52 protein-coding genes and 2 tRNA genes (2 of these 54 cut by a window edge) are annotated in these 56,494 nt (G+C 62.0%); 22 read left to right on the plus strand and 32 right to left on the minus strand.

Annotated elements, in window-relative coordinates:
- On the minus strand, window positions 1–752 hold the start of the coding sequence (locus BLS41_RS12120; RefSeq protein ID WP_143026291.1) for a hypothetical protein. Its footprint begins 1,441 nt before the window's first position; the window shows 752 of its 2,193 coding nt (coding positions 1–752); its start codon is at window positions 750–752; the stop codon falls past the left edge of the window.
- 151 nt (window positions 753–903) lie between these two features.
- On the opposite strand from BLS41_RS12120, the gene BLS41_RS38370 reads away from it, so the two are divergent.
- Complete coding sequence (locus BLS41_RS38370) at window positions 904–1,257, plus strand: hypothetical protein (RefSeq protein ID WP_143026255.1); 354 nt, start codon at window positions 904–906, stop codon at window positions 1,255–1,257.
- 49 nt (window positions 1,258–1,306) lie between these two features.
- Here the strand turns inward: BLS41_RS38370 and BLS41_RS12125 are convergent, their stop codons facing one another.
- From BLS41_RS12125 to BLS41_RS12160, 8 genes are all read right to left on the minus strand, one after another.
- Window positions 1,307–2,020 (minus strand): ABC transporter ATP-binding protein, encoded by a 714-nt coding sequence (locus BLS41_RS12125; RefSeq protein WP_074764766.1) that lies wholly within the window; start codon window positions 2,018–2,020, stop codon window positions 1,307–1,309.
- Window positions 2,017–2,820 (minus strand): ABC transporter ATP-binding protein, encoded by an 804-nt coding sequence (locus BLS41_RS12130; protein ID WP_074764768.1) that lies wholly within the window; start codon window positions 2,818–2,820, stop codon window positions 2,017–2,019. The genes BLS41_RS12125 and BLS41_RS12130 overlap by 4 nt, the downstream gene beginning before the upstream one ends.
- Window positions 2,817–4,157, minus strand: a complete 1,341-nt coding sequence (locus BLS41_RS12135; RefSeq protein ID WP_083379991.1) for a branched-chain amino acid ABC transporter permease — start codon at window positions 4,155–4,157, stop codon at window positions 2,817–2,819. The genes BLS41_RS12130 and BLS41_RS12135 overlap by 4 nt, the downstream gene beginning before the upstream one ends.
- Window positions 4,150–5,088 carry a branched-chain amino acid ABC transporter permease gene (locus BLS41_RS12140; protein WP_074764770.1) on the minus strand — a complete coding sequence of 313 codons (939 nt, stop codon included), beginning with the start codon at window positions 5,086–5,088 and terminating at the stop codon, window positions 4,150–4,152. Before BLS41_RS12140 ends, BLS41_RS12135 begins: the two co-directional genes overlap by 8 nt.
- 4 nt (window positions 5,089–5,092) lie before the next feature.
- A complete protein-coding gene (locus BLS41_RS12145; protein ID WP_074764772.1) occupies window positions 5,093–5,542 on the minus strand; it encodes an acyl-CoA thioesterase in 450 nt (149 codons plus the stop codon).
- A gap of 202 nt (window positions 5,543–5,744) precedes the next feature.
- A complete protein-coding gene (locus BLS41_RS12150) occupies window positions 5,745–6,275 on the minus strand; it encodes an NUDIX domain-containing protein (RefSeq protein ID WP_074764774.1) in 531 nt (176 codons plus the stop codon).
- Between the two features lie 512 nt (window positions 6,276–6,787).
- Complete coding sequence (locus tag BLS41_RS12155; RefSeq protein ID WP_074764776.1) at window positions 6,788–7,819, minus strand: threonine aldolase family protein; 1,032 nt, start codon at window positions 7,817–7,819, stop codon at window positions 6,788–6,790.
- Between the two features lie 143 nt (window positions 7,820–7,962).
- Window positions 7,963–9,339, minus strand: a complete 1,377-nt coding sequence (locus tag BLS41_RS12160) for a YbfB/YjiJ family MFS transporter (protein WP_074764778.1) — start codon at window positions 9,337–9,339, stop codon at window positions 7,963–7,965.
- Between the two features lie 139 nt (window positions 9,340–9,478).
- Between BLS41_RS12160 and BLS41_RS12165 the strand changes: the two genes are divergently transcribed.
- Complete coding sequence (locus tag BLS41_RS12165) at window positions 9,479–10,417, plus strand: LysR family transcriptional regulator (RefSeq protein WP_074764780.1); 939 nt, start codon at window positions 9,479–9,481, stop codon at window positions 10,415–10,417.
- Between the two features lie 206 nt (window positions 10,418–10,623).
- On the opposite strand, the gene alaS is transcribed toward BLS41_RS12165, so the two are convergent.
- A complete protein-coding gene (gene alaS / locus BLS41_RS12170) occupies window positions 10,624–13,248 on the minus strand; it encodes an alanine--tRNA ligase (protein ID WP_074764782.1) in 2,625 nt (874 codons plus the stop codon).
- Between the two features lie 374 nt (window positions 13,249–13,622).
- On the opposite strand from alaS, the gene BLS41_RS12175 reads away from it, so the two are divergent.
- Window positions 13,623–14,843 (plus strand): CaiB/BaiF CoA transferase family protein, encoded by a 1,221-nt coding sequence (locus BLS41_RS12175; RefSeq protein WP_074764784.1) that lies wholly within the window; start codon window positions 13,623–13,625, stop codon window positions 14,841–14,843.
- Between the two features lie 147 nt (window positions 14,844–14,990).
- Here BLS41_RS12175 and BLS41_RS12180 read toward each other — a convergent pair whose 3' ends face one another.
- Both BLS41_RS12180 and ggt read right to left on the minus strand, forming a co-directional pair.
- A complete protein-coding gene (locus tag BLS41_RS12180; protein WP_074764786.1) occupies window positions 14,991–15,551 on the minus strand; it encodes an RBBP9/YdeN family alpha/beta hydrolase in 561 nt (186 codons plus the stop codon).
- A 62-nt stretch (window positions 15,552–15,613) separates the two neighbouring features.
- Complete coding sequence (gene ggt / locus BLS41_RS12185; RefSeq protein ID WP_074764788.1) at window positions 15,614–17,368, minus strand: gamma-glutamyltransferase; 1,755 nt, start codon at window positions 17,366–17,368, stop codon at window positions 15,614–15,616.
- A 743-nt stretch (window positions 17,369–18,111) separates the two neighbouring features.
- Between ggt and BLS41_RS12190 the strand changes: the two genes are divergently transcribed.
- Window positions 18,112–19,821, plus strand: a complete 1,710-nt coding sequence (locus BLS41_RS12190; RefSeq protein ID WP_074764790.1) for a glutamine--tRNA ligase/YqeY domain fusion protein — start codon at window positions 18,112–18,114, stop codon at window positions 19,819–19,821.
- Window positions 19,822–20,096: 275 nt separating this feature from the next.
- Entirely contained in the window at window positions 20,097–20,978 is an 882-nt protein-coding gene (locus BLS41_RS12195) for a transporter substrate-binding domain-containing protein (protein ID WP_074764792.1), read from the plus strand.
- 18 nt (window positions 20,979–20,996) lie between these two features.
- Here the strand turns inward: BLS41_RS12195 and BLS41_RS12200 are convergent, their stop codons facing one another.
- Both BLS41_RS12200 and BLS41_RS12205 read right to left on the minus strand, forming a co-directional pair.
- Window positions 20,997–21,446: an NUDIX hydrolase gene (locus tag BLS41_RS12200; RefSeq protein ID WP_074764794.1), complete on the minus strand. Its 450-nt coding sequence runs from the start codon at window positions 21,444–21,446 to the stop codon at window positions 20,997–20,999.
- Between the two features lie 97 nt (window positions 21,447–21,543).
- A complete protein-coding gene (locus BLS41_RS12205) occupies window positions 21,544–21,936 on the minus strand; it encodes an RT0821/Lpp0805 family surface protein (protein ID WP_074764796.1) in 393 nt (130 codons plus the stop codon).
- 285 nt (window positions 21,937–22,221) lie between these two features.
- On the opposite strand from BLS41_RS12205, the gene BLS41_RS12210 reads away from it, so the two are divergent.
- Entirely contained in the window at window positions 22,222–22,461 is a 240-nt protein-coding gene (locus tag BLS41_RS12210) for a hypothetical protein (protein ID WP_074764798.1), read from the plus strand.
- 73 nt (window positions 22,462–22,534) lie between these two features.
- On the opposite strand, the gene BLS41_RS12215 is transcribed toward BLS41_RS12210, so the two are convergent.
- A complete protein-coding gene (locus BLS41_RS12215; protein WP_083379962.1) occupies window positions 22,535–23,956 on the minus strand; it encodes a cytochrome-c peroxidase in 1,422 nt (473 codons plus the stop codon).
- A gap of 213 nt (window positions 23,957–24,169) precedes the next feature.
- Between BLS41_RS12215 and BLS41_RS12220 the strand changes: the two genes are divergently transcribed.
- From BLS41_RS12220 to BLS41_RS38380, 4 genes are all read left to right on the plus strand, one after another.
- On the plus strand, window positions 24,170–25,747 hold the full coding sequence (locus BLS41_RS12220; protein ID WP_074764800.1) for an acid phosphatase: 1,578 nt from the start codon (window positions 24,170–24,172) through the stop codon (window positions 25,745–25,747).
- A gap of 314 nt (window positions 25,748–26,061) precedes the next feature.
- On the plus strand, window positions 26,062–26,445 hold the full coding sequence (locus BLS41_RS12225) for a DUF427 domain-containing protein (RefSeq protein WP_074766497.1): 384 nt from the start codon (window positions 26,062–26,064) through the stop codon (window positions 26,443–26,445).
- 339 nt (window positions 26,446–26,784) lie between these two features.
- Window positions 26,785–27,117, plus strand: coding sequence for a DUF6693 family protein (locus BLS41_RS12230; protein ID WP_074764802.1), 333 nt, complete (start codon window positions 26,785–26,787; stop codon window positions 27,115–27,117).
- A 195-nt stretch (window positions 27,118–27,312) separates the two neighbouring features.
- Complete coding sequence (locus BLS41_RS38380) at window positions 27,313–27,771, plus strand: hypothetical protein (protein ID WP_143026256.1); 459 nt, start codon at window positions 27,313–27,315, stop codon at window positions 27,769–27,771.
- Window positions 27,772–27,784: 13 nt separating this feature from the next.
- Here BLS41_RS38380 and BLS41_RS12245 read toward each other — a convergent pair.
- Window positions 27,785–27,861, minus strand: a tRNA-Arg gene (locus tag BLS41_RS12245).
- A gap of 280 nt (window positions 27,862–28,141) precedes the next feature.
- Window positions 28,142–28,972, minus strand: a complete 831-nt coding sequence (locus tag BLS41_RS12250; protein ID WP_074766499.1) for an undecaprenyl-diphosphate phosphatase — start codon at window positions 28,970–28,972, stop codon at window positions 28,142–28,144.
- Window positions 28,973–29,654: 682 nt separating this feature from the next.
- Between BLS41_RS12250 and BLS41_RS12255 the strand changes: the two genes are divergently transcribed.
- The 3 genes from BLS41_RS12255 to BLS41_RS12265 all read left to right on the plus strand — a co-directional run bounded on the left by BLS41_RS12255 (window position 29,655) and on the right by BLS41_RS12265 (window position 31,899).
- Complete coding sequence (locus BLS41_RS12255; RefSeq protein WP_074764809.1) at window positions 29,655–30,575, plus strand: aldose epimerase family protein; 921 nt, start codon at window positions 29,655–29,657, stop codon at window positions 30,573–30,575.
- A gap of 157 nt (window positions 30,576–30,732) precedes the next feature.
- Window positions 30,733–31,434: a peptidoglycan DD-metalloendopeptidase family protein gene (locus BLS41_RS12260; RefSeq protein WP_436971977.1), complete on the plus strand. Its 702-nt coding sequence runs from the start codon at window positions 30,733–30,735 to the stop codon at window positions 31,432–31,434.
- Window positions 31,435–31,572: 138 nt separating this feature from the next.
- Window positions 31,573–31,899 (plus strand): hypothetical protein, encoded by a 327-nt coding sequence (locus tag BLS41_RS12265; RefSeq protein ID WP_074764813.1) that lies wholly within the window; start codon window positions 31,573–31,575, stop codon window positions 31,897–31,899.
- 739 nt (window positions 31,900–32,638) lie between these two features.
- Here the strand turns inward: BLS41_RS12265 and BLS41_RS12270 are convergent.
- Complete coding sequence (locus tag BLS41_RS12270) at window positions 32,639–33,379, minus strand: pentapeptide repeat-containing protein (protein ID WP_074764815.1); 741 nt, start codon at window positions 33,377–33,379, stop codon at window positions 32,639–32,641.
- A gap of 108 nt (window positions 33,380–33,487) precedes the next feature.
- On the opposite strand from BLS41_RS12270, the gene BLS41_RS12275 reads away from it, so the two are divergent.
- A complete protein-coding gene (locus BLS41_RS12275; protein ID WP_074764817.1) occupies window positions 33,488–33,820 on the plus strand; it encodes a DUF2288 domain-containing protein in 333 nt (110 codons plus the stop codon).
- A 53-nt stretch (window positions 33,821–33,873) separates the two neighbouring features.
- Window positions 33,874–35,232, plus strand: a complete 1,359-nt coding sequence (locus BLS41_RS12280; protein WP_074766501.1) for an MATE family efflux transporter — start codon at window positions 33,874–33,876, stop codon at window positions 35,230–35,232.
- Between the two features lie 280 nt (window positions 35,233–35,512).
- Here the strand turns inward: BLS41_RS12280 and BLS41_RS39600 are convergent, their stop codons facing one another.
- Entirely contained in the window at window positions 35,513–35,692 is a 180-nt protein-coding gene (locus BLS41_RS39600) for a hypothetical protein (protein ID WP_074764819.1), read from the minus strand.
- A gap of 172 nt (window positions 35,693–35,864) precedes the next feature.
- On the opposite strand from BLS41_RS39600, the gene BLS41_RS12290 reads away from it, so the two are divergent.
- From BLS41_RS12290 to BLS41_RS12310, 5 genes are all read left to right on the plus strand, one after another.
- A complete protein-coding gene (locus tag BLS41_RS12290; RefSeq protein WP_074764821.1) occupies window positions 35,865–36,044 on the plus strand; it encodes a hypothetical protein in 180 nt (59 codons plus the stop codon).
- A gap of 435 nt (window positions 36,045–36,479) precedes the next feature.
- Window positions 36,480–36,638, plus strand: a complete 159-nt coding sequence (locus tag BLS41_RS12295) for a DUF3309 family protein (protein WP_074764823.1) — start codon at window positions 36,480–36,482, stop codon at window positions 36,636–36,638.
- A 94-nt stretch (window positions 36,639–36,732) separates the two neighbouring features.
- Window positions 36,733–36,809, plus strand: a tRNA-Pro gene (locus tag BLS41_RS12300).
- Between the two features lie 264 nt (window positions 36,810–37,073).
- On the plus strand, window positions 37,074–37,532 hold the full coding sequence (gene sixA, locus BLS41_RS12305; protein ID WP_074764825.1) for a phosphohistidine phosphatase SixA: 459 nt from the start codon (window positions 37,074–37,076) through the stop codon (window positions 37,530–37,532).
- Between the two features lie 269 nt (window positions 37,533–37,801).
- Window positions 37,802–38,602, plus strand: a complete 801-nt coding sequence (locus BLS41_RS12310; RefSeq protein WP_074764827.1) for a GNAT family N-acetyltransferase — start codon at window positions 37,802–37,804, stop codon at window positions 38,600–38,602.
- A gap of 119 nt (window positions 38,603–38,721) precedes the next feature.
- Here BLS41_RS12310 and ppx read toward each other — a convergent pair whose 3' ends face one another.
- Entirely contained in the window at window positions 38,722–40,347 is a 1,626-nt protein-coding gene (ppx, locus tag BLS41_RS12315) for an exopolyphosphatase (protein ID WP_074764829.1), read from the minus strand.
- 201 nt (window positions 40,348–40,548) lie between these two features.
- On the opposite strand from ppx, the gene ppk1 reads away from it, so the two are divergent.
- Window positions 40,549–42,612 (plus strand): polyphosphate kinase 1, encoded by a 2,064-nt coding sequence (ppk1, locus tag BLS41_RS12320; RefSeq protein WP_074764831.1) that lies wholly within the window; start codon window positions 40,549–40,551, stop codon window positions 42,610–42,612.
- 117 nt (window positions 42,613–42,729) lie between these two features.
- On the opposite strand, the gene phoR is transcribed toward ppk1, so the two are convergent.
- From phoR to BLS41_RS12380, 11 genes are all read right to left on the minus strand, one after another.
- Window positions 42,730–44,043: a phosphate regulon sensor histidine kinase PhoR gene (gene phoR, locus BLS41_RS12325; RefSeq protein WP_074764833.1), complete on the minus strand. Its 1,314-nt coding sequence runs from the start codon at window positions 44,041–44,043 to the stop codon at window positions 42,730–42,732.
- Window positions 44,044–44,189: 146 nt separating this feature from the next.
- Complete coding sequence (gene phoB, locus BLS41_RS12330) at window positions 44,190–44,891, minus strand: phosphate regulon transcriptional regulator PhoB (protein WP_028199153.1); 702 nt, start codon at window positions 44,889–44,891, stop codon at window positions 44,190–44,192.
- Window positions 44,892–44,917: 26 nt separating this feature from the next.
- The gene (gene phoU / locus BLS41_RS12335) at window positions 44,918–45,622 is read right to left on the minus strand and encodes a phosphate signaling complex protein PhoU (RefSeq protein ID WP_074764835.1); all 705 of its coding nucleotides are present in this window, start codon (window positions 45,620–45,622) and stop codon (window positions 44,918–44,920) included.
- Window positions 45,623–45,650: 28 nt separating this feature from the next.
- On the minus strand, window positions 45,651–46,499 hold the full coding sequence (pstB, locus tag BLS41_RS12340; protein ID WP_074764837.1) for a phosphate ABC transporter ATP-binding protein PstB: 849 nt from the start codon (window positions 46,497–46,499) through the stop codon (window positions 45,651–45,653).
- A 17-nt stretch (window positions 46,500–46,516) separates the two neighbouring features.
- A complete protein-coding gene (gene pstA, locus BLS41_RS12345) occupies window positions 46,517–47,413 on the minus strand; it encodes a phosphate ABC transporter permease PstA (RefSeq protein WP_074764839.1) in 897 nt (298 codons plus the stop codon).
- Window positions 47,410–48,411 (minus strand): phosphate ABC transporter permease PstC, encoded by a 1,002-nt coding sequence (gene pstC / locus BLS41_RS12350; RefSeq protein WP_074764841.1) that lies wholly within the window; start codon window positions 48,409–48,411, stop codon window positions 47,410–47,412. The genes pstA and pstC overlap by 4 nt, the downstream gene beginning before the upstream one ends.
- A gap of 209 nt (window positions 48,412–48,620) precedes the next feature.
- Window positions 48,621–49,652 (minus strand): phosphate ABC transporter substrate-binding protein PstS, encoded by a 1,032-nt coding sequence (gene pstS, locus BLS41_RS12355; protein ID WP_074764843.1) that lies wholly within the window; start codon window positions 49,650–49,652, stop codon window positions 48,621–48,623.
- Between the two features lie 513 nt (window positions 49,653–50,165).
- A complete protein-coding gene (glmM, locus tag BLS41_RS12365) occupies window positions 50,166–51,524 on the minus strand; it encodes a phosphoglucosamine mutase (protein ID WP_074764846.1) in 1,359 nt (452 codons plus the stop codon).
- A 27-nt stretch (window positions 51,525–51,551) separates the two neighbouring features.
- Entirely contained in the window at window positions 51,552–52,451 is a 900-nt protein-coding gene (gene folP, locus BLS41_RS12370) for a dihydropteroate synthase (RefSeq protein WP_074764848.1), read from the minus strand.
- Window positions 52,452–52,533: 82 nt separating this feature from the next.
- On the minus strand, window positions 52,534–54,423 hold the full coding sequence (gene ftsH, locus BLS41_RS12375) for an ATP-dependent zinc metalloprotease FtsH (RefSeq protein WP_074764850.1): 1,890 nt from the start codon (window positions 54,421–54,423) through the stop codon (window positions 52,534–52,536).
- A 189-nt stretch (window positions 54,424–54,612) separates the two neighbouring features.
- Window positions 54,613–55,275: an RlmE family RNA methyltransferase gene (locus BLS41_RS12380; protein WP_074764852.1), complete on the minus strand. Its 663-nt coding sequence runs from the start codon at window positions 55,273–55,275 to the stop codon at window positions 54,613–54,615.
- A 212-nt stretch (window positions 55,276–55,487) separates the two neighbouring features.
- Between BLS41_RS12380 and BLS41_RS12385 the strand changes: the two genes are divergently transcribed.
- Entirely contained in the window at window positions 55,488–56,015 is a 528-nt protein-coding gene (locus tag BLS41_RS12385) for a YhbY family RNA-binding protein (RefSeq protein ID WP_074764854.1), read from the plus strand.
- A 141-nt stretch (window positions 56,016–56,156) separates the two neighbouring features.
- Here the strand turns inward: BLS41_RS12385 and BLS41_RS12390 are convergent, their stop codons facing one another.
- A protein-coding gene (locus tag BLS41_RS12390; protein ID WP_074766503.1) for a DUF4149 domain-containing protein crosses the window boundary here: on the minus strand, window positions 56,157–56,494 show its 3' portion. The gene runs 178 nt beyond the window's last position; 338 of the gene's 516 nt are visible here — the last part of the coding sequence; the start codon falls outside the window, past its right edge; it ends in the stop codon at window positions 56,157–56,159.

Here is a 56,494-nt window from a genome sequence, read left to right on the forward strand (position 1 = left end):
TGCATCACCACGTCGTCGCCGTCGAGACGCGCAATTGGTGTATCCACTTTCAGCAGGTCGGCCATTTTCACGTGCGCGGCCTGCATCAGTTTGTCCGCGCCGACACCGGCCACCTCGACATGATCGGCGTGGAACACGAGTTCGTCGGCATTGCGCATCGACAGCGAACCGGCCAGCACGATCGGCACCCACGTTTCGCGATGCATCTCTCCGGTGATGCGCAGCGTGCCGCCATCCTGCGGCACGACCCGCATGTTGCGCAGCGGCGAGCCCTGATACTGGAACAGATAGCGATCGAAAATCGCGGTGAGCTTCGCGCTGTCGAGCGTGACCTCGCCCCGGTGAACGTTGATCGTCACACTGGTCGGATCATCGAATACGATCGGCTGGCCAGGGCGCGCGGGCGTCAGCGTCGCGGCCATGTCGTGGATCATGAAGCCGATGTCGCCGGTCACGCGAAAATCGACATCGCGCGCGAACATCAACGAACCGTCGATGCCGGAATCGCGCAACGTCAGTGGACGGTCGCGCTTTTCGCTCATGCCGCTCGCGGACGGCACGCGCGCGGCGACGCTTTGTTCGGCGGCGAGTTGCCGGGCTTTGGCGAGTTCCAGCGCGGGCCGTTGTGACGACACAGAGCCGTGCGTGGTGTTGTCGGCCTGGCTTGCCGCTTTGGCCGACGTTCCCGGCGAGCCGGATGGTGCCGGCGCGGTGTCCGCCGTGGTCGAACTCGCGTCGGCGCACGCGGACATCAGAAGCGCGGCGGTCAGCAGCGCCGCGCCGATGCCAAACCGTGAACGCCAGTCATCACGCGCACATGCTGCATCGCCATTCGAATGACGCGGATACAACCCGGCCACCTGACGATCCAATGCCCTTCCGCCCAACCTCGCCGATCTTTTCATGATGTCTCCTCCTGAAGCCGCGACGCGTCTTCGCGCGCCAGACACGGCAGGGTTCGTCACGCAGACGGCGGCTCGAAACACCACGCCGCGAGTGCGCGCCTTTGGACTGATTGTCTTTATTTGTCCGCTCGCTGCCGACAAGATTTCTGGAGGGCGCTCACCAAACGATCAAGCGTTTGAATCGTTTGGCGAGGTGGCCGGCGAGCCGCATGGATCAAGGTTGAGCGGTGAATCGGGAAAGGAGATTCAAACGGCAATCAACGCGCGTTTGAGAGGCGGCACAGCGCATGAAGTGCAAAGTGAGCGGGAAAAATGCGAAAAAACCTGCGGGCAGAGGCAACCGTGCGGCTAATCGCCCGTATGCGGCAACGCGATAAATGCGCATCGCAACGTAGCCGATATCAGCCGACGCCGAGCCATTCGTCGATCACGTCGCCACGTGCGCGCAACGACGCCAGTTCGCCTTCGTACACGATCTGCCCGTGCCCCATCACGGCGACGCGGCCGGCAATCTGCTGCGCGATCACGAGACGCTGCTCGATCAGAAGAATCGCGCCGCCGCGATCGCGCAGCATCCGCAGACAACCGGCGACCTGCTCCATCACCTGACTCGCAAGACCCTCGCCGGGTTCGTCGATCACCAGCAGATCGGGATCGCCGACCAGCGCCCGCGCGAGCGTCAGCATCTGCTGTTCGCCACCTGACAGCGCACCGGCGCGCGTGCGCTTGCGCTCAGCGAGGACGGGGAAAAGCGCATAGGCGTCATCGATCGTGAAGCGCGGAACGCGCCCACGCGATCGCGGCGCGATTCCGAGTTGCAGATTTTCGTGGACGCTCAGCGCCGGGAACACATCGCGATGTTCGGGCACGTAACCCAGTCCGAGGCGTGCGATCTCGAAGGTGCGCAGTCCCGCCAGCGAATGTCCCGCGAAACGCAATTCGCCGTCGCTGCGCACGAGGCCCATGATCGCGCGCGCGAGTGTCGAGCGGCCGGAGCCGTTGCGCCCGACCAGCGCCAGCACTTCGCCAGGCCCGATCTGCAACGTGACGCCGTGCAGGACCTGGCTCGCGCCATACCACGCGTTCAGTTCGCGGATGTCGAGCAAGGCGGTCATGCGCCGCGTCCTTTGTGGGATTTGTCAAAGCCGTTGCCGTTGCCGTTGCCACTGCCGAAACCTTCACCGAGATACGCGGCCCGCACCGCAGCATCCGCGCGAATCGCCGCCGGTGTCCCGGTCGCGATGACGCGCCCCTGCACCAGCACCGAAATGCGATCAGCTATCGAGAAAACCGCGTCCATGTCGTGTTCGACCATCAGCAGCGTGCGCCCCGCCGTCGTCTCGCGGATCAGCTCGATCGCATGCGCCGCTTCCGCGCGATTCATGCCGGCGGTCGGTTCATCCAGCAACAACGTGTGCGCGCCGCCCGCGAGCGCAATGCCGAGGTCGAGCGCGCGCTGCCCCGCATAGCTGAGCGTGCCCGCGAGAACATGGCGGCGTGCGCCCAGGCCCACGGCGTCGAGCACCTGTTCGGCTCGTGCGTCGACCGTGCGCGAGCCGCTGAAGCGCTGCCACCATCGCAAGCGCCCGCGCTCGGCCAGCATCGCCGCGCAGCGCAGATTGTCGAACACGCTCAGACGCGCGAACACGCTGGTGCTCTGGAAGCTGCGCGCGAGGCCGCGGCGGGTGATCGCTGCCGGTGGCAGGCGCGTGATTTCTGCGCCGAACAGATGGATGCGCCCGGCGTTGGGACGCGCGCCGCCCGCGATCAGGTTGAAGATCGTCGACTTGCCCGCGCCGTTCGGACCGATCAACGCGTGGCGCTCGCCGGGTTCGATCGCGAGGTCGACGCCGCGCAGAATCTGCGTGGAGCCATAGCGTTTTTCGATGCCGTATAGCGCGAGAGCCGGGATCATTGTGCGGCTCCGGTTTGCGCCGTAGGACTTACGAGCCCGACGCGATTCACCAGCCGCGCGTGTGCACGAACGGCGTAACGCGCGAACACCGCGCCCAAGCCCGCCAGCACGAACAGCACAGCGCACAGCGAGACCGGCGACGCGGCCAATGCCGACGGCACGCCCGGCACGCCGGAATTAGCGCCATCGTCCGCGCCGAATTGCACCGCGTACGCCCACTGCACCGCAAGCACGACGAACGCGATCCACAGCAGCGCCGCGCCCGCACTCCACAGATAAGCCGCGCGGCATTTGCCCCAGCCGAGGTTTGCCAGCCGCGCCGAGTGCCGCTGGACAAAGCCCGCCAGGCCGTCCGGGGACGCGACCACGACCACCACGAAGAACAGCCCGAGGTAGAACAGCCACGCGCGCGTCACGCTCGCCACCGCGACGCTGAAAAACGTCAGCACGATCGCGCCCGCCACGGGTCCAAAAAACGCGCCGGCCCCGCCGATCACCGTCGCGATCAGCACCGAACCCGAGCGCATCATGCTGACGCTTTCCGTCGATACCAGTTCAAGGTTGATCAGCCCCAGCGTCCCCGCGACGCCCGCGAAAAACGCCGACAGCACCACCACGCCAAAACGCACACGCTTCGGATAGCAGCCGATCGCCGCCGCGCGCGTCGGGTTGTCGCGCACAGCATTCGCAAGACGCATGAACGGCGTGCGCGACAGACCGAACAGCGCCGCACTCGCCAGCAGACACCAGAGCGCGATGAGCGCATAAGCTTCGCGCGCCGGACCGAAGCTCCAGGGCCCGGACCATGGCCCACTCGCGCGATCGATCGCGACGCCCGCTTCGCCGCCGAACCAGTCGGGCAGCGCCCACGAAGCCGCCACCACGAGTTCGCCGAGACCGAGCGTGATCATCGCGAAGGCGGTGCCTGCGCGGCGCGTCGTGATAAAGCCGAACAGCACGCCGCACAGCGCGCCGCCGATGCCGCCGATCAACGGCAGCAGCGCGAGCGGCACGCCGATCCGGTTGAACACCTGCGCGGCGACCAACGCCCCGAGTCCCGAATACATCGCGTGACCGAACGACAGCAAGCCGGTTTCGCCGAGCAGCAGGTTGTACGAGAGCGCGAACACGATCATCGTCGCGCTCTGGGCGAGGTACGCGAGCAACCAGCTTTGCGGCCAGATGAACGGCGGCACGACGAGGAAGACGACGAGCGCGAGCCATGGAGTGAGCGCGCGCGCGATCGAGACTGGTGCCGGAGCTTGTGGTCCGGTTGCATCAGACCTGGACCGGGCAGATACCTCTGGCGAGCCGGACGCGTGGCTGCTCTTACGCATGCTCATCCCGCCTTCCGAACAGGCCACGCGGACGCAGCGCCAGCATTCCGACCAGCAGCAGATACGGAATCAGCGGCGCGACCTGCGCGAGCGTCAGCGCGTCCCACTCCGGCGGCGCCGATGCGCCAATCGCCGATAGCACGTCACCCAGTGACACGTCGCTCGCCACTGCCAGCGTCTGCACGCAGCCGACCAGCAACGACGCCGCCAGCGCTCCGCCAAGCGAACCCAATCCGCCGATCACGACCACGACGAACACGATCGAGCCGAGCGATTCCGCCATCGACGGTTCGATCACGAACAGCGGCGCGCCGATCACGCCGGCGAGCGCGGCGAGCGCCGTGCCGGCTGCGAATACGCCGGTGAATACACGCGGCACGTTATGGCCGAGCGCTTCGACGGCGCTCGCATGCGTGAGCGCGGCACGCACGATCAGGCCCGCTCGCGACACACGCAACACCGCGTACAACACCGCCAGCATCGCCAGCGACACCGCCATCATGAACGCGCGGTAACGCGAGAAAGCCGCGCCGTACAACGTGAACAGTGGACCGTCGAGCACGGACGGCACTGTCGCGGACAGCGGGTTCAAGCCCCAGCCGAGCTTCACCAGTTCGCCTAACAGATAAGCCGCGCCGAACGTGAGCAGCAATTCAGGCAGATGACCGTGCACGCGTACGCGCCGCAACAGCCAGCGCTCCAGCGCGGCGCCGATCAGGCCGACAAGCAGCGGCGCGAGCACCAGCGCGCTCCAGAATCCTGCGTGCGCCGCGACCGAGAAGCCGACATACGCGCCGAGCATGTAGAAGCTCGCGTGCGCGAAATTCAGCACGCCGAGCATGCTGAAAATCAGCGTGAGCCCCGCCGACAGCATGAACAGCAACAGCCCGTAGCTGACGCCGTTCAGCAGATTGATGACGAACGACTGCACGCGCCTATTCCGTCCACATATCGACGGCGAGCGGTTGCAGCGCCGCACGCAGATCGTCCGGCAGATTCACGGGACGCCGCGTCGCGCGGTCGACGTACACGTGCACGAAGTGTCCTTGCGCAGCGGGTTGAGCGTCGCCCTCCCGGAACAGCCCGACCTCGTAACGCACGCTCGTCGTGCCGAGCCGCACCACCCGCAAACCTGCTTCAATGCGGTCGGGAAACACGAGCGGCGCGAAGTAGTTGCAATGCGTCTCGACGACGAGCCCGATCGTCGCGCCGTGCTCGAAATCGAGCACGCCCGCGCGGACCAGATACTCGTTCACCACGGTGTCGAAATAGCTGTAGTAGACGACGTTGTTCACGTGACCGTACACGTCGTTGTCCATCCAGCGAGTGGTGATGGGGAGGAAATGCGGGTAGGCGCTACGCTCGGCGGGGGCGGGTTTGCTCATCGTGGCGTGATGTTCTGGTCGGGTTGAGGTGCGTGGATATCGTGACTGCAGGAATGGCTGCCGACGGTTCCGGTCGAGGGAGTTGCCGGGTGTTTGATTGGCTTCGGCTTCGGCTTCGGCTTTGGCGTTCTACCGATCGTAGCGACGTGTTCGCGTTTTCGAAAAACAACGGCCACATCGCATCGACGCCATGTCAGTCCGCTTACTGGCCCGGCTTCTCCACGAACTCGAACGGCAAGCCGCGCCGACGCATCCATTCACCGAGCGCCTGACCGGTGCCCGCGCGCCACGGCCGCAATCTGGCCGGTTCGACGAGCCGGTATTCGAGCAATTCCGGCGACAGCGCAATCGTGCCGTTCGCCTTCACGTGATACGCGATGATGAGTTCGTTCTTGCGCATGAACTCATACACGCCGACCAACTCGACCGATTCCGCGTGCAGCGACGTCTCTTCGAGCACTTCGCGCGCGATGCCCTGCTCCGGCGTCTCGCCGTTTTCGAGGAAGCCGGTGATCAGCGCGAACATACCTTCGGGCCACGCGGCATTGCGCGCCAGCAGAATCTTGCCTTCATATTCGACGATTGCCGCCACTACCGGCAGCGGATTGTCCCAGTGGACGTAGCCGCACGTGGTATCGGGACAGCTCTGGCGAACCCGCCCGCCTTCGTGCTCGGGATCGGCGCGTTGGGTCAACGGCGTGGCGCAACGTGGACAAAATCGGTATTCGGTCATGTCGTGAGGACGTCTCTTTTATCTTGTGTTTGAGGGTGTGTCTGGTGATCGGGATTGCGGTTGATACTGAGGTAGCGAGAGCGTGGGAGGCGAGGTCCAGCGGGTGCGGGTGTGGCTCATGCGCTCGGCGTCCTGAGTCAACTTTGTGCTGCGATAAAACGGCGAAGCCGCGAAGCACGCGGTTTGGGCTAGGGGCTTTGGCGCTTGCTGGCTGCTTGCCCGCGTTGCCCTCGCTGCTTTGCTGCTTGCCGCTTGCCGCTTGCTGCTTGCTGCTTGCTGCTTGCTGCTTGCTGCCTGCTGCCTGCTGCCTGCTGCCTGCTGCCTGCCGCTTGCCCGCTCTGCTACTTGCGGCTCACCGCTTGCCCGCTTTGCTGCTTACCGCTCACCGCATGCCCGCGTCGCCGCTCGCCGCTTTGCTGCCTGCCACCTATCGCTTGTTGCCCGCCGCTTTGCCGCCCCACTCAACCGCCACGTCACTAACTCATCGCATCACCGCACGCCCCGAAGCGGCATCAAGCTGCGCACAATTCGCGTACGTCGGCCGCAAAGCGCTCGACCGTCTCCGGTTGCGTGTCCCACGCGCACATCAGCCGGCAACCGCCCGCGCCGATGAACTCGTAGAACTTCCAGCCCCGCGCGCGCATCGCTCTTGCGGCTGGCGCGGGCAATTGCGCAAAGACCGCGTTCGATTCGCGCGGAAACATAATGCTGACGCCGGGAATTTCCTGCAACCGCGTCTGCAACAGTTCGGCCATCGCATTCGCGTGACGCGCGTTGCGCAGCCATACGTCGTTGTCGAGCAGACCCAGCCAAGGCGCCGAAATGAAGCGCATTTTCGACGCCAGTTGACCGGCCTGCTTCAGACGGTACGCGAAATCGTCGGCGAGCGAGCGGTCGAAAAACACCACCGCCTCGCCGACCGGCAAGCCGTTCTTGGTACCGCCGAAGCACAACACGTCGACGCCCGCGCGCCACGTGATCTCCGACGGATGCACGTCCAGCGCCGCCACCGCATTCGCGAACCGCGCGCCGTCCATGTGCACTTTCAGATGACGCCGCTTCGCGATCGCCGCAATCGCCCGCACTTCCTCGACGCTGTAGATCGTGCCGACTTCCGTCGATTGCGTCAGCGTGACGACTTTGGGCTTCGGGTAATGGATATCGGCGCGGCGCGTGACGACCGCCTCGATCGCGTCCGGTGTGAGTTTTCCGCCGATGCCCGGCGCCGTCAGCAACTTCGAGCCGCCGGAGAAAAATTCGGGACCGCCGCATTCATCGGTTTCGATGTGGGCGAGTTCGTGGCAGATCACCGAGTGATACGACTGACACAGCGACGCAAGCGCCAGCGAGTTCGCGGCCGTGCCGTTGAACACGAAGAACACTTCGCAATCGGTCTGGAACAGGTCGCGCAGACGGTCGCACACCTGGTTGGTCCACGAGTCGTCGCCGTAGGCCGGTTCGTGGCCGCTGTTATTGGCGGCGATCAGCGCCTGGAGCGCCTCGGGACAGATGCCGGCGTAGTTGTCGGACGCGAAATGTTGCATGGCGGGCGGCGCGTCGCGAGGCGGACGCGCGGTGGTGACGGGAAGCGGTCATTTTAGTGCGGCTGAGGGGATTTGGGGTTCGGGGCGGCTCCCGAACCGTCCGCCCGCGAAACCTGCCGGCGACCGCTAACAGTCAGCAACCTTCAACTGCACCCGCAATCCGGCATTCGTCCCCGGCCATTGCTTCGCGGCGTTATTACCACCGCGACCAAACCCGCAGCCCCCACCACCAGCGCCCCCGCCGCGAGCCACAGCGCCGGCGAAAACGACCCCGTATGTTCGGCGATCGGCGCGGCAACCAGCGGCCCCACGATCTGACCAACGCCATAGGCCGCTGTCGCATAACCCATCAAGCCGGCAGCATCGTCGCCCCGCAGACGCCTTGCCTCGCGCATCGCGAACAACGTGATCGCGGTAAAAGGCAGACCGATCAGCATGCTGCCGATCGAAAAGCCGGCCGCCGTCGGCCAGATGATCCCCGATGCGATGCCGCACGCTTGCAGCACATAGCAGCCGGCGAGAAGGGTCCGGTTGTCCCAGTGCGCAGGCAGCCGCGCCGCCAGCAATGCGCCCGCTACCAGCGCCGCGCCGAACATCGGCCAGAACAGATCGGGCCACGCGGACCCAGGCAGCGCGTGGCGCGCGATCACCGGCAGAAAGGTCGCGGTGATGATGTAGCCAAAGCCAGGAATGCCGTAGAGCAGCACGAGCCAGAACGCGTCGATGCGATGGGTGGTGGGATTTTTAGCGTGGCTGGGCGTGTGAACGCGGCTGCTCGAGGACGCACCCGCCGCAGGTTGATTGCTCAGACGCGCCCTTTCGGTGAGCTTGTGCACCCCGCCTCCGCTCCCCGGCGCTGCAGCGTTTCCACCGTTCGCGCGGGCATCCGCGGCTGCTTGCCTGACACCAGCCGCATCGCTGAAAACCGGCCAGACCAGAATCGACAGAACCAGCGCGATCAGCCCGAAGCCGATCCATCCGGCCGTCGCGCCATAACCGCCTGCGACACTCACCAGCAACCCCGTCCCGACGATACCCACGCCCGGCCCGGTATAAATCACGCCGCCCCACCCATGCGCGCCGAGTTCGGCGAGCCGCCGCAAACCCCACTGGGACGCGAACACGAAGGTCCACGCGCTGGCCGCACCGGCGACGAAACGCACCACCGCCCAGACCCAGAACTGGCTGGTGAGGCCCATTGCCAGCGTCAGCAGAACCGTCGCGAGCAGCCCGGCGCGCACCATCCGGGCGGGCGAAATCCGCAACGCCGCGCATCCGACCGCGCCGACAAAATAGCCCGCATAGTTGAACGAAGCGAGCCAGCCGCCGTGCTGGATGTCGAGTTGCCGCTGACCGGGGGCCGCGCCGTGGAGCATCAGCGGCAACAGCGGCGTGAACGCGAAACGCCCGATACCGAGGGCGACGGCCAGCGTCACCATGCAAGCAAGCGCCGCGCGACGGGCGGCATGACGATCGGCGAAAGTGTCGCGTAGGGGAGAAGCAAGATCGTTCGTGAGCATGGCGAATAAGGGCCGGGATGGGATGGGCCCGTCGAGTTGATGCTGGTTAATGAGAACAGAGGGTTCATCTCATATTAGCTTGACCAGACGATCACGAAAAATGAATAATTAGGATACCAACCATCGCCAGGAGAGAACTATGGATCTGGCCGCCCTGACCATCTTTCGCGCCGTCGTGCGGGAAAACGGCGTGACGCGCGCCGCCGCGAAGCTCAATCGCGTGCAATCGAATGTCACGACGCGTATCAAACAGCTCGAGGAGCAACTCGGCACCGACCTGTTTATCCGCGACGGGCGGCGGCTCGTGCTGACCCCGGCCGGCGAAACGCTGCTGCCTTACGCCGAACGTCTACTCGCACTCGCCGATGAGGCGCGTCATGCGATCCGCGAAGATCGTCCGAGCGGACGCCTGCGTCTGGGGACGATGGAAAGTGTCGCCGCCACCCGTCTGCCCACTTTGCTCGCGCGTTATCACCAGCAGTGGCCCGCCGTCGCGCTGGAGCTTGAAACCGGCACGACCGGCAAACTGATCGAGCGGGTACGCGAATTCGAAGTGGATGCCGCGTTGCTGGCCACGCCACTCGATCCGGCCGCGCTCGGCGACCTGTTCGAGAGCGTGCCCGTGTTCAAGGAGGAACTGGTGATGCTCACGCCGCGCGGGCATCGGCCAATTCGCGAGGTGCGCGACGTCGCGCTGACCACGCTGATCGCGTTCGAACAGGGCTGCGCGTATCGAACTTATATCGAGAAGTGGTACATGGAACACGGCGTGCGGCCGGCACGGGTGCTGGAACTGGGCTCATATCACGCGATCGTCGCGTGTGTGGCTGCGGGCGCGGGAGTCGCGGTGGCGCCGCGCTCGGTGCTGAATCTGCAAACCGATTCGAGCAACATCACGGTTCACGAATTGCCCGATATCGGAACGATCGAGACCTTGCTGGTCTGGCGACGTGGACATTTTTCTTCCGCGCTCAACGCGTTGAAGAAGACGCTGCTGGCACCCGAGGATGCAGGAAAGCTGTATAGCGCGGAGATTGCCGCAGATGTGGGCAGCGCGGCGAACACGGACGTTGTTTGATCCGATCCGCTGAGGGAAAAACGTGGTTGGCTAAGGCCTGCGAATTTGACGCTGCGGGTCGCTACTCAGTTCGACAGTGCAAAAAACTAAGGCCACGTGCCGCGCCGATCCTTCCAGCGCGCCACGTGGCCTTATCAGACTTGATCGGAGGTGACTGGGCCGTGCGGGTCCGGTCAACTTCGAATCAGCGCTGAATCAAACGCAAATCAAAGCTGACCTTCAACCCAAGCTTTAACGCCCGCCAATGCCGCAGGAAGGTTGGCCGGCTCGGTGCCGCCAGCCTGAGCCATGTCCGGACGACCACCGCCCTTACCGCCCACCTGCTGCGCCACGAAGTTGACCAGCTCGCCAGCCTTAACCTTCTTGCTCGCGTCCGCAGTCACACCGGCGATCAGGCTTACCTTGCCACCGTCGACTGCAGCCAGCACGATGGCCGCGCTCTTCAGCTTGTCCTTCAGCTTGTCGACCGTTTCGCGCAACGTCTTGACGTCTGCACCTTCCAGCGTGGCCGCCAGCACATGCACGCCGCCGACTTCGACTGCCTGACCGGCCAGTTCGTCGCCTTGGCTCGAAGCCATCTTCGACTTCAGCGCGCTCAGTTCCTTTTCCAGCGCCTTCACCTGATCCTGCACCTGGCTGATGCGCTGCGTCAGTTCCGACGGTTGCGCCTTCAGCACGGCCGCAGCCGCATTGATGCGCGCGTCGAGGTCCTGCACGAAACGCACGGCGTTGTCGCCCGTAATCGCTTCCACGCGACGAATACCCGCCGCCACGCCGCCCTCCATCACGATCTTGAACAGACCGATGTCGCCGGTGCGATGCACGTGCGTACCGCCGCACAATTCACGAGAGAAACCGAGGTCGAGCACGCGCACTTCGTCGCCGTACTTTTCGCCGAACAGCGCCATCGCGCCGCCCTTCACCGCTTCGTCGAACGGCATCACGCGCACGATGCCCGGCGCGTTCGCCAGCACTTCGGCGTTGACGATTTCTTCGACGCGACGGATCTGCTCGTCCGTCATCGGCGAGTTGTGTGCGAAGTCGAAACGGGTCTTGTCTGCGTCGACCAGCGAACCCTTCTGCTGCACATGGCTGCCGAGCACTTCGCGTAGCGCCTTGTGCATCAGGTGCGTGGCCGAGTGATTGCGTTGCGTGCGAGCGCGGCGCACCGCGTCGATTTCCGCCTTGACCACGTCGCCAACCTTCAGCGTGCCCTGCTCGACCGTGCCGTGATGACCGACCACGTCGGCCTGCACTTTCAGCGTATCGGCCACCGCGAAGCGAACGCTCGCGTTCGCCAGCACGCCCTGGTCACCGACCTGGCCGCCCGATTCCGCGTAGAACGGCGTGTGGTCGAGCACGACGACAGCCTGCTGGCCGTCGCGCGCTTCCTGCACCGACACCCCGTCTACATACAACGCGATCACTTTCGCGTCGTCGAAGATGACTTCTTCGTAGCCGTGGAACGTAGTCTTCGCGCCCGAGTATTCGAGGCCCTGCGCGATCTTGAACTTGCCCGCCGCGCGAGCCTGTTCGCGCTGACGCGCCATGGCTTCGTCGAACGCCGCTTCGTCGACCGTCACTTCGCGCTCGCGGCACACATCTGCCGTCAGATCCAGCGGGAAGCCGTACGTGTCGTGCAGCTTGAACGCGAGTTCGCCGTCGAGCGTCTTGCCGCCCTTTGCGTCGAGATCGGTCAGTGCCGATTCGAGGATCGACATGCCGTGCTCGATGGTCTCGAAGAAGCGCTCTTCTTCCTGACGCAGCACGTCGGTAACGCGTTGTTCGGCTTCCTTCAGTTCTGGATACGCCGCGCCCATCTGCTCGACGAGGTCGGGCACCATGCGATGGAAGAACGAACCTTTCTTGCCGAGCTTGTAGCCATGACGGATGGCGCGGCGCACGATCCGGCGCAGCACGTAGCCACGACCTTCATTGCCCGGAATCACGCCGTCGACGATCAGGAACGAGCACGCGCGGATGTGGTCGGCGATAACCTTCAGCGAGTTGTTCGTCAGGTCGGTGGTGGCTGTTTCGCGAGCCGCGGCCTTGATGAGCGACTGGAACAGGTCGATCTCGTAGTTGCTGTGCACGTGCTGCAGCACGGCCGCAAGACGCTCGAGACCCATGCCGGTGTCGACGCTCTGCTTGGGCAACTTCGTCATGTTGCCTTGCGGGTCGCGATTGAACTGCATGAACACGAGATTCCAGATCTCGATGAAGCGGTCGCCGTCTTCTTCCGGCGATCCCGGCGGGCCGCCCCAGATTTCCGGACCGTGGTCGTAGAACACTTCGGAACACGGACCGCACGGGCCGGTGTCGCCCATGGTCCAGAAGTTATCGGATGCGTAACGCGCACCCTTGTTGTCGCCGATGCGGATGATCCGCTCTTTCGGCACGCCGATTTCGTTTTCCCAGATGGCGAACGCTTCGTCGTCTTCCTGATAGACCGTGACCGTCAGCTTGTCAGCCGGCAGTTGGTAGACCTTGGTCAGCAATTCCCAGCAGTAGTGGATCGCGTCGCGCTTGAAGTAGTCGCCGAACGAGAAGTTGCCCAGCATTTCGAAGAACGTGTGGTGACGCGCGGTGTAGCCGACGTTTTCCAGGTCGTTGTGCTTGCCGCCCGCGCGCACGCTGCGCTGCGCGGTGGTGGCACGCGAATACGGGCGCGATTCCGCGCCGAGGAACACATCTTTGAACTGCACCATTCCCGAATTGGTGAAGAGCAGCGTCGGGTCGTTGCCGGGCACAAGGCTCGACGAGCGAACGATCGTATGGCCCTTCGATTCGAAGAACTTGAGGAATTTCTCGCGGATTTCAGCGGCTTTCATAGCGGGCGGGGGACGGGTTTGCCAGTTCCCTGGCTGTTACCGGCGGCATCGTGGGATGCGCCAACTGTTTGTTTCTTAAACGACTGATTATACGGGATCGGCGAGCGTGCGCGGCAGCGCCCCGCCGCGCTAGCCGTTCGGCCAGGTTTGCCTAGGGTTCGCGTGAGGTTGCGTCGTCCTGGGTTTCAGAAAAGGTCGGCAAAACGCGGACAGACTGAGCCTGGTCTGAGCGAGTAGTTACGCGTTTGCGGTTTTCCTGAATCGTCCTATGACGTTTGGCTGACTGCGCCCGCACGCTGTAATCGCTTAAGATTGCCTCCATCGACGGCGCCCCGCGCGCCGCCTGGACTACATAGGAAGGAGACATCAAACGAATGGGCGCTCTCAGTCATATCCGCGTGCTGGATCTCACACGCGTGCTCGCCGGACCGTGGTGCGCGCAGACACTCGCCGATTTCGGCGCCGACGTGATCAAGATCGAACGTCCCGAAGTGGGCGACGACACCCGTCACTGGGGCCCTCCGTATCTCAAGACGCCCGAAGGCGCGGACACCCGCGAGGCCGCGTACTACCTCGCGGCAAACCGCAACAAGCGCTCGGTCACCGTGGACATCGCGTCGCCCGAGGGCCAGCGGATCATCCGCGAACTGGTTGCGCAGAGTGACGTAGTGCTGGAAAACTACAAGGTCGGTCAACTGAAGAAGTACGGGCTCGATTACGCGTCGCTGAAAGAGGTGAAGCCCGATCTGATTTACTGCTCGGTCACGGGTTTCGGGCAAACCGGTCCGTATGCGCAGCGCGCCGGCTACGACTTCATCGTGCAAGGCATTGGCGGCTTCATGAGCATTACCGGCGAACGTGACGGCCAGCCGGGCGGCGGTCCGCAGAAAGCCGGCGTTGCGATTGCGGACCTGATGACCGGCATGTACTCGACCGTCGCCGTGTTGACCGCCCTCACGCATCGCGATCGCACGGGCGAGGGGCAATACATCGACATGGCGCTGCTCGACGTGCAGGTGGCGATGCTCGCGAACATGAATTCGAACTACCTGGCGAGCGGGCAGCCGCCGGTGCGCTGGGGCAACGCGCATCCGAACATCGTGCCCTACCAGACCTTCCAGACGAGCGACGGCTGGATCATCGTCGCGGTCGGCAACGACGGGCAGTTCCGCAAGTTCGTCGAAGCGGGCGGACAACCCGAACTTGCCGATGACGAGCGTTTCGCGACCAATCCGTCGCGGGTGCGTCACCGCGACATCCTCGTGCCGATTCTCGCCGACATGGTTATCCGCCAGGGCAAGCAGGAATGGATCGCCGCGCTTGAAGCGGCGGGCGTGCCGTGCGGGCCGATCAACGATCTCGGTGAGGTATTCGAGAACGAGCAGGTGGTGGCGCGCGGGTTGAGAGTCGATCTGCCGCATCCGTCGGGCGGCACGGTCAAACTGGTGCGCAATCCGATCAATATGACGGGGACGCCGCCCGAAGCGGTGAGCCATCCGCCGATGCTCGGCGAGCACACCGAAAGCATTCTGCGCGACGTGCTCGGCTATGACGACGAGCGGATCAAGGCGCTGCGGGGGCAGTCGGTTATTTGAGGGTGAGTTTGGGGCAGTGGTGGTTTGAGGCAGTGACGCCGTGTTGACAGACAGAGGCGACAATGACCGCTCTGCTCCGTGCCCGGCTCGCCACTACGCCCGTATTCACGCGAGCGAGCCACCACGCGCCCGCCAATCAACCCGATGTCAAAGTGACCCGCCCAAAGAGTCCAGCCAGCCCCGCCCTTCGCTCCAGTCGCCCAAACCGCTATCGGCATTGATATGGCCACGCGCGCCGACGCCAACCCATCGGCTGCCCCATTCATTCGCACAATCCTGCGAAAACGGTACGCCGCCGTAGGGATCGTCGCTACTCGCCACGACAATGCCAGGAAACGGCAACGGCAAAAGCGGCACTGGCGCGAACCCGCTGGCGTCTCGCGGAAAATGAGCCCCGGCGGGATCGGGCACGGCGACCAGCAACGCGCCGGCCACCTTCGCGAGTTGCGCCGCGCTCGCGTATCGGGTGGCCCAGAAAGCCGCCGTCAGACACCCGAGGCTATGGGCAGCGAGCACCACCGGCGAATCGGATGCGGCCACTGCGAAATCGAGCGTGCGGCACCACGCGTCGCGCACGGGATGATCCCAGTCCGGCATCTGCACACGCGTAAATGCCGGATCGAGTGATTCCCAGCGCGTTTGCCAGTGACCCTCACCGGAATTCTGATACCCCGGCAGCACGAGTACCTTCAGTTTTTCCCCGTTCATCGCATTTCCCGTTGCTGGTTTTTTAGGTCGTTGATTTGTCGACATCCACCACAGCGCGTGCGTTATCGGATCACGCGCGCCACGCCGACGCCACGCGGATCTGCGACCGGCTCCGGCGTCGTTCCGTCGATGCGGATCATCTGCACATCGCCATTGAACGACTGCGCTTCGACCGTGTAGCCCAGCGCCTTCAACTGATCGCCCAGCTCGGTCGGAACCGGACGATACGGCTCGAAGTAAATCGTCTTCTGCGGCAGCAGTTGATGATGAAAACGCATCGCCGCAACCGCATCGGCGGGCGCCATGTTGAAGTCGTACAGATTGGTCATCACCTGAAAAATCGACGTCAGGATACGCGAGCCGCCCGGCGTGCCGATCACTAGCGCCACCTTGTTGTCCTTCAGCATGAGCGTCGGCGTCATCGACGACAGTGGGCGGCGTCCCGCCGCGACCGTATTGAGATCATCGCTGCTCGCGCCGGCCGTTTTGTCGCTGCCCGGTTTTGTGACGAAATCGTCCATCGCGTCGTTCAGCAGGAACCCCGCGCTATCGACCACCACGCCCGAACCGAAATCGCCGTTCAGCGTGTAAGTGTTCGAGACGGCATTGCCCCACTTGTCGACCACGGAGAAATGCGTGGTTTGGGTCTTTTCCGGCAGCGCATCGCCGAGACCCGGCTTGACCGGCGCGGCGCCCGGCACTTCGTCGGGCTTCACTTCGTCGGCGCGTGGCGCGAGATAGGCGTCGTCGGTGAGCTTGTCGACGGGAATTTTGTACGAATCGGGATCGCCGAGGTATTGCTGCCGGTCGGCAAACACGCGGTCCTCGATCTGGGCGATCAGGTGAATGTACGGCGCGGAGTTCAATTCGAGGCCGTCGAATGCCTGCTTCAGATCTGCCCGCATCTTCAGCATCTGGATCAGTCCGACGCCGCCCGAACTCGGCGGCGGCGCGGTGATCACCCGATAGCCGTTCCAGTCGGCGGAAAGCGGTTGGCGCCACACTGCCTTGTACTGAATCAGGTCCTGCTTCGTGACGAGGCCGTGGCCGTACATCTGCTGCGCGATCAGGTCGGCGGTACGGCCTTCGTAGAACTCACGGCCACCGTCGCCGGCAATCCGCGACAGCGTCTGCGCGAGTTCCGGCTGACGGAAAGTTGCACCGGTCTTGAGATTCGAGAAATACGCGTCGAAATTGGTTTTACCCGTGAAATTCTTCGCCGCCGCGTCGCGCCGCTGCTGCAGCCATGGCTCGACCGGAAAGCCGTCGGTGGCGTAATGGATCGCGGGCGCCAGCACCTGCTTCCACTTCAGCTTGCCAAAGCGCTGCTGCGCCTGCCACATTCCGTCAACCGTCCCCGGCACGCCTACCGCGCGGGCGCCGACCACGCTCATGCCCGGCAGCAGGTTGCCCTTGTCGTCGACGTACATGTCGCGGGTCGCCTGTTGCGGCGCCCGCTCGCGGTAATCGAGAAAGTACGGTTTGCCGTCCATGAACAAGGTCATGAACCCGCCCCCGCCGATATTCCCCGCGTCCGGCCGCGTCACGGCGAGCGTGAAGGCGATGGCGACGGCGGCATCCACCGCGTTGCCGCCGGCGGCGAAGATCTGCTGCGCGGTGTCGGCGCTGTAGCGATCCGGCGCGGCCACCGCCGATGCGTCGAACACGGGCTTCGGCGGCGCCGTTTTCGCTAGCGCCGTACCCGGCGCGACAACGCTGCCGGTGAACGCGACGAACAGCGCCGAAGCCATCGCGATGCGGGCGAGAGAAAGAGAAGCGAAAGACGCGCGACGCGCGCCGTGGGTCGGTAAAGACATCCGAGAAACTCCGGCAACTAAGGGCGCCATGGTGCACGAGCAGCGGCGGTTCGTGCAAGGCAGCAATGGGCGGTAAGGGCGATACGGCCTGCGCTGCGTGGACGGCTGCGACGGATGCGCGCGCTGCGCGTCGAAGCACAAGCTGCACTGCCCCGAAAAAGAGCGGGCGGCCAGCCTGCGGGCCGCTGGAGAACGTGCCGACGGATGGCGGTCTCGCCAGGAAACGCGTGAAAGCGCACCACGAAAACGGAGCGATCGCGCGCAGGAAATCCGGACGTTCGCGTTAAAGCTCGCGGTAGAGACGCAACGTCGTCGGATAAGGCCCTTGCGATCCGGTCACGTTCAAGGTCACGGGCCGCCGCCGCGGAACCTTGGCGCGGCGCAATCCGCGAGCAATGAGGGCCGTTCAGATTGCGACGGCCTGACACAAGGCCGTCTGGGTCCAGGAAACTCCGCAAATCCGACAGCCTGAAACGGGGCAAATCCCGCACCCGACGCAGCCGCGACATCCCGCGGGCGAACCCGTGCCGCAGGCATCCTAAATCGCGCGGGCAAGCGCGAACAAAACGTTTTACCTCCTGTTACAGCGCTCAATCAGCCGTAAGCCAAACCCCAAACCGCGCCGAAAACCGCTCAAACGTTGGCTGCACGCCGCACTCGCCTGCCGCCCACGAACTCGTCAGGTAGAATTGTCGGATAAGTGGGACGTATTGCGCGGCCCCGACAGACTTTCACCACCTCGCATGAATACCGAACGCAACGACGCGCCAGCGGCATCCAATTTCATCCGTAACATCATTGACGACGACAACCGCACCGGCAAGTGGGGCCAGCGCGTCGAAACGCGCTTTCCGCCCGAGCCGAACGGCTATCTGCACATTGGCCATGCCAAAAGCATCTGCCTGAACTTCGGCGTGGCGCGCAGCTACGGCGGCGTCTGCCATTTGCGTTTCGACGACACGAATCCGGAAAAGGAAAGCGTCGAATACGTCGACTCGATCATCGACTCGGTGCGCTGGCTCGGTTTCGAGTGGGAAAAAGAAGGCAAGGAACAGCTCTACTACGCGAGCGATTACTACGACAAGCTGTATGAATTCGCCGAACTGCTGATCCAGCGCGGCAAGGCATATGTAGACAGCCAGTCGGCCGAAGAAATGCGCGCCAACCGTGGCTCGGCCACCGAAGTCGGCACGCCGTCGCGCTTCCGCGAGCGTTCGGTGGAAGAGAACCTCGACCTGTTCCGCCGCATGAAGGCCGGCGAGTTCAAGGAAGGCGAGCACGTGCTGCGCGCGAAGATCGACATGTCGTCGCCGAACTTCAACATGCGCGATCCCGTCATCTACCGGATCCGCTTCGCGCATCACTACCGTACCGGCGACACCTGGTGCGTGTACCCGATGTACGACTACACGCACTGCATTTCGGACGCGCTGGAAAACATCACGCACTCGCTGTGCACGCTCGAATTCGAAGACCACCGTCCGCTGTACGACTGGATTCTGAACGAGCTGGCCGAAGCGGGCATTTTCACGCGCCCGCTGCCGCAACAAATCGAGTTTTCGCGCCTGAACCTGACCTACGCGATCACCAGCAAGCGCAAGCTGCTGCAACTGGTGAACGAAGGCCACGTGGACGGCTGGGACGACCCACGCATGCCGACCATCGTCGGCGTGCGCCGTCGCGGCTTCACGCCCGAGTCGATCCGGTTGTTCTGCGAGCGCATCGGCGTCACCAAGGTCGATTCGTGGATCGACATGAGCGTGTTCGAAGGCGCGCTGCGCGACGATCTCGATGCCAAGGCGCCGCGCACCGTCGCCGTGCTCGACCCGGTCAAGCTGATCATCGACAACTTCCCGGAAGGCGTGAGCGAGCCGTGCAGCGCGCCGGTTCATCCGCATCATCCGGAACAGGGCGTGCGCGAGTTTCCGATTTCGCGCGAACTGTGGATTGAGCGCGAGGACTATAACGAAACGCCGCCGAAGGGCTATTTCCGTCTGTTCCCGGGCAACAAGGTGCGTTTGCGTTACGGCTACGTGATCGAATGCATCGGCGCGGACAAGGACGAAAACGGCAACATCGTCGCGGTTCACTGCAACTATTTCCCGGACAGCAAATCGGGCACCGAAGGCGCGAACAACTACAAGGTCAAGGGCAATATCCACTGGGTCAGCACGGCAGCCGCGTGCCCGGCCGAAGTGCGCATCTACGACCGTCTGTTCAAGGAAGCGCAACCGGACGCCGGTGGCCGCGAATTCCTCGACGCGTTGAATCCCGACTCGAAGCGCGTGGTCAACGCATATCTGGAGCAAGGCGCGCGCGACGCGCTGCCGGAACAGCGTTTCCAGTTCGAGCGCCATGGCTATTTTGTCGCCGACCGCGTCGATTCGAAGCCGGGCAAGCCCGTGTTCAATCGCATCGTCAGCTTGCGCGACAGTTGGGGCAAGCCGGCGTAAGCTGGTGCGGTTATAGCCCGTCACGCGTCTGAAGCGAAATACGGCGTGCATCTCGCTCTTGAGATGTACGCCGTTTCCTTACATGATGCTCTATCGACAGTGACAGCGCGGCCACGCCGCGCGCTAGTCCGGGAGGCCCGATGAAATTTGCAGCCCGCCGCTGGGGGAGTACCCGAGATACGACTCGCGGCCCATGTCGCGAAGGCCGTGCGCCTGCCGCCATCGCCCCCTGCGCCCCCGCCCCTGCCTCCGGCTTCGCCTATCGCAGCCGTTGCATGCTCCTGGCGCTGGCCGCCGTCGGCACGTCGCTCGCCAGCCCTGCCCGCGCGGACGAACTCACCGGCACGCTTAAAAAAATCCACGACGACGGCGCCGTCACTCTGGGCGTACGCGAGGCATCGATCCCCTTCTCGTATTTCGACGGCAAGAGCACCGTCGGCTACTCGCAGACCATCGCGCTGCAAATCGTCGACGAAATCAAGAAGACGCTCGGCCTGCCGCAACTGAAGGTTCACGAAGTGACCGTGACCTCGTCGAACCGCACGCCGATGCTGCTGAACAACCAGATCGACCTCGAATGCGGGTCGACTACGCATACGGCTGAGCGCGAAAACGTCGCCGCGTTCTCGAACAGCTTCTTCCAGTATGCGGTGCGCATGATCACGCGCAAGAACGCGGGCATTACGGATTTCCCGGAACTGGCAGGCAAGGCGGTCGTGACGACCGCAGGCACGTCCGACGAACGTTTGTTGCGCCGCCTGAATACCGACAAGCATCTGAACATGCGCATTACCAGCGCGCGCGATCACATGGAAGCCTTCAACGCGTTCAAGGACGACCGGGCGGTGGCGTTCGTGATGGACGAGCCGATCGTCTACGGCCTCAAGGCGACCGACCCACGTTCTGCGGATTTCATCGTGACGGGCACGCCGCTCGGCTACGAGGTGTACGCGTGCATGTTCCGCAAGGGCGACGAGCCGTTCCGCGAACTGGTGAACGGGGTGATCGCACGCGCGCAGACCTCCGGGGATGCCGAGCGCCTGTACAAACAGTGGTTCACACAGCCGATTCCGCCGCACGCTATCAATCTGAATTTTCCGCTGTCGGAACAGAATCGCGCGCTGTTTGCACATCCGAACGACCGCGCGCTCGACTGAGCTTGCGGCGCAACGCCGTTAAAGCGAACGGTGCAATTCCGTCAGCGACAGCGTGGTCTCGAAAAGGCGCGTGAGGCTGCGGCTCGCATACTTCGGAATCTCGTCCAGCGCAGCCCAGCGATACGCGTCCATTTCGGGAATCATCGTGCCGTCCGAGCGACGCGGAAACATCGACGTGCAGGTACAGATAGAGAGGTCGAGTTCGTCGGCGCTGGCCCGTGCCGCGAACAGATGCAGGTCCTTGTCTCGCCGGTAGACAAACAGCCCGAGATCCTTCAGACGCGCCGGGTCGATGGCGATGCCCGTTTCTTCGACCATCTCGCGCAGTGCCGTGACGTGCGGCGCTTCGCCCTCTTCGCCATGACCCTTCGGGATGTCCCAATGCGACGTTTCCGTGGCGTGCGCGAGCAGCAACCGGCCGTCCGGGTCGAGCAGGACGATTCCGCAAGACACCACACGCGCGCTCATTCACGCCCCTCGCCATGCACTCCCACGCGTGAGTCGCCCGCAAGGCGGAGCCGCGCCGACGACCGGCCGACGCGTGCGGCCATTCCAGCCTGCATGCTCAATGCCGCTTCTGCAATTGCCAAGCGCCGCTACCTTCCTTGCAGAATTGCGGACGCAGGTTCATCGATTGCCCTTTCGCGCTCAGCACGACCGCCAGATCGCGGCAGGTGCGCGCGCCGTCGTGGGCGGTGCTGGTGATGTTGATCGTCGCGTCGATCTTGACGCTGTTGCCGGTGCCTTCGTTGACCCACGTGCTGCTCTCGCCGTCTTTCTGCTCGTTCAACGCATGGATGACGGCCTGCTTGACCGAATCGTTATCGCGCGGCCTCATGTAGCTGATTGGCGTGTCGTTCAGAAAACCGAGATTCGCCGCTTGCGCGCCGCCGATTGCACCGGCGATCAACAGGCTGCCGGCAGTCAGGTGAAACAGCACACGGGTTCGCATCGACATGAAGTGTTCTCCTTGAGAGTGTTCCGGGCGGTCACGAGCGCCCGGCCGCAGCGCTTGATCTGGACCTCAAAAGCATAGCACGCGCGTTTGAAAGACCCGTTTGGCGCGGCTTGCGCGGGGTCAATCTGTTCCCAACTTCGACATCAGACTGGCACTAGGGCCCCAGCGAGAGTTTAGAACGAGTCCAAGACTTTTTAGGATGCGTCTCATATCAACTCGCAAACTACTTTCTTAAGATGGAATTCTGTTGCGCTTCAGCGTCATCCCGATCTTAGGCAAGCCGTTATGAACACCGTCCTTCTTCTGCAAATTCTCACAGTTGTGGTCGCACTGGTCTGCATCACGCTCGTGCCGGTTGCTATCCGCCACGATCCCGGTCTCGCGCGGCGCGTAGTCCGCATGGACGCCATCCGGCTCGCGCGCTGGCCTAATCTGCTGACGCGGATCGGCACGGCCTGTCTGCTGGTGTCTTTTGCGATGCTGGTTCTCGCCTGCTATTACCTTCTCGACGGCGCGCCCCAGTAACAAAAAAGCCGCCCGAAAAACGGACGGCTTCGTCGTTAACTCTTCCCCGATTCAATCCATTTGTGACTGCATGTCAATGCACGGCGACAGCAGGAATTGCCGCTTCAGCCGATGCGTGAACCGCTCCATCCGGCGCTTTGTAGCCATCCGTGAGCGTATCTAGAAACGCCACCACGTCCTTGATTTCCGCTTCATCGAGCGCAGGTTTGTCACCCGGCTTGCGATCGAACGGCGGCTCGGTATTCAGATTTGCCCAGTAACGCTGCGGCAGATCGTCGAACTTCTGCACCTTACCCTTCACGACCGGATAGAACTTCTCGGGGTTCGTATCGCGCCCGGCATAAAAGCGCACCACCTGATCGAGCGAATGATAAATGCCGTTGTGGAAGAAGCTCTTCTTCAACGCGATGTTGCGCAGCGTCGGCGTGCGGAAGATGCCACAAAACTCGTCGCGTTTGCCGAGGTCGGTCCGCTCAGGACCACAAGCGCCGAGATCGTAGAAATGCGGATCTCGATTCACCGGCAACGCGCGATTGCGCGGCACGCCGATCGCGATCAGACCGAAATCGCTGAACTGCGGCGGTGCGCCATCCTTGGTGCGCTGGCTGATGTGGCAACTCGCGCAATTACCTTTCTGCTCGTCGTTGAAGAGTTGCAGGCCGTGAAGCTCGGCCTTCGTCAGTTGCGCCTTGCCCGCGAGGAATGCGTCGTACTTGCTGGTGTATGGGTAGAAAACTTCGGGCGTCTGCTCGAACGTTTCGAGCGATTGCAGAACCGCCTTGAAGGTGGCGTCCTCATTATCGAAAACGTGTTCGCCGAAGGTCGCGCGGAACGCATCAGCGTAAGGCGCAGCCTTGACCGCCGCGACCACCCTGGCCGGCGTGCTGCCCATTTCGAGCGACGACAGCAACGGAATGCGCGCCTGATCGCTGCCACGGTCGACGCGGCCATCCCACGTCAGGCCACCGGTCGGGCCCGCGTCGACGCTTTCGTCGCCTTCGTCGTCCGACTCGTGATAGTGCTCGGCAAACGCCGGCACCGATTGCAGATACTTCAGCGTCGGCGCGGCGCGCATGCCGGTACGGTGCATATCCGTGCCGCCCAGTTGCGCCGACAACCCATTGGCAGGCGAAAAAGCATGGTCCGGGCTGTGACACGAAGCACAGGCGAGCCTGCCCGAACCCGAGAGCGACGGATCGAAAAATAGCTGTTTGCCGAGCGCCGTCATCTGCCGCACGGACTCATACACCTGCGCGCGAGATTGACCCGCGCCTTGAGCGGCCACCTTCACCGCCGAAACCGTCAGCGGCGCATCGGGCTGCGCTGCATTCGCGCTCGCTTCCGGCTTGCCTGCATCGCAGGCGGCGAGCGTGGCCGCCAACGCGGTGACCGTCAGCACGAGCAGCGCGCTCCGCTTGACGTTCGCAGGCTCGACGCGCTGTCGCGCCGAACGCCGAGCCAGAATTTCCCGAATTTCCGCCAGACCGATCCGCATAGGGTGATGTGTGTTCGCGCCAATGAAGTCAGCGAGCGTATTTCATCTACATGTCGGCTAAATGACATTTAGCCTACGCAATATACGAACTCCAAGACGTTCGTAATTATTTACATCTTTCTGTCAAATATATTCTCCAAACTTTCGCTCGCGGTCATTCGTGTAAGGAATGCACCCACCTGTCCCCAACGCGAGAGAGAGAATCCACATCAAATGAACAAGAAACTGATCTGCGCGACGCCCATCGCGATCGCAGCAGCGTTGAGTCTGTATGCATGCGGTGGCAGTGAGATCGGCGATCCTGACATCACGGCGATCAAGAACGTCGTCGTGATATACGCGGAAAACCGTAGCTTCGACAATCTGTACGGCAACTTCCCCGGCGCGAACGGTCTGCAGAACGTGAGCGCCGCCAACTCGACCCAGGTGGATCGCGACGGCTCGACGCTCGCGACGCTGCCGCAGGTGTGGAACGGTCTCACGCAAACCGGCGTAACGCCGGTTGTGACCCAGGCCATGACCGCGAATCTGCCGAACAGCCCGTTCGCCATTGACGATCCGAACGGTTTCAACACGCCGATCACCGCCACGACGCGCGATCTGTATCACCGTTTCTACGAGAACCAGATGCAGATCAACGGCGGCAAGAACGACAAGTTCGCCGCGTGGGCGGATTCGGGCGGCCTCGTGATGGGCCACTATTCGCTCGACGCCGACAAGCTGCCGCTGTGGAAGATCGCGCAGCAATACACGCTCGCCGACAACTTCTTCATGGGCGCATTCGGCGGATCATTCCTGAATCACCAGTGGCTGGTCTGCGCATGCACGCCGATTTATCCGAATGCGGACAAGAGCCCGGCGGCAGCGTCGATTTCGTCGGTGGAAAGCGACGGCGTGACGCTGAAGCTCGCGTCGAACTCGCCGGCTTCGGCGTTGACGGGCATTCCGAAGTTCGCGTTGTCGGGCAACCTGACGCCTGACTTCTACGCGATCAACACGATGCAGCCGCCGTATCAGCCGAGCGGCAACAAGGCGGCGAGCGGCGGCGACGCGAATCTCGCCGACCCGACGGCCGCCACCACCCTGCCGCCGCAGACACAAAAGCATATCGGCGACCTGCTGAACGACGCGAAGGTGTCGTGGGCGTGGTACGGCGGTGCGTGGGGCGCAGCGGTGTCGGCGGTGCAGGCCGGCACGTCGAACGTGGTGTACGGCGCGAACCTGACGGCGCCGAACTTCCAGCCGCATCACCAGCCGTTCAACTACTTCGCCGACCTCGCACCGGGCACTGCGAACCGCACGCAGCATCTGCTGGACGGCGGCCTCGCCGGGTCCGAGTTCATCAAGGCGATCGATGCCGGCACGCTGCCGCAAGTGTCGTTCTACAAGCCGCAGGGCAACCTGAACGAACACGCGGGTTACACCGACGTCGCACAAGGCGATCAGCACATTGCCGATCTGATCTCGCATCTGCAGAAGAGCCCGCAGTGGAAGAACATGCTCGTGGTCGTGACGTATGACGAAAACGGCGGTTTCTGGGATCACGTCGCGCCGCCGAAGGCCGACCGTTGGGGTCCGGGCACGCGGATTCCGGCGCTGATCATCTCGCCGTACGCGAAGAAGGGTTTCGTCGATCACACGCAATACGACACGACGTCGATCCTGCGCTTCATCACGCGCCGCTTCTCGCTGCCGACGCTGCCGGGTATCGCGGCACGTGACGCGGCACTGGTGACCAACGGCAGCAAGCCGCTGGGCGATCTGACGGCGGCGTTGACGATCAAACAATGAGCGCGTAGTGGTTTGATTAGCCACGGCGGTTATTGGCAACAGCAGTGAGCATTGGCGCGCCACATCGCGTGATTTTCAACGGGCAGCTTCGGCTGCCCGTTTTTTTTTTCGACTGCTGGCACTCGCGTGGTTTTCTTTTCCAGTTCATCGCCGGTTTTTACCGCCAGTCCGCCTGTGACACAACGCGTTTTCCTGACCGGCGTATGCTTCGACCCAAGGCGCGATCTGTCCCGTCGATGCCGGTACGACGTTCGTCACAATGCATCCTCCGTAACGTGCAGAAGCTTCGCTCACTCATTCAGGAGTTCGACAGCATGACTGGAAAAACCATCAAGGTTCCGGGCCCCGATCACCCCATCACCGTCGAGCCGGCCAAGGCCCGCGTGGTCGTGACGGTTGCCGGCAAGGTGATCGCCGATACGCGCAATGCGTTGGTGCTGCGCGAGGCGTCGTATCCGCCGGTGTATTACCTCCCGCGAAACGATGTGGAGATGACGCTGCTGGAACGCACCGATCACACGACCTATTGCCCCTACAAGGGCGATTGCGCGTACTACAGCGTGCCGCTCGGAGGCGAGCGCACGGTGAATGCAGTGTGGACTTACGAGTCGCCTTATGCGCCGGTGAAGGAGATCGCACAGCATCTCGCGTTTTATCCGGATCGGGTCGATTCGATTGATGTGCAGGGCGAAAGCTGAGTATGACCAGGCACGCGTGTAGCGAAGTGTTCGCGTGACGCTTCGCTGCGCGTGGATGCGGCGCGTGGTGAGCGGCGTGAGTGTTCGAACCGTCGGCGACACTGACACGTTTCGCAACAAAGCGACAAGCGCGAACACGTTGGGTCATTTCGAACGTATCGCCGCCACGCCTGCCCTGTCTTCCGGTGAATTGACCATTACATCGGCCCGATTGGGGCCGAGAACTTCACCGCTATTTCACTGACTGGAAAAACCAGCCCACTTCAGAGTCCCGCCCTTCTTCGTGTACGCTCGCAGCCTGTTTTACAACTACAAAAACTTTTATCTGCGAGGTTAGGCATGCACACAAGCGTCCTGAAGTCGGACCTGTCAGTCGGTGACATCATCGGACACGCGGTAATCTGGATTCTCCTCTCCATCGTGACCTTCGGTTTGGCGCTGTTCGTATTTCCGTACTACATGGCTCGCTTCATCATCAGCAGAACACTGGTGATGGACGCGAGCGGCGCGAGAATCGGCCGGCTCGAATGCACGATCGATCTCGCCAGCATTATTGGCAACATCATCATCTGGGCGATCATCAGCGTCCTCACACTTGGGCTCGGATACCTTGTTTTTATGTACAAGATCTACGCCCACTGTCTGAATCACACCCGAATCACGACTGCGTAAAGAACTCTCGTTGATCGCGCGGAGGAGGAGTCGTCATCGCATGGCGCAAGCACTCCACCGCCTTTCAAGGAAAAGCAGATTGCTTGCGTGTCCCATAAACAGCTGCATCCGGCGATCTGCCAGGTTGACACCGTCATAAGAAATACAAAGCTCAGCCATAGGCGGTATTGAGCTGAAGACAGACGGTTCCCTGCGTTGGCTGATGTACAGCAAGGAGCCTACGAAGGTGAACGCAATCGGCCAATCGCCGAACAAAAAAAGGCCGTCGAGGAAGGCAACAAATTCACGCAACGTGGCTACGCCGAAGTGTGGGCTCGGGATACCGTGCTTGTGCAACGCGTCCGCTCGTTTCTCGGGACGAACTTCCATTGGCACCAGCGGCTATCACGAAGCGGCTCGGCTCTTGAAGTCATAGAGACATTGCAGTCGATGATTCCGGGCGAGAGCGTGGTGTTAGTCGCCGGCCAATTCCGTTCCGACGGCTCCGTCTCAGTCGCTGCGCCGTCACGGCCGGAAGTACCGAGCTTGCGCGAATCGTTGACGAGCGAATACGGTATGAGCTACGACGATGCCACGGCCCGTGTCGAGCACTATAACGACATGGTGGACCGCGTTAATCCCCTCATAAAGGGCCCGCGCTGCATCGAACGTTGATATTTGATTTTTTTGGTACGGCAGGAGGGACTCGAACCCCCCACCCTCGGCTTAGAAGGCCGATGCTCTATCCAGCTGAGCTACTGCCGTATTGAATTGAGGCGATGCACCCAGCAACAACGTGCATCACCTGCAATGAGAACCCGCGTGTCGATTAATTCACAGCCCGTGCTCGCGGAAAGCCCAAGCCCGTCCATCTGAAATTCTAACTGACCGAACCGAGGACCGGAAACCCTGCGCCGGACTAGCAGCGCTCCACCCGGAAACAGACTGGCCCGGCAGCTTGAGCCGGGCCCGGATTATAACCGATCGCTCCCCCTGCGCCACCACGCCTCGGGCGACAGCGGCCATGAAGAGCGACCCGGCGCGATCAAACCGGCTGCGGATGCAGCATGAACCAGCCGAGGAACACGATCCCCGCGATCACGCAGTACACGCCGAACGAAGCGAGGCGTCCACGGCCTTCGAAATAGCGCATCAGGAAACGCACGCTCAGATAGGCCGCGATGGCGGTCAGCACGCCGCCCAGCAGCGCGTCCGCGAGTTGACCCGGAGCGTGGAACAGCTTCGGCAATTCGAGCACGCCCGCGGCGAAAATGATCGGCGTGCCGAGCAGGAACGAAAACTCGGCGGCCTTCTCCGTCGTGAGACCGGCCGCATTGCCGGCGATCATCGTCAGACCGCTGCGCGAGAAACCCGGAATCAGTGCGCCGATCTGCGCGAGACCGACAAAAAACGCCTGGCGGAACGTGAGTTTTTCTGGCGCCTGATGCGCGCGCGAACGTTGCAGGCGATCGCCGACCCACAGCAACACGCCGTTGACGATCAACGCAATCGCGACGATCCGCAAATCGTGAAAAATCCGCTCGAGGCGTTTTTCCAGCAGCAGCCCGACCAGCCCCGCCGGAATCGTGCCGATGATCAACGCCCACATCATGTGCGCATCGTCATTGCGACGTCCGCCGAAAGACGCGAAGAACCCGCGCACCAGCGCACACCATCGCGCGCGGAAATACCAAAGCAGCGCGAACGCAGTGCCGAGGTGCAACGCGACCAGAAACGGCAGCAACTGCGGTGCGTGTTTGTCGATATGCATGCCGAACAGCGCAGGCACGAGCAGCGTATGGCCGAGGCTGCTCACCGGAAACAATTCGGTGACGCCTTGCAGCACGCTCAGAAAGATCAGAAACGACAGGTTCACGCGGCGTCCTTGTAAGGAAAATGTCGGGGAACAGCGCGCCGCGAAGAGAATGACCGGCGCACGAAAAAGCGCACCGATTATGCCTGGCTGCAATGTTAGCGCCAAGCGTTTGGACCACATTCGGAGGAAATATTGGTGCGCTGCGTCACCCTGCGTGACAACTGGAAACTGTTGTTACGCCGCAGCAAGAAAACGAGCCGCCGCGATGGAGGCCTGAGATCCGGAAGGATTCAATGCGCGGAAGCCGGGGGCTTACATTAACCTTGAACTGATTTCGTACACGGCTCGTTCAGGTCCACGATGACGGACCGTCGGACAACGCGGAATCAGCGGTCGAGCTTATGGAAGAAATACACCGTGCTTGCTGCGAACATGCCGAACAACGCCACACCCATTGCCATTGCGAGATCCATAACGCCTCCTGATCCTAGCTTGCCCGGAAGTCGGAGTTACCGGGCAGTCAGGCGATTATCGGCAAGGATGGCGCTTGTGCGACACCCGCAATTTCCCGGGAAGGGTTTCCCCGTAGCGCAAAGCAGCGCAAAATCCTTCTCTCACAGGACGTCGCGACGCAATACGAACCTCCTCGACACAGGGTCGAACCGGCGTCGGACGTGCTTTGATCCTGTGTTTGATTCGTGCCCTGATCCCATCATCAACTTCACTCATCAGCTCATCGACCATGCCTCTTACCCCGCAGCAGGACATTCTCGAGATTGCCCAGGACGCCTCCGTGCTCCGCTTTTCGCCGCAAGCCGGCGGCCGTCTGCTGTCGTGGACGATCGACGGTGAAGAGGTAATCCACTGGCCCGAGCACGCAGACTGGAGCGACCCGGCGAAAATTCGCGGTGGTAATCCGCTGCTTTTTCCCTTCCTCGGGCGACATCGTGTGGACGGCAAGATCGGCTATTGGCGTGACGCCGAGGGCACGGTGCGCGAGTTGCCAATGCACGGCTTCGCCCGCGACCTGCCGTTCGAGCCGCACGCCGACGTGCATGGCGCCGGCCTGCGCATGGTCCTGACGGACAGCGAGGCGACTCGCACCGGCTATCCGTTCGGTTTCCGTTTCGAAGCCGCGTACACGCTGATCGATGCACGTACGCTGGACGTCACACTCACGACGACCAATACGGGCGACACGCGTCTGCCCTACTACGCGGGTCATCATTTCTATTTCACGCTGCCGCATACGCAGCGCGCGGAGACGAAGCTGGAACTGCCGCCAACCGAGCGGTGCTATCAGCAGCAGGACGGCTCGATCAGCGCGCGGGAGCCGGGCGAGTCCAGCTACACGCTCGACGAAGCGCGAATCCATGACCGCTTCCACTGCCTCCAAGGCACGCCGGACCAACCGGTGCGGATCGTGGCGCCGGGCATCGACCGGATTATCACGATCGACCTGAAACGGCCGGGCTCAGTGCCCTGGTACTCCGTGACGACGTGGACCGAAAAGCCGGAGTCGGATTTTTACTGCGTCGAGCCGTGGCTCGGACTGCCCGACGCGATCCACAACGGCCAGGGCTTGCGCTGGCTCGAACCGGGCCAGACGGAAGCCGCGACGCTGCGGATCACCGTCGAAAAGACACCGGCGGCGGCCCGATAAAAGAGAGGCAGCAAGGGGCGCGCTCGGGGTTCGACGCCCCCTTTTTCTGTGCTGCAATGCAAAACCGTTAGAATCGGACGCTTTGTATCCATCTGCCACGTGATCGGGATCGGCGCGCGGCAGGGCTTTTCGAGGTCCAATGCTGGGAACAACAACAATGATCAAACGACTCGCCTGCGCGTCGTTGCTGGCTCTGGTCGCCGCGTGCGGCTCGGCGCCGGTGGCGCCAGGCTTCTATCGGGTCGAACGGGGCGATACGCTGACGCAGATCGCGCGGAGTAACCGGCAGTCGGTGCAAAGCATCGTCCGTTGGAACAATCTGACCAATCCGGACAGTATCGAAGTCGGCCAGGTGCTGCGCGTCGTGCCGCCTGCGGGCGTACCGTCGACGAGCGGCGCAGTGCGCAGCAGCGGTGGCGGCAATGCCAGCGCTTCTTCCGCCGCACCACGTCCGGCACCGGCCGAAAGCGCACCTTCGGCAGCGCCGGCATCGACGATTTCGCTGATCTGGCCGGTCGACGGCACCGTGATCCGCCGCTTCGACGGCGGCAATTCGAAGGGCATCGACATCACGGCCGCTCCCGGCACGCCGGTGGTCGCGGCCGCGCCGGGCACGGTCGTCTATGCGGGCAACGGTTTGCGCGGTTACGGCAATCTGCTGATCCTCAAGCACAACGGCGAGTATCTGACCGCCTACGCGCACAATCGCGCGCTGATGGTGAAGGAAGGCGAAGCGGTCAAACGCGGTGAGAAAATCGCCGAAATGGGCGACACGGACACCGACCGCACAATGCTGCACTTCGAACTGCGTTACCAGGGTCGATCGATCGACCCGTCGCGGTCGCTGCCGCCGCGCTAGCGGCGGAAGAGCACCCGCGACACCCCGGGCACGCGCCCTGCAAGCGCAGTCCGGGGAACCCGGCGTGCTATAAAACGCCCAATCGACACGACGTGGCTGCACGCCACGTCCTTCTCCGTTATCTGTAAGGAATTTGCAATGAAGAGCGCTTTTGCGTCCGTTTCGACGGCAGTCGCGATCGGTTTCGGCCTCCTGACGCTCGGAAGCCTCGGCGGCTGCGCCAGCACGACCACCATGACCTACCTGCCGAGCGGCGACACCGGCTTCGCCATCAATTGCAGCGGTAGCGACGCGAGTTCCAGCTGGGCCGAGTGCTATAAGCGCGCGGGCGAAGTCTGCGGCAATTACGGCTACGACGTCGTTTCGAAAGATGTCGACAACGGCGCGACGTCCGGTGGCACGGTCGGCGGAATTTTCGGCGCGAATGTGAAGAACCGCTCGATGGTGGTTCGCTGCAAACAGTAGTCCACGGCCCAAGGGTTGCGCGCGAGTTGTAATCAGGTATTCCGTCTGCGACGAAAAATCGCTTCCGTGATCCCGGCGCATGCGAATCCGCAATGACCGGCGCGCCAATCCAGACGAAAAAAAAGCCCGGCACGAGGCCGGGCTAACGGGGGTTCGGCGCATATCGGCAAAGGACCGGTTCACCATGCGCCAGAACGAAATCTAACAACCCGCATTTACAAGCGCAATCTATTAATTGCTCTAACAATGTGACACGACGAACAGTATCCGCATTCCGTGAATCGTAAATGTCGGAAATAAACCGGCGATATTCGGCGCGCGTTTGGAGTTTTAAAACAGCGAATAGAGCAAATCAGAATTCGTGGATTGCCCGCCGGGCCGCACTGTTCCACCGTCTACGCGAGGCGGGTCAGAATTGCCTGAGGAAAGGCCTTTGGCCGATTTTAGCTAACTCGCCTAGCACCTAAACGACACGAGTCTGGCGATTTATCCGCCGCATAATCTTGGTGCGCCAACGCACCAAACCGACATATTAGTTGTTATGGGCGATCAACCATAATAGTCTACATCTCGAAAATAAAATTCGCGAATAGCGAAATATTAAATCCCGTCAAATCAACCGACAAATTGCGAAGTCGCAATTCAATTGAACATTCCGGTTTCATCAAACAAATGATAAGCGCGAGCAACGAGTGTTAAATCCAGCCGGCTCGCGAAAGCCGGCCGGATTAAACCGCGCTCACATGACCCGCAATCCGAGTTCGGTGATCAGCACCGCCGCCTGCTGATGCGAAATCGTCGCGCCCTTGAAGAGCGCGGCATCGACCAGCCGCACGCCGCTCAGATCGGTGTCGCGCAAGTCCGCGCCGTCGAAGCGCGCGCCCTTCAGATGCGCATTCCTCAAACTGCCGCCCTCGAAGATCGCTTCGCGGAAATCGACGCCGGCCACATCGGCGTCGGAAAAATCGAGCTGCTGCAAAGTGGCCTTGCGAAACGACAGGCCACGCAGATGCGCGCCGACCAGCAAGGTTTCGACAAAGCTCAAACCGAGCGCCGTGCAGGCCTCGAAGTTCGCGCCGGTCAGCTTGCAACCGCGAAACGACGCAGACGCAAGCTTCGCGCGCCGCCAGCTGGTGTTGTTCAGATCACTCGACTGAAACGCGGCGTCGACCAGATCGGCGGATGCGAAGTCGGCCTGGCGGCCGCGGCAACGAACCCAGCGGGTCTGCGACAACGCTGCGCTAAAAAATGAAGTTTCGACAATCGAGCAGCGATGAAACTCGGCGCCACGCAGATCGAGCCGGGAGAGATCCACGCCTTCGAAATCGCAGTCGGTAAAATGAAGCGGCTCTTTGTGACCGGCTTCACGTCGCGCATTATTCGCCTCGATCAGGCGCTCGACGTCGTCGCGCGTCAGGGTGGCGTCGCTCACCGCGTAGCTTTGCGCGCCCGGCGCCTGCGTCGTTGAATCCAGTGACATGTACGTTCAGAATCGATTTAGAAAGACCCTAAGCGTACCGGAACGCGCGTCCGCCTGGCGGCTCGCGCCGATGGTTTATAGTTACGGCCCCGTCAGACCCCGCTTACGATGACTTCCACCAACACCCCGAACGACACCCCCAACGACGCCGCCCACAGCCCGCTCTACGCGAAGCTGCTCGGGGAAACCGCGAAAATCGGCTGGACCGAACTCGAACGCTTTTTCGCGCGCGGCATCTTGCTGCGCGTGGCGCGCGACCTCGACCTCGTGAGCGTCGCCGAGGCCATCGCCAGCGACGACACGACCCAGGTCACGCAATGGCTGTCGTCGGGTCTCGTCGAACGGGTCCAGGCGGAAACCGCCGCCGATTTCGCCGCGCGCGATCCCGACCTGTGGGCCGTGGTCGTGTCGCCGTGGGTGTGCGTGCAGGAACGCAGTTGAGCGACGCCGCGCGCGCGGCGGATTCCGCGAACTCCGCGGGCACCCCCGCCGCAATCGACCCCGATGCCTCGACTCTGCCGCCCGCCGTGCCGGTGCACTGGCATCGCCGCGTGCTGGGACTGGCGTTCCCGATCGTCCTCGCCAATCTGACCCAGCCGATTCTCGGTGCGGTCGATACCGCCGTCGCCGGCCATCTGGACAGCGCGTCCTATCTCGGCGGCGTCGCGCTCGGCGGACTGTTTTTCAACTTCGTGTTCTGGGGCTTCGGCTTCCTGCGCATGGGCACCACTGGGCTCGTCGCGCAGGCGCACGGCGCGGCTAATCACGCGGAATTGCGCAACACCGTGCTGCGCGCGCTGCTGATCGCCGCCGCGATCGGCGCGGCAGTACTCGCGCTGCAAATGCCGCTGATCGACTACGCGTTGCGCCTGATCGGCGGCAGCGACGCGGTGCAGCGTCACGCGCGAATCTACTGCCACGCGCGCATCTGGGCCGCGCCGCTCGCGCTCGGCAATTACGTCGTACTCGGGTGGATGCTCGGCACGCAGCGGGTACGGCTTGCGCTGCTGTCGCAGGTGTTCATCAATAGCGTGAACATCGTGGCCGTGCTGCTCTTTGTGTATGGATTCGATTGGGGCGTGGCCGGAATCGGCGCGGCCACCGCCACCGCCGACGCGCTCGGTTTCGTGCTCGGCGCCGCGCTGCTGTGGCACGGCCGGCCGCGCGGGCTGCCGCCGGTGAACCGCGCCGCCCTCTTCGACGGCGCGGCGCTGAAGCGACTTATCGTGCTGAATCGCGACATTTTTATCCGTACCTTGTGCGTGCTGTCGTCATTCGGATGGTTTGCGCATCTCGGCGCGCGGCAAGGCGACGCGACACTCGCCGCCAACGCGCTGCTGCTCAATTTTCAAACCTTCATGGCTTATGGACTCGACGGTTTCGCGCACGCCGCCGAGGCGCTCGTCGGCGCGGCGATCGGCGCGCGCGACCGGCACGCGTTCATGCAGGCGGTGAAGGTCACGGCGCTGTGGTCCGCGATCGGCGCGCTGGGTTTCTCGCTCGTGTATTGGGGCGCGGGCTCGTGGATCGTCGCCCGCCTGACCGATCAGAGCGCCGTGCGCGACGTTGCCGACACGTATCTGCCGTGGGCCGCGCTGTCGCCTGTGATCTCGGTGTGGGGATTTCTGCTCGATGGCGTGTTCATCGGCGCGACCCGCACGGCCGAATTAATGAAATCGATGATGGTGTCGCTAGTGGTATTCGTGGCCGTGTCGTGGGCGCTGCTTGCGCTGTACGGCAATCACGGCCTGTGGGCCGCGATGATGGTTTTCATGGCCGTCCGCGGCGTCACGCTGGTGCGGTATCTGCCAGGCGTCGTGCGCGGCCTGGCAGGTTCAGAAGCACACGCATGAACGCAGATGCCGACTCGCAGTCTCGCGTAATGGCGTCATTACGCGCCGCCGTCCGGTAGAAAGCCGCCAACGCATCCGCATGCATTTCGCATAGCGGGACCCCGTTACGGCTTGAAACAAGCGCATACATATCCGTCGTAAAGCTCGCCCTAGAATGACTTCAGCCCGCGCTCTCCGCGCGAACAGTCTGCGCGGGTCAGAAGTGCCGGCGTGCCCGCGTCGGCGCTTCGCCTTTCCTTTTCAACGTACGACGAATGCAAAGCGAGCGGCCGCCAGGATCTCAAGGCGAGGTCGGCATCATGACAGGCGGACGGGTGTCGGTCGGGACGCCGTGATAATCGGCGGGATCTTGCGGCGGGTGGCCGTGGTGGATTGACGGGTCGTCCGCGCAACCGGCGAGGCCGGCGGAAGTGGCAAACGCGGCGGTCAATAAAAGCGCAATCATCGGAACGCGAAACATAGACAGTCGTCTCTCCAGACAGAAACAGATAACGGCAACCAGGTGGAAAGCCGGGCGCCGAGAGTCTACCTGCAAAGCCTTTCACGCGACGCCGCGACTCCCGCAGCATCCCTCCCATTTCGTTACGCGTGACCTACTATGAAGTCACAGCCACATGTCATAGGAGACTGCCATGGACGCTGAAACGATCGCGGGTCTGATCGGGCTCGCAATAGGTCTGGCCGTGCTGCTAGCGCTGTCGATTTTCGAATCGAGAACCTACCGGCGCGAACACGATGGCGAAGGAATGCTGCATCACTGGCTGACTCATCAGCACGTTCATATGCCTCACTGGAAGCGGCCACGGCATTGAGCGGATCGAAGTTTTTGTCTGCTTTTCCCCGGTGATGGTTGACCGCGTGGCGAATGCGGATTGTGGGAACCGGTTTGTCAGATTGGCGCATCGATCGATACGCCGATCTGGCTATCGCGCAATGTGCTCCTGTTCCCTGTTGTTCAACTGCTCCGCCGCTCCATTCATGAGCGGTTTCATTCAGCGTGATACGCGCCAGCGCACGCACTGCCTCGTCGCAGCACCTTCGCCAATTCTTCCTGCCAGACGCTTACGTTTTTTCGCGACGTCCAACGCTCCTTCTATAGCCGTTGCCGCCCTTTTAGGCACATGCCTTGCTGACTATCGATCTGCGAGGCGCGCTTTTGAAAGTGCGTCAATTGTCCCGGCGCTCACGCGCCGAACCAACCGGCGATGCGGCCCAGCCTTCCCGAGGGCCAGACAGGGAGAACTCGAATGACCATCGGAACCATCCTGCTTATTGTGCTCATCCTGCTGCTGATCGGCGCACTCCCGAGCTGGCCGTATAGCAGCGGCTGGGGCTACCGGCCGACCGGACTGCTCGGCGTCGTGCTGATCATCGTGATCATTCTGTTGCTGATGGGCCGCATATAAACACAGCGAAAAGCCGCGACTACGAACTCTTTTCACATCCGACGCAATTCGGGATTGACTCTGGCACGGCATGCCTCTATTATCCTGCCTTCGTCGGAGCGTAGCGCAGCCTGGTAGCGCATCTGATTTGGGATCAGAGGGTCGAAGGTTCGAATCCTTTCGCTCCGACCACGAAAAGCAACACGAAACCCGCGTAGCCTCCGGCTTCGCGGGTTTTTGCTTTTTGTGCGTCGTTTGTACGGGGTCGAGCGTCCGCTTACCACACCCCGCACACGCCCGTTACGCTCGACGTTCACGCGTTTTATCGACGTCGCCGTGGTGCATCGACCTTGCGGCCTCGCAGGCCCGCATGCGACAGTCCTTCAAAACCGGCGCACAGGTGACATCAGCGATGACATCCAGCGACGCGCCACAAACAGAGTCAAGGAGACACGCATGGATCTGATTCTCTGGCGTCACGCCGAAGCCGAAGACTACGCCGCCAGCGATCTCGCCCGCGCGCTCACCACGCGTGGCCGCAAGCAGGCGCAGAACGTCGCCAAGTGGCTACGTACCCGTTTGCCCGCCGATGCCGTGGTTCTCGCGAGCCCTGCCGTGCGCACCATCCAGACCGCCGAAACCTTGAGCGACCAGTATCGCGTGGTGCGCGAACTCGCGCCCAACGCAAGCGCCGACGACGTGCTCACCGCAGCAGGCTGGCCGAACGGGATCGCGCAGACCGTGGTGATCGTGGGCCATCAACCGACGCTCGGTCATGTGGCCGCGCGACTGCTCGGCAACAGTCCGGCAAGCTGGCCGCTGAAAAAAGCCGGCGTGTGGTGGATTGCAAGCCGCGAGCGCGACGGCGGCGAGCAGGCCGTATTGCGGGCTGCAATGAGCCCCGATCTGATCTAACGCAAACGCAATGCGTGCCGGATTGAACGCCGCAGATTAAAGCGCCGTGCGCCGCCCAGGCACACCAGAGCGCCGGTCAATCACCCCTCTTCCGCCCCTCCCGGTCGCGCGAAAACAACACTCGCGCGACCCGCTCCCGACATTACAAGCCGCGCGCACGCGGCTTACAGGCAGTCATTCAATCGTCATGGCTTTGCCATGCGAACGTCACCAGGCGTTACTACATTGGCGAAAAAAGAAACCTTACTTTTTTCGAACAGGACCTCCCAATGCGAGAACTGCCGACGCCCACCCTGCCCCTCGCTTCGATCTTCGAAACGCGCAGTCTGCCGCGCGCCGAGGAGACGGTCACCGCGCAGCATCGCCTGCAAGTAACGTGGGCGCGCACCGACGAAGAATTGCGCGAAGCACAGCGTCTGCGCTACCGCGTATTCGCCGATGAAATGGGCGCGCGTCTGACCGGCCCCGCAGGTCTCGACGTCGATGCATTCGATGCTTATTGCGATCACCTGCTGGTGCGCGATCTCGACACGCTGAAGGTAGTCGGCACGTATCGCGCATTGCCGCCGCATCAGGCCGCGCGCATCGGGCGTCTGTATGCGGAAAGCGAGTTCGACGTGTCGCGTCTCACGCACCTGCGCGCGAAGATGGTCGAAGTGGGCCGCTCGTGCGTGCATCCCGACTATCGCAGCGGCTCGGTGATCATGTCGCTGTGGGCCGGGCTCGCCGCGTACATGAAGCACAACGGCTACGAGACGATGCTCGGCTGCGCGAGCGTCGCGATGGTCGACGGCGGCCACTATGCGGCGAATCTGTATTGCGCGTTGCGCGACACCGCGCTGACGGCGCCGGAATATCGCGCATTCCCGCACACGCCGCTGCCGGTCGACGAATTGCAGACGGGCGCCGAAGTCGCACCGCCGCCGCTCGTGAAGGGTTATCTGCGTCTCGGCGCGAAGATCTGTGGCGCACCGGCGTGGGATCCTGACTTCAATACCGCCGACTTCCTGACCCTGCTGCGGCTTTCCGATATCAACGCGCGTTACGCCCGTCACTTTCTCGGCGAATGACACCGCGTTAAATCGCGCAGCGTGTGATTGCGATACACGTAAAAAAAGCCCGGTAAAACCGGGCTTTTCCATTCATGCGCTCTGCGCGTTGCGTCGGTGACGCTCGCAGTGAGGCTCGACTAGTCCGTATAAACCACACGATACGGAATGCCGACCTTCTCCCATTCCGCCGCTTCCTGAATCAGGCTGTAATCGGTCAGCGGATTATTGGCGACCCACTCGTTCGGCAAGCGCACTTCATAGCCGCCGTTGACCTGAGCGACCGCGATGCCAGGCAAGCCGACATCCGCACGACGACGGCACAACAGCGCAGCCAGCCGCAGGCAGAACAGCAGCGGCCACTCTACCTCGCGCGTTTGCGACAGCTTGCCGAGCTTGCCCGCGTGACCCAGCACCAAGGCAGCGAGCCGCGCCTGATCGGTGCGCGAAAAACCCGGCATGTCCGCATTACTCGTGATGTACGCCGAATGCTTGTGATACGCGCTGTGCGAAATCGACAAGCCGATTTCATGCAGCGACGCCGCCCAGTTGATAAACATCCGGTTTTCCACGCGACGCTCTTCGTCGGCTTCCTCGAACTGGTCGTAGAAGCTCACCGACAACTCGCCGATCCGCCCCGCCTGCGCACGATCGACGCCATAGCGGCGCATGAAGCCTTCCACCGTCACCGTACGCATATCTTCGTGCTGCGACCGGCCTAGCAGGTCGTACAGCACGCCGAGGCGCAATGCGCCGTCGGTGGTGTCGACGTAATCGACGCCGAGTTCGTCGAACACCGCGATCATGATCGACAGACCGCCGGCCAGCACCGGAATGCGGTCGCCCTTCAGCGCCACCAGTTTCAGCCGGTTGACGTTCTCCGCCTTGATCAGCGCGCGCTTGAGCCGTTCGAGGCCGCCGCGCGAAATGCCGTGCGTGATGCCCGGATCGTTGAAGCCGTTCGCCTCGACCAGTTCGGCTAGCGCGCGTGCCGTGCCCGACGAACCGATGGCCTGCTCCCAGCCGGTTTTCTTGTACTCGGAAGAGATGATCTGGATTTCACGGCCAGCGGCGAGTTCGGCCTGGCGCATCGTGTATTCGTCGACATTGCCAGCCGGAAAAAACGCGCGGCTATGACTCACGCAGCCGATGTACAGGCTCTCCATCTTGATCGGCGTGTAGTGCGAACCGATGATGAATTCCGTCGACCCGCCGCCGATGTCGACCACCAGACGTTTGCCCGGACTGGCCGGCACGGAGTGTGCAGCGCCCGCGTAAATCAGACGCGCTTCTTCGCGCCCTGCAATCACTTCGATCGGGAAGCCGAGAGCGGCCTGCGCCTCGCCGAGAAATTCGCTCGCGTTCTTTGCAATGCGCAACGTGTTGGTCGCAACAGCACGCACGTGATCGGGATGGAAATCGCGCAGACGCTCGCCGAAACGCTTCAACGCGTCCCAGCCGCGTACCTGCGACGCGCGATCGAGCATCTTGTCGCGCGACAGGCCGGCTGCGAGGCGCACCGGTTCGCGCAGTGCGTCGACCTGATAAATCTGGCTGCCCGCGTCGGTTTCCTCGACCCGGCCGACAATCAGACGGAAGCTGTTCGAGCCGAGGTCGACGGCAGCGAGGAGTTGTGGGGTATTGACCATCGGGTAAGCGGACTCCATGCGCGCAAGCGCGGCGGCAGTAGGCGACGAAGAAGATGCCGGACGCCCACCCGGTTTGCTGGGTTTCTGATGGCCGGCCGCGCTATTCAAAGACGCCATTCTAAGCGTACCGGGCCTCACGATGTCACCTTGCAGCAATGGGGGTGCCCGATGATCCCATAACCACTGCGTCATATTGACGACACGCAACGATACAAGCGTAGAATAAAAAAATTGCGAATGTCATAACAACGTCATCATATTGTGAGAATTTCCGAGCGTCTTTCCGCCTCTCTTCCTGACATTCCATTCTCGCTGCCGATGTCCATCCGCTATCCCCTTCTGAATCGCGAACTGGGCATTCTGGGTTTCAACGAGCGTGTGTTGGCACAAGCTGCCGACCCTGCCGTCCCTTTGCTCGAACGTTTGCGCTTCATCTGCATCACCAGCAGTAACCTCGACGAATTCTTCGAAGTCCGCATGGCCGGACTGCAGGAGCAGATGCGCGACAACCCCGGCGCATTGTCTCCGGACGGCATGTCGTTGCAGCACGTGTACGACCTCGTGGTCGAGCGTGCGCAGAAGCTCGTGCATCGTCAGTACACGATGCTGCACGATACGGTGCTGCCCGCGCTCGAAGGCGAAGGCATCTATTTCCACGGCACCGAAGCGTGGAACGAAGCGCAGACCGAATGGGCGCGCAATTATTTCTTCGACGAACTGCTGCCGGTGCTCACGCCGATCGGACTCGATCCGGCCCACCCGTTTCCGCGCGTGCTCAACAAGAGCCTGAACTTCGTCGTCGAACTCGAAGGCAAAGACGCGTTCGGCCGTCAGGCGATGATGGGCATCGTGCAGGCGCCGCGCGCGCTGCCGCGCCTCGTGCGCATGCCACCGGATCTGTCGGGTTATCCGCATGGCTTCGTGCTGCTGAGCTCGCTGCTGCAGCGCTTTGTCGGCGAGCTGTTTCCTAATCTCGTGGTGCGTAGCTGCAACCAGTTCCGCATTACCCGTAACAGCGAACTGTTCGTCGACGAAGACGAAATCACCAATCTGCGCGTCGCGTTGCAGGGCGAATTGCCGGCGCGGCATCTGGGCAATGCGGTGCGGCTCGAAGTGTCGGCGGAAACACCTGCGCATGTCGTGCGACGCCTGCTCGACGAGAGCGGTCTGTCGAACAAGGACTGCTACTACGCGAACGGCCCCGTCAACCTGGTTCGGCTGATGCAATTGCCGGAAATGGTCGACCGGCCCGATCTGAAATTCGTTCCGCATATTCCTGCGATTCCGTCTGGCATCGCAAACAGCGCAAGCATGTTCGATGTGATCGATCAGGGCGACGTGCTGCTGCATCATCCGTACGAAAGTTTCCAGCCGGTGCTCGAGTTGCTGCTGCAGGCGGCCAAAGACCCGAACGTGGTGGCGATCAAGCAGACCATCTATCGCACCGGCACCGACTCGCCACTGATGGACGCGCTAATGCAGGCCGCGCGCAACGGCAAGGAAGTCACGGTGGTAGTCGAACTGCTCGCGCGCTTCGACGAAGAGACCAACATCAACTGGGCGTCGCAGCTCGAAGCGGTCGGTGCGCACGTGGTGTACGGCGTGGTGGGCCACAAGTGCCACGCGAAAATGATGCTGATCGTGCGGCGCGTGTCGGCGGGCGGCAAGACGACGCTCAAGCGTTATGTTCACCTCGGCACCGGCAACTATCATCCGCGTACCGCGCGTCTTTATACCGACTTCGGTTTGATGACCGCCGACCAGAAAATCTGCGAAGACGTGCATCACGTGTTCCAGCAACTGACGGGCATCGGCGGTGAACTGAAGCTGCACGAATTGTGGCAGTCGCCGTTCACGCTGCACCCCAAACTCGTTGACGCGATTCGCGCTGAAGCCGAACACGCGCGCGCGGGCAAGAAAGCGCGCATCGTCGCGAAGATGAATGCCCTGCTCGAGCCGACGGTGATCGCCGAGTTGTACGAGGCGTCGCAGGCCGGCGTGAAGATCGACCTGATCGTTCGCGGCGTGTGTTCGTTGCAGCCGGGCGTGGCGGGCTTGTCGGAGAACATCACAGTGCGTTCGATCGTCGGGCGCTTTCTCGAACATCACCGCATCTTCTATTTCTACGACGACGGCCGCGAACAGGTCTATCTGTCGAGCGCCGACTGGATGGACCGCAATTTCTTCCGCCGCGTGGAAGTCGCGTTCCCGATCAACAACCGGCGTCTGAAGCGGCGCGTCATCGCGGAAGGTCTGTCGGCGTTCCTCGGCGACAATCAAACCGCGTGGCTGATGCAAAGCGATGGACACTATCGTCGTCGGCGTCCGGGCAAGTCGTCGCGCAATGCGCAGATGAGTCTGCTGACGAAGTTCTGCCCTTGAGCGATAAGTGTGCGCCCGTTGTTCAGACGGGCGCGTTCGGATTCTGATTCGGGACGCGCATAAAAAAACCGCCTTATTCAGGCGGTTTTTTTCATGCGATGTATCTGCAGATGGCTATCAAACCGGCGCGGGTTGCCGACGTGCAGTGCGGTACACCGGGAAGCGCACGGTGAACGTACTGCCACGTCCCTCTTCGCTCTTCACGTCGAGTTGCGCCTCGTGCCGTTGCAGCACGTGCTTGACGATGGCAAGGCCCAGACCCGTGCCACCGGTATCGCGCGAACGGCTGCGATCGACGCGATAGAAGCGCTCGGTCAGCCGCGGAATGTCCGCTGCTGGAATGCCCAAGCCGCTATCAGTGACGGAAAACACCGCGTGACCGCCTTGCGAATGCCAGTTCACGCGGATCGCGCCGCCATCCGGCGTATAGCGGATCGCGTTGGTCACGAGGTTGCCCAACGCACTGAGAATTTCGGTTTCGACGCCGGTCACCGTCAGCCCTTCGTCGGTATCGAATGCGATCTTGTGGTGATCGCTCGACAGGCTTTCCGCATCGTCCTGCAGATGCCGCAGCACTGCACGCATATCGATCATCTGATCGCTCGGCGGCTTGTTGTCGCCTTCGAGTTTCGCGAGCACCAGCAGGTCGCTAACGATATGACGCATGCGCGACGCCTGCTGCTCCATCAGTTCAAGATAACGCGAACGCTCGCCTTCGCTCAGCGGCAACTCGCGCATCGTCTCCAGAAAACCGGACAGAACAGTGAGCGGCGTCTTCAGTTCGTGCGACACGTTGGCGACGAAATCGCGCCGCATCGCGTCGGTACGCTCCAGCTCGGTAATGTCCTGCGACAACACCAGCTTGCGATTTTCGCCATAAGGAAACACCTGCACCGACAGCACGTTCTGCCGCTTGTCGCCCATACCGCGCATGATCAGCATCTGCTCGTACTGGTGCGAATTCAGATAGCGGACAAAGTCGGGATGACGCACCAGATGCGTGATGTGCTGACGCAGATCGCGCTTGGCATCGAGACCAAAATGGCTCTCGGAAATGGCGTTGCACCATTCGATCTGATCATGATCGTCAAGCATCGCCACACCGTTCGGCGATGCCTGGATAGCCTGAATGAAACGCGAATGCTGTTGCTCGACCTGGCGCACCTGCGCGTGCCAGCGCTTCGCGAGCTTATGCAAACGGTAATAGATTTCGCCCCAGATGCCTGGCGCGCTCGGCACTTCGCCGTACACCGGCGCATCGAGCAGGCGCCACAGCCGCTGCTTGTGAAACGTGCTGAAAATGCTCTGTGCAAGCAGCATGACGATCGCGAGGACGAGTGCTGCCTTGACGTTCACGACTGCGCCGACCACCGCGCAAAGAACAGCCAGCAGCACGATCGACACGAGGGAGCGCGCCCAGATGATGTTCATGGTCTAGCGATCGAAGAGAAAAGCACACGCGCCGAAATGGAATTTGCCGCGCCTCGGTATTGCGAATACGACGGTGCGAACGTAACTGGCGTACCTGCCGCGAGCGGCGCAAGTGGTCTGAAAACCAGTCGCGCCGCGAGCGCTTATCAGGCGCTCTTCGCCAGACGGTAGCCGCTGCCGCGCACCGTTTCGATCATAGCATCGCATCCGGCCGGCTTCAGAGCCGCGCGCAGACGCTTGATGTGCACGTCCACCGTGCGCTCTTCGACGAACACGTGGTCGCCCCACACCTGATCGAGCAGTTGCGTACGGCTATGCACGCGCTCCGGGTGCGTCATGAAAAAGTGCAGCAGACGGAATTCCGTCGGACCCAGATCGAGCTTGATCTCGCTGCCTTCGGCATGCGCGGCGACGCGGTGCGTAGCCGGATCGAGCTTGAGACCGTTGATCGCGACGAGGTCTTCGGTCAACTGCGGCGCGCGGCGGCGCAACACCGCCTTGATACGCGCCATCAGTTCTTTCGGCGAGAACGGCTTCGTGACGTAGTCGTCCGCACCGATTTCGAGGCCCAGCACCTTGTCCTGTTCATCGCCACGCGCGGTCAGCATGATGATCGGAATGTGCTTGGTGCGCTCGTTGTTGCGCAGATCGCGAGCGAACGCAATGCCCGATTTACCCGGCAACATCCAGTCGAGCAGGACGAGGTCGGGCAGCACGTCGCTGATCAGGTTCTGCGCCTGCTCCGCGTTGTACGCGCGAATCGGGCAGTGTCCGGCGTGTTGAAGATTGACCGAAATCAATTCGGAAATGGCGGGCTCATCTTCAATGACGAGAATGCTGCTGGGCATCGGCACCTCTGTTCCTTGTCTCTTGATTAACTGAGTGCTTCGCGTTCGAGCGCGTCGCGCGACTTGTGCCGCACGTCGGTGCCCTTCACGATGTAAATGATGAATTCCGCGATGTTCTTCGCGTGGTCGCCGATCCGCTCGATCGCCTTCGCGATGAACAGAAAATCGAGGCCCACCGAAATCGAACGCGGATCTTCGGTCATGTACGAAATCAGTTTGCGCACGAACGCGCGGAATTCTTCGTCGATCGCTTTATCGTCGCGCACGATCTGCGCGGCGGCGACTGTATCGAGACGCGCGAACGCGTCGAGCGCGCGGCGCAGGATCGACACCGCCATTTCGCCCGACAGCTTGATCTCGGCGATATTGATGGTGCGCGACGCGCCGTCTTCCATCAGACGCTTGGTGCGCTTGGCGATTTTTTCCGCTTCGTCGCCGGCGCGTTCGAGGTTCGTGATGGTCTTCGAAATCGCGATCAGCAGACGCAGGTCACGCGCGGCCGGCTGACGGCGCGCGATGATGTTGCTGCACTCTTCGTCAATATCAACTTCCATCTTGTTCAGACGGTCTTCGGCCGCGATCACCTGCTCGGCGATATCGAGGTCGAATTCGTTGAGCGCCTGCATCGCGTTGACGATTTGCGATTCGACGAGGCCGCCCATTTCGAGCACCTTCGAGGACACCAGATTCAGGTCGGCATCGAACTGGCTGGACAAGTGTTTATCGGACATGTCGTACTCCCTTATTCTGCGCTGTGGCTTAGCCGAAGCGGCCAGTGATGTAGTCCTCGGTTTCCTTGCGGACCGGCTTGATGAAGATCTTTTCGGTGTCGCCGAATTCGATCAACTCGCCGAGGTACATGTAGGCAGTGTAGTCCGAACAGCGGGCCGCCTGTTGCATGTTGTGCGTGACGATCACCACCGTGTAATCGCTCTTCAATTCGGCGATCAGCTCTTCGATACGGCCCGTCGAAATCGGGTCGAGCGCGGAGCACGGCTCGTCGAGCAACAGAACTTCCGGACGGATCGCGATACCGCGCGCGATACACAGACGCTGCTGCTGACCGCCCGACAAACCGTAGCCGCTCTGGCCCAGTTTGTCCTTCACTTCGTTCCACAACGCGGCCTTGGTGAGCGCCCATTCGACGCGGTCATCCATTTCCGAGCGCGGCAGCGTTTCGAACATCTTCACGCCGAATGCGATGTTGTCGTAGATCGACATCGGGAACGGCGTCGGCTTCTGGAACACCATGCCGATCCGCGCGCGCAGCAGCGAGATATCGCGCTTGGAGGTCAGCAGGTTTTCGCCGTCCATCATGATCTCGCCTTCCGCGCGCTGCTCCGGATAGAGCGCATACATCTTGTTCAGCGTGCGCAGCAGTGTGGACTTGCCGCAACCCGACGGGCCGATGAACGCGGTCACCTTGCCTTCGGGAATGTGCAGGTTGATGTTCTTCAGCGCGTGGTACTTGCCGTAGAAGAAGTTCAGGTCGTTGATCTCGATCTTCGGACGCGACGGCGACGAAGCCTGGCCGCTCTGGACGGGATCGGAACCGGCGGGCGCGGCTTGACGCGCGATCGGATTGAGTTGAGTTTCTGCCATATTCATCGGATTACACTCCGCCCTTACTTATTCGAGAAGACCGTGCGCGCGAGGACATTCAGTCCGAGCACCGCGAGCGTGATCAGGAAGACGCCGGCCCATGCGAGCGATTGCCATTGCGCAAACGGGCTCATCGCAAACTTGTAGATCGTAACCGGCAGATTCGCAACCGGCTGATTCATGTCCATCGAGAAGAACTGGTTCGACAGCGCGGTGAACAACAGCGGCGCGGTTTCGCCGGCAATACGTGCAACGCCGAGCAGAACGCCCGTCACGATGCCGGAGACGGAGGCCTTCAACGTGATCGACAGCACCATTTTCCACTTCGGCGTGCCGAGTGCGAAAGCGGCTTCACGCAGTGCGTTCGGCACCAGCTTCAGCATGTTTTCGGTCGTGCGGATCACGATGGGGATCTGTAGCAACGCGAGTGCGAACACACCCGCCCAGCCGCTGAAGTGACCCATTTTCGCGACCACCAGAGCGTAGACGAACAGACCGATCACGATCGACGGCGCCGACAGCAGAATGTCGTTGATGAAGCGCGTGATCTGGGCGAGCCAGCCCTTCTGACCGTATTCGGCGAGGTAGACGCCCGCCAGAATACCGATCGGCGTGCCGATGAAGGTCGCGAGTCCCACCAGCATCAGGCTGCCGACAATCGCGTTGGCAAGACCGCCGCCGTCGGTATTCGGCGGGGGCGTGGACTGCGTGAACAACTCGACGGACAACCCACCGATACCCAGACGCAGCGTCGTATAGAGAATCCACACGAGCCACACGAGACCGAACGCCATTGCCGCGAGCGACATGGTCAATGCAATCGCGTTCTTGAAACGGCGGCGTCCTTGAAGACGCACACGCATGGCTTCGAGTTGGGCGGGATCGTGCGAACCCGGCATATTCAAAGTGGGCTGGCTCATTTCGCGCCCTCCCCTTTTTCGAGGCGAAGCAGCATGATTTTCGAAATCGCCAGCACGATGAAAGTAATCACGAACAGGATCAGGCCGAGTTCCATCAGCGCCGACGTATGCAGACCAGGGTCCGCTTCAGCGAACTCGTTGGCGAGCGCCGACGTGATGCTGTTGCCCGGCGAGAACAGCGAAATATTGTCGAGCAGATTGGTATTGCCGATCACGAACGTGACCGCCATCGTCTCGCCGAGCGCGCGGCCGAGACCCAGCATCACGCCGCCGATCACACCGGTCTTCGTGAAGGGCAACACGATTTTCCACATCACTTCCCACGTCGTGCAGCCGATGCCGTAAGCCGATTCCTTCAGCAGAACTGGCGTGACTTCGAACACGTCACGCATCACCGAAGCAATGTACGGAATGATCATGATCGCGAGAATCACACCGGCGCACAGAATGCCGATGCCGATCGGCGGCCCGGAAAACAGCGCGCCGACGAACGGAATCCCGCCGAGCACCACGCCGAGCGGCTTCTGGAAATACTGCGCGAAGATCGGCGCGAAGACGAGCAGACCCCACATACCGTAGACGATCGACGGAATCGCGGCGAGCAGCTCGATCGCGATGCCGAGCGGTCGGCGCAGCCAGGCGGGCGCGAGTTCGGTCAGGAAGAGCGCGATGCCGAAGCTGACGGGCACCGCGATGATGAGTGCAATAAGCGACGTGGCGATCGTGCCGTAAATCGGCACCAGTGCGCCGAATTGCTTGCTTGGTGGATCCCACTCGGCGGTCCACAGGAAGCGGAAGCCGAACTCCTTGATCGACGGCATGGACGCGACGACCAGCGAGACGATGATGCCGCCGAGCAGCAGTAGCGTGATGATGGCGGAAAGGCGTGTCAAACCGCCGAAGATCACGTCGCCGGCGCGGCTGGGCGCCTTCTGCTGCGACGTGCTGCCGGGCGGCGTGGACCTGCTTGCGCCAGACGCTAATTGGATATCGGACATGAGAGCCTGATGGACCTGTTTCCAGTTGCCGTATGACACGTGTCGTGCGGCCGGTGATGCTCGAGTTAAGCTGAATTCGATGCTGGATGAATGCCACACGTAATTGCAGGTAACCTCGCTGCAAGTTTGCCGTTGCGGTTAATGCCATTGGCCGTCCTCACAGGAGGACGGCCAATGTAGTGCGACTTGCTGTTGCTTACGTCAGAAGCTTAGTCGGCGATCGACTTGCCTGCTGCGTCTTTGACCTTCGCCTTCCATTGCGTGCGGATTTCAGCCGTGACCGAATCCGGCAGCGAGATGTAGTCCAGATCGTTTGCAGCTTGCGTGCCGTTCTTGAACGCCCAGTCGAAGAACTTCAGCGTTTCCGTGCCTTGCGCCGGCTTGTCCTGCGCCGTGTGCAGCAGCACGAACGTTGCGCCGACGACCGGCCATGCGTCCTTGCCCGGCTCGTTCGTCAGGATCTGGTAGAACGACTTCGACCAGTCAGCACCGGCAGCCGCTGCCTTGAACGTTTCCGTCTTCGGCTCGACCACTGCGCCCGACGAATTCTTCAGCGCTGCGTACGTCATGTGGTTCTGCTTCGCGTACGCCCATTCCACGTAGCCGATTGCGCCCGGCAGACGTTGCACGAAGGCTGCGACGCCGTCGTTGCCCTTGCCGCCCGTACCCGTCGGCCAGTTGACCGTTGCGCCTTCACCGACCTTCGCCTTCCAGTCAGCGTTGACCTTCGACAGGTAGTTCGTCCAGATGAAGCTGGTGCCCGAACCGTCGGCGCGGCGAACCACGGCGATGTCGGTATCCGGCAGCTTGATCTTCGGGTTCAACGCGACGATTGCCGGGTCGTTCCACTTCTTGATCTTGCCCAGGTAGATGTCGCCGAGCACTTCACCCGACAACACCAGTTCGCCCGGCTTCACGCCCGGCACGTTGATTGCCGGAACCACGCCGCCGACCACCGTCGGGAACTGGAACAGGCCTTCCTTCGCGAGTTCTTCGTCTTTCAGCGGAGCGTCCGAACCGGCGAAATCCACGGTCTTCGCGACGATCTGCTTCACGCCACCCGACGAACCGATACCTTGATAGTTAACCTTGCCGCCGCCCGACTTCTGATAGGCGTCAGCCCACTTCGTGTAGATCGGTGCTGCGAAGGTGCTGCCCGCGCCAGTGATGTCTGCGGCTTGCGCTGCGATAGCGAAAAGCGCGCCAGCGACGCCAGCGAACACGGTTTGCATCAATTTCATGAGACCTCCAAGGGTGTGAGCGGGTGTGAGCGAGTAACTCGAACACCGCGAAGCTTAGGGTCTATTTATGACAGTAACGTGACTTATCGTGAATCGGATGTGACAGTAGGATTACGGCGCGAAAGGTCGTTGGGATGGTGAATTGCGGGTTTCACGGCGCTTTGGGCGCTATTTGTATGTTGATTGGGTTGTATGGCGGGGTGAGAACGTTTGCGGGGGAAATCAGAAGCGGATAAGCACGGGGGATGGTGCCGCGGTGATTGGCTAGATTGTGGCGGATTGCCGCAGGGGATGGCGGGGGCGAAATCTGAAGGCCGTTAGTTGCGATGAGGACGCGTGAGCGCAGCGGCTGTCAGTTGCGCGAGGAATGCGCAGGTTTGCGGTCCGTTAGTTGCGGGAGTTGTAGAGCGCGGATTCTAGGAGAACTGCTAGTTGGGACTGCCGCTGCGATGGCAGCGTCAACGACAGCGGCAACGGCACGCCAATAGCGCCGCGCCGCTGCCTGAATACCGCTTAAGCCGTAGCCTGCCTCACCGCATCCGCGATCGTTTCCGAATGCAGAACCGCGTCGTCGGCACTTTCCGCTTCGACCATCACGCGCAGAACCGGCTCTGTACCGGATGCACGAATCAGCACGCGCCCGCGCCCTTTCAACGCGTCTTCGGCCGTGCCGATCGCGCGACGGATCGAGTCGCTGCCCTTCCAGTCTGCGTCAGGTTTCATGCGCACGTTGATCAGCTTCTGCGGGAATAGCGTGACGCCCTCCAGCAATTCGGCGAGCTGCTTGCCGCTGCGCTGCATCGCCGCCAGCACCAGCAACGCGGAGACGATACCGTCGCCGGTCGAGTGACGATCCAGCGACAGAATGTGTCCCGAACCCTCCGCGCCGAGCTGCCAGCCGTGCTCGCGCAACTGTTCGAGCACGTAACGATCGCCGACCGCCGCGCGCACGAACTTCACGCCGGCTTCCTGCAACGCGACCTCAACGGCCATATTGGTCATCAACGTACCGACTGCGCCCGACACTTTGCCTTCGGTCGCGATCCGGTCCTTGACCAGCACGTACAGCAGTTCGTCGCCGTTATACAGGCGCCCCGCCGCATCCACCACCTGCAGACGGTCGGCGTCGCCATCGAGCGCGATACCGAGGTCCGCGTGATTCGCACGCACCGCGCGCACCAGCGCATCGGGTGCGGTCGCGCCGACACCGTCGTTGATGTTGAAGCCGTTCGGCGACACGCCGATTGGAATCACCTCGGCGCCGAGTTCGTGGAACACGTGCGGCGCGACGTCATAAGCGGCACCGTGCGCACAGTCGACCACCAGCTTCATGCCACGCAGATCGTACGCAGCCGGGAACGTGCTCTTGCAGAACTCGATATAGCGACCGGCAGCGTCGTCTAGCCGCCGAGCCTTGCCGAGCTGTTCGGAGGCGGCGCAGGCGAGCGGCTGATCGAGTTGCTCTTCGATCATCGACTCCACTTCGTCCGGCAACTTGTTGCCGTCGGCGGAGAAAAATTTGATGCCGTTGTCGTAATACGGATTGTGCGACGCGCTAATGACGACGCCCGCAGCAAGCCGCAATGCGCGCGTCAGGTAGGCAATGCCCGGGGTCGGCATGGGACCGGCGAGCATCACGTCGACGCCCGCTGCCGAAAATCCCGACTCGAGCGCCGCTTCGAGCATGTAGCCCGACACACGCGTGTCTTTACCGATCAGCACCGTTGGCCGCGTGCCGGATTTGGCCCAACGATCCGCGCCCGCAAGCACCTTGCCCGCCGCGTAACCGAGCCGCAGCACGAATTCCGGGGTAATCGGTCCTTCGCCAACCTTGCCTCGAATCCCGTCCGTTCCGAAATAACGACGTGCCATTTTTATCTATCTCCCGTGGCGTTGGGTTCAATCGTGCGCGCGGGCGTGTTTCGCCGCATCGCGCATAGCTGCCCATACTTTCAATGAATCTACAGTTTGTAAGACGTCATGGACACGCAGAATTGCCGCGCCCCGTTCGGCTGCGCACACAGCCGCTGCGATGCTGCCCGCGACGCGCTCCGGCGCCGGGCGCCCGACCACCGCGCCGATCATCGATTTGCGCGACATGCCCGCAAGAATCGGATACGGCGGTTCGGCGCGTGGAGCCGTGTCCGGCAGATGCGCGAGCAGCGTATAGTTATGCTCGATCACCGCCTTGCCGAAACCAAACCCCGGATCAACGCTAATGCGTTCGCGCGCGACACCAGCCTGCTGCAACGTAGCCACGCGCTCCTCGAGAAAATGGCGAACTTCGCTCACCACATCTTCATAGGCAGGCTCGCCGAGTTGCATGGTCTGCGGCTCACCGAGCATATGCATCACGCATAGACCGCAATTGCTGTCGCGCACAGCGTCAACTGCGCCGGGCATGCGAAAGCCCCAAATATCGTTGATCAGATCAGCGCCCGCAGTCAGCGCGTGGCGCATCACTTCCGGCTTATAAGTATCGATCGACAGCGGCACGTTCGCGCCGCGTAGTTGCTCGACAAGCGGAATCACGCGTTCGAGTTCCTCGTCGAGTGGCACGGGGGGCGCCCCCGGCCGAGTCGATTCGCCGCCGATATCGATGATATCCACGCCGTCGAGCATCATCCGCTCCGCCTGGCGCAGCGCATCGTCGCGCATCGCGTACTTGCCACCATCGGAAAAAGAATCGGGCGTGACGTTCAGAATGCCCATCACCAAAGGGCGTTCAAAGGTCAGCTTGAAGCGGCCGCATTGCAGCGGCGCGGGGACGGGAAGAAAACTGCAATCGACTTTCGACACGTAGCGAACTTCACGCAAAACAAATAAATGCAAAACGGGCCGGCGTGGAACACACCGGCCCGCACTTTCTACTATTTGACGATCAGGCGGGTGCGGTTGCGCTACCCGGCTTGACCTCAGTGCCCGGACTTCCGCCCGACGAGGCGTCGCTTGCCGACGGCGGCGAGCTCTTCGGCGAGCGCGGCGGACGGCCAGCCATGATGTCGTTGATCTGATCGGCGTCGATCGTCTCCCACTCCATCAGTGCGGCTGTCATCGCTTCGACTTTGTCGCGGTTTTCATCCAGCAGGCGCTTTGCGAGCGTGTACTGCTCGTCCAGCACGCGGCGAATTTCAGCATCGACCTTTTGCTGAGTCGCTTCCGAAATCGTACGCGTGAAGCCACGGCCAAAAGGCGTTGCGTCGTTCTCGTCGTCGACGTAGACCATCGGCCCCAATGCATCGGTCATACCGAAACGGGCTACCATTGCACGCGCTGTTTGGGTTGCCTTGTTGAAGTCGTCCGATGCACCCGTGCTGATCAGGTTCAGGAACAACTCTTCGGCAACGCGGCCGCCGAACAGAATCGCGAGACGATCGAGCAAGTAGTCCTTCGAATACGTTTCGTTGTCATGCTCCGGCAACTGCCACGTTACGCCCAACGCACGGCCACGCGGAATAATCGTGACCTTGTGCACCGGATCGGCCTTCGGCAACAGCTTGGCAATCACCGCATGACCCGACTCGTGATAGGCCGTTGCACGCTTCGACTCTTCGCGGATCACGGCCGACTTGCGCTCCGGACCCATGAAGATCTTGTCCTTCGCGTCTTCAAAGTCGTTCATCTCGACAATGCGCTTGCCTCGGCGAGCCGCAAACAATGCCGCTTCGTTCACGAGATTCGCGAGATCAGCGCCCGAGAAGCCCGGCGTGCCGCGCGCGATCACCGCTGCATCGACGTCGTTCGAAATCGGCACCTTGCGCAGGTGAACCTTCATGATGTGCTCGCGACCGCGAATATCCGGCAGACCGACATACACCTGACGGTCGAAACGGCCCGGACGCAGCAGAGCCTTGTCGAGTACGTCCGAACGGTTCGTTGCAGCGATCACGATCACGCCCGAGTTCGCTTCGAAGCCGTCCATCTCGACGAGCATCTGGTTCAACGTCTGTTCGCGTTCGTCGTTACCGCCGCCCATGCCGGCCCCACGATGACGGCCGACCGCGTCGATTTCGTCGATGAACACGATACACGGTGCGTGCTTCTTCGCCTGTTCGAACATGTCGCGCACACGAGCCGCGCCGACACCGACGAACATTTCAACGAAGTCCGAACCCGAGATGCTGAAGAAAGGCACTTTCGCTTCACCGGCGATTGCGCGCGCCAGCAGCGTCTTACCCGTTCCCGGCGGCCCAACCAGCAGCACGCCACGCGGAATTCGACCGCCCAACTTCTGAAATTTCTGCGGATCGCGCAGGAAGTCGACGAGTTCGGAGACTTCTTCTTTCGCTTCGTCGCAACCGGCAACGTCGGTGAAATTGATTGCGTTGTTGTTCTCGTCAATCAGACGAGCACGGGATTTGCCGAACGAGAATGCCCCGCCTTTGCCGCCCCCCTGCATCTGTCGCATCATGTAGAACCAGAAACCGATGATCAGGATCGTCGGCCCGAGGTAGTACAGCGCCGAGACCAGCGCATTGGGTTCGTCATCAGCCTTGCCGCTCACCTGAACGCCATACTTCATCAGATCGCCGACCATCCAGATGTCGCCGGGCGACACGATCTGGTACTTCTGGCCGTCTGCTGGAGTGACCGTGAGGTTCCGCCCCTGGACGATGACGTTCTTGACTTTGCCGGCCTTAGCGTCATCCATGAACTGCGAATAGGAAACACCTTCCTGGACACGGGGCTTGTCGAACTGCTTGAACACCGTAAACAGCACCAGTGCGATAACCAGCCACACTGCTGCCTTCGAAAACATATTGTTGTTCAAAGCACCACTCCTTCACTTAGACGGGCGCCTACATTTGCCTTGCGGCACCACGAAAGCATTCTAATCCAGTCCGCAGACCCCTGCCATAAGGTTTCGCTACCACAGAAATAGCGTAGCGGGCCGCTGCAGCGCCAATTTCCGGCGCCCCCAGCACCTTATCGACAGATGCGGAACCGTTCTGGAGCGCCCTTATGCAGGACGCTTAAGATGCTTACCCAAAATAAATGTTTCTGACGATTTATCCCGCGACGCTTTCGGCTTGCGGGCCGCCACCACCTTGAACTGACGCTTGAACTTTTCGACAATCTGGCTGTAACCGCTGCCGTGAAAGCATTTGACTAAAAGGGCACCATCGGATTTCAGGTGATTTTGCGAAAATTCCAACGCGAGGTCGCACAAATGCTCGATTCGCGCGGCATCCGCCACCGCCACTCCCGACAGGTTGGGCGCCATATCCGAAATTACAAGGTCAACCTGGCGTTCTCCGACCAATTCTTCCAGTTGACCCACTACGGCGTCTTCGCGGAAGTCGCCTTGAATGAAGTGAACGTCAGCTACTGGCTCCATGGGGAGAATGTCCAGCGCGATGATCGTGCCGTCGATGCCGCCTTCGCGCTCTGCGTCGCGTTGAGCACCCTTGGCGAGTTTGTTGCGCACATACTGACTCCAGCTGCCAGGCACCGAGCCCAGGTCGACAATGACCTGCCCTGGCCGGATCAGCTTGTCCTGTTCGTCGATTTCCTTGAGCTTGTATGCTGCGCGGGCGCGATAGCCCTCCCGCTGCGCCATTTTCACGTAGGGATCGTTGATGTGGTCATGCAGCCACGCGGTGTTGAACTTGTTTTTTGCCATTAAAGATGAACTCTTGCTGCGTGGTGACGCGCTTTAGGGGATAATACGCGGTTAATTCGCGCGGCCAGTGCCAAACTGATGCCTAAACCGGCAATAAGTAACGGTGAGCCGCGATTCTGTTGTTCTGACGCGCCGCCCTGTTGAATCGGCCCATTCGAGCAAATCGATCGGGAACGCAGGTGCCGCCATTTTAGTCGAGTCTCCCACTTTCCATGCCAGCCCTCAAAGTCTCTTCCGACCAACGCGCCGAGTTGCGCTCCCAGGCACATGCGCTCAAACCGGTCGTGCTCGTCGGCGCCGAAGGCTTGACCGACGCTGTGCTCTCCGAAATCAAGGTACACCTTGGTGCTCATCAGCTGATCAAGATTCGTGTGTTCGGCGATGAACGCGAAGAGCGCATCGCTATCTACGAAGAAATCTGCGACAAGTTGAACGCCGCGCCGATCCAGCACATCGGCAAGTTGCTGGTGATCTGGAAGCCGGAATCGACCCAGCCCGCGGTGAAGGCCAAACGCGGCGCCTTGCCGAGCGCCCGCGAAGCTGCGGAAGAAGCCAAGCCGGGTAAAGGTCGCGCACCGCGCGTCGTTAAGGTCGTGAAGCCCAGCGAAATTCCGATGCGCAAGCCGAAGGCTAAAGCGGTTGTCGTGCGCGGCAATGAACGTGTGACGCAAGGCGGCAACATCAAGCGAGCCAAGAAGCGTCAAACCAGCGCAAAGCGCTCGCATCAATCGTCGAAGTAAGCGAATGGTGAGAGGTGCGGGCCAGATCCGCACCTTTGACCCAAGGTAGGCTGAAGCAGACGACCCATTGCGCACGGCGATCTGCCCGAAGCAACCGATCAGCGGGCTCCAGCAACACGCCCGCTGCGGCAACTCAGTCCGTCAGCCTGTCACTTTTCCTGCAGTACCGCTGCCATGAGCACCCTGCTCCACGGCCAGCACGCCGCCACCCGCAGGCAGCTTCCACACCAGAGCCAGACCCAGCACGCTTTCGATCAGATAAAACAGACTCGATACGCCATGCAGGATGCCAAAGCGCGTTGCATAGACCGAATGCCCTACGTCGCTGCCAGCCTCGAGTGCGGCCACGCGCATCGCATTCATAAACGGCTGCAACGCGAAATAGCCCACCAACACGCATAACAGCATGCCGGCAATCATCCAGCGAACACGGCGATAGGCTTGATCGCCACGGCGCACCAGAACATTCGCGAGAACGA

Source organism: Paraburkholderia fungorum (assembly GCF_900099835.1).
Taxonomy (GTDB): Bacteria; Pseudomonadota; Gammaproteobacteria; order Burkholderiales; family Burkholderiaceae; genus Paraburkholderia; species Paraburkholderia fungorum_A.

What these genes read in the sequence shown, in the direction of transcription:
- BLS41_RS12125 (WP_074764766.1), bottom strand. Translation starts at nt 2,020, where the DNA reads ATGACCGCCTTGCTCGACATCCGCGAACTGAACGCGTGGTATGGCGCG.
- BLS41_RS39600 (WP_074764819.1), bottom strand. Translation starts at nt 35,692, where the DNA reads ATGTTTCGCGTTCCGATGATTGCGCTTTTATTGACCGCCGCGTTTGCC.
- phoB (WP_028199153.1), bottom strand. Translation starts at nt 44,891, where the DNA reads ATGCCCAGCAGCATTCTCGTCATTGAAGATGAGCCCGCCATTTCCGAA.
- BLS41_RS12145 (WP_074764772.1), bottom strand. Translation starts at nt 5,542, where the DNA reads ATGAGCAAACCCGCCCCCGCCGAGCGTAGCGCCTACCCGCATTTCCTC.
- BLS41_RS12385 (WP_074764854.1), top strand. Translation starts at nt 55,488, where the DNA reads ATGCCAGCCCTCAAAGTCTCTTCCGACCAACGCGCCGAGTTGCGCTCC.
- ppx (WP_074764829.1), bottom strand. Translation starts at nt 40,347, where the DNA reads ATGGCGTCTTTGAATAGCGCGGCCGGCCATCAGAAACCCAGCAAACCG.
- sixA (WP_074764825.1), top strand. Translation starts at nt 37,074, where the DNA reads ATGGATCTGATTCTCTGGCGTCACGCCGAAGCCGAAGACTACGCCGCC.
- BLS41_RS12275 (WP_074764817.1), top strand. Translation starts at nt 33,488, where the DNA reads ATGACTTCCACCAACACCCCGAACGACACCCCCAACGACGCCGCCCAC.
- BLS41_RS12310 (WP_074764827.1), top strand. Translation starts at nt 37,802, where the DNA reads ATGCGAGAACTGCCGACGCCCACCCTGCCCCTCGCTTCGATCTTCGAA.
- BLS41_RS12165 (WP_074764780.1), top strand. Translation starts at nt 9,479, where the DNA reads ATGGATCTGGCCGCCCTGACCATCTTTCGCGCCGTCGTGCGGGAAAAC.
- BLS41_RS12210 (WP_074764798.1), top strand. Translation starts at nt 22,222, where the DNA reads ATGAACACCGTCCTTCTTCTGCAAATTCTCACAGTTGTGGTCGCACTG.
- pstS (WP_074764843.1), bottom strand. Translation starts at nt 49,652, where the DNA reads ATGAAATTGATGCAAACCGTGTTCGCTGGCGTCGCTGGCGCGCTTTTC.
- ggt (WP_074764788.1), bottom strand. Translation starts at nt 17,368, where the DNA reads ATGTCTTTACCGACCCACGGCGCGCGTCGCGCGTCTTTCGCTTCTCTT.
- pstC (WP_074764841.1), bottom strand. Translation starts at nt 48,411, where the DNA reads ATGTCCGATATCCAATTAGCGTCTGGCGCAAGCAGGTCCACGCCGCCC.
- BLS41_RS12255 (WP_074764809.1), top strand. Translation starts at nt 29,655, where the DNA reads ATGCCTCTTACCCCGCAGCAGGACATTCTCGAGATTGCCCAGGACGCC.
- phoU (WP_074764835.1), bottom strand. Translation starts at nt 45,622, where the DNA reads ATGTCCGATAAACACTTGTCCAGCCAGTTCGATGCCGACCTGAATCTG.
- pstB (WP_074764837.1), bottom strand. Translation starts at nt 46,499, where the DNA reads ATGAATATGGCAGAAACTCAACTCAATCCGATCGCGCGTCAAGCCGCG.
- BLS41_RS12295 (WP_074764823.1), top strand. Translation starts at nt 36,480, where the DNA reads ATGACCATCGGAACCATCCTGCTTATTGTGCTCATCCTGCTGCTGATC.
- alaS (WP_074764782.1), bottom strand. Translation starts at nt 13,248, where the DNA reads ATGAAAGCCGCTGAAATCCGCGAGAAATTCCTCAAGTTCTTCGAATCG.
- BLS41_RS12220 (WP_074764800.1), top strand. Translation starts at nt 24,170, where the DNA reads ATGAACAAGAAACTGATCTGCGCGACGCCCATCGCGATCGCAGCAGCG.
- BLS41_RS12260 (WP_436971977.1), top strand. Translation starts at nt 30,733, where the DNA reads ATGATCAAACGACTCGCCTGCGCGTCGTTGCTGGCTCTGGTCGCCGCG.
- ppk1 (WP_074764831.1), top strand. Translation starts at nt 40,549, where the DNA reads ATGTCCATCCGCTATCCCCTTCTGAATCGCGAACTGGGCATTCTGGGT.
- BLS41_RS12155 (WP_074764776.1), bottom strand. Translation starts at nt 7,819, where the DNA reads ATGCAACATTTCGCGTCCGACAACTACGCCGGCATCTGTCCCGAGGCG.
- BLS41_RS12195 (WP_074764792.1), top strand. Translation starts at nt 20,097, where the DNA reads ATGCTCCTGGCGCTGGCCGCCGTCGGCACGTCGCTCGCCAGCCCTGCC.
- BLS41_RS12225 (WP_074766497.1), top strand. Translation starts at nt 26,062, where the DNA reads ATGACTGGAAAAACCATCAAGGTTCCGGGCCCCGATCACCCCATCACC.
- BLS41_RS38370 (WP_143026255.1), top strand. Translation starts at nt 904, where the DNA reads ATGATGTCTCCTCCTGAAGCCGCGACGCGTCTTCGCGCGCCAGACACG.
- BLS41_RS12190 (WP_074764790.1), top strand. Translation starts at nt 18,112, where the DNA reads ATGAATACCGAACGCAACGACGCGCCAGCGGCATCCAATTTCATCCGT.
- BLS41_RS12135 (WP_083379991.1), bottom strand. Translation starts at nt 4,157, where the DNA reads ATGCGTAAGAGCAGCCACGCGTCCGGCTCGCCAGAGGTATCTGCCCGG.
- BLS41_RS12380 (WP_074764852.1), bottom strand. Translation starts at nt 55,275, where the DNA reads ATGGCAAAAAACAAGTTCAACACCGCGTGGCTGCATGACCACATCAAC.
- BLS41_RS12200 (WP_074764794.1), bottom strand. Translation starts at nt 21,446, where the DNA reads ATGAGCGCGCGTGTGGTGTCTTGCGGAATCGTCCTGCTCGACCCGGAC.
- BLS41_RS12290 (WP_074764821.1), top strand. Translation starts at nt 35,865, where the DNA reads ATGGACGCTGAAACGATCGCGGGTCTGATCGGGCTCGCAATAGGTCTG.
- BLS41_RS12160 (WP_074764778.1), bottom strand. Translation starts at nt 9,339, where the DNA reads ATGCTCACGAACGATCTTGCTTCTCCCCTACGCGACACTTTCGCCGAT.
- BLS41_RS12175 (WP_074764784.1), top strand. Translation starts at nt 13,623, where the DNA reads ATGGGCGCTCTCAGTCATATCCGCGTGCTGGATCTCACACGCGTGCTC.
- BLS41_RS12205 (WP_074764796.1), bottom strand. Translation starts at nt 21,936, where the DNA reads ATGTCGATGCGAACCCGTGTGCTGTTTCACCTGACTGCCGGCAGCCTG.
- phoR (WP_074764833.1), bottom strand. Translation starts at nt 44,043, where the DNA reads ATGAACATCATCTGGGCGCGCTCCCTCGTGTCGATCGTGCTGCTGGCT.
- BLS41_RS12180 (WP_074764786.1), bottom strand. Translation starts at nt 15,551, where the DNA reads ATGAACGGGGAAAAACTGAAGGTACTCGTGCTGCCGGGGTATCAGAAT.
- BLS41_RS12230 (WP_074764802.1), top strand. Translation starts at nt 26,785, where the DNA reads ATGCACACAAGCGTCCTGAAGTCGGACCTGTCAGTCGGTGACATCATC.
- BLS41_RS12130 (WP_074764768.1), bottom strand. Translation starts at nt 2,820, where the DNA reads ATGATCCCGGCTCTCGCGCTATACGGCATCGAAAAACGCTATGGCTCC.
- pstA (WP_074764839.1), bottom strand. Translation starts at nt 47,413, where the DNA reads ATGAGCCAGCCCACTTTGAATATGCCGGGTTCGCACGATCCCGCCCAA.
- BLS41_RS12215 (WP_083379962.1), bottom strand. Translation starts at nt 23,956, where the DNA reads ATGCGGATCGGTCTGGCGGAAATTCGGGAAATTCTGGCTCGGCGTTCG.
- BLS41_RS12150 (WP_074764774.1), bottom strand. Translation starts at nt 6,275, where the DNA reads ATGACCGAATACCGATTTTGTCCACGTTGCGCCACGCCGTTGACCCAA.
- glmM (WP_074764846.1), bottom strand. Translation starts at nt 51,524, where the DNA reads ATGGCACGTCGTTATTTCGGAACGGACGGGATTCGAGGCAAGGTTGGC.
- BLS41_RS12265 (WP_074764813.1), top strand. Translation starts at nt 31,573, where the DNA reads ATGAAGAGCGCTTTTGCGTCCGTTTCGACGGCAGTCGCGATCGGTTTC.
- BLS41_RS12270 (WP_074764815.1), bottom strand. Translation starts at nt 33,379, where the DNA reads ATGTCACTGGATTCAACGACGCAGGCGCCGGGCGCGCAAAGCTACGCG.